At 73.7% G+C, this 57,276-nt stretch carries 47 protein-coding genes and 2 pseudogenes (1 of these 49 only partly in view); 22 read left to right on the top strand and 27 right to left on the bottom strand.

What is annotated here, in order from left to right; translation table 11 throughout:
- The 3 genes in view from ACIRFH_RS09340 to ACIRFH_RS09330 are tightly spaced (at most 60 nt apart) and all read right to left on the bottom strand, a layout consistent with a single transcriptional unit that may run on beyond the window.
- On the bottom strand, positions 1–125 hold the 5' portion of the coding sequence (locus ACIRFH_RS09340) for a DUF6332 family protein (RefSeq protein ID WP_403518461.1). It extends 169 nt beyond the left edge of the window; the window shows 125 of its 294 coding nt (coding positions 1–125); the start codon lies at positions 123–125; its stop codon lies off the left edge, out of view.
- Positions 126–185: 60 nt separating this feature from the next.
- Entirely contained in the window at positions 186–920 is a 735-nt protein-coding gene (locus tag ACIRFH_RS09335) for a maleylpyruvate isomerase family mycothiol-dependent enzyme (protein WP_403518459.1), read from the bottom strand.
- A gap of 49 nt (positions 921–969) precedes the next feature.
- Positions 970–2,145, bottom strand: coding sequence for an MFS transporter (locus ACIRFH_RS09330; RefSeq protein ID WP_403518705.1), 1,176 nt, complete (start codon positions 2,143–2,145; stop codon positions 970–972).
- A 152-nt stretch (positions 2,146–2,297) separates the two neighbouring features.
- On the opposite strand from ACIRFH_RS09330, the gene ACIRFH_RS09325 reads away from it, so the two are divergent.
- Entirely contained in the window at positions 2,298–3,539 is a 1,242-nt protein-coding gene (locus tag ACIRFH_RS09325; RefSeq protein ID WP_403518457.1) for an ROK family protein, read from the top strand.
- Positions 3,540–3,652: 113 nt separating this feature from the next.
- On the opposite strand, the gene ACIRFH_RS09320 is transcribed toward ACIRFH_RS09325, so the two are convergent.
- From ACIRFH_RS09320 to ACIRFH_RS09305, 4 genes are read right to left on the bottom strand one after another with little or no spacing between them, the layout of a single operon-like run.
- Complete coding sequence (locus ACIRFH_RS09320) at positions 3,653–5,056, bottom strand: GH1 family beta-glucosidase (RefSeq protein WP_403518455.1); 1,404 nt, start codon at positions 5,054–5,056, stop codon at positions 3,653–3,655.
- A gap of 30 nt (positions 5,057–5,086) precedes the next feature.
- A complete protein-coding gene (locus ACIRFH_RS09315; RefSeq protein ID WP_403518453.1) occupies positions 5,087–5,914 on the bottom strand; it encodes a carbohydrate ABC transporter permease in 828 nt (275 codons plus the stop codon).
- Between the two features lie 6 nt (positions 5,915–5,920).
- Complete coding sequence (locus ACIRFH_RS09310) at positions 5,921–6,871, bottom strand: carbohydrate ABC transporter permease (protein ID WP_403518451.1); 951 nt, start codon at positions 6,869–6,871, stop codon at positions 5,921–5,923.
- Between the two features lie 12 nt (positions 6,872–6,883).
- Positions 6,884–8,140 carry an ABC transporter substrate-binding protein gene (locus tag ACIRFH_RS09305; protein ID WP_403518703.1) on the bottom strand — a complete coding sequence of 419 codons (1,257 nt, stop codon included), beginning with the start codon at positions 8,138–8,140 and terminating at the stop codon, positions 6,884–6,886.
- A gap of 283 nt (positions 8,141–8,423) precedes the next feature.
- Here ACIRFH_RS09305 and yicI point away from each other — a divergent pair, with 283 nt between their 5' ends.
- On the top strand, positions 8,424–10,694 hold the full coding sequence (yicI, locus tag ACIRFH_RS09300) for an alpha-xylosidase (RefSeq protein ID WP_403518449.1): 2,271 nt from the start codon (positions 8,424–8,426) through the stop codon (positions 10,692–10,694).
- Between the two features lie 298 nt (positions 10,695–10,992).
- Here yicI and ACIRFH_RS09295 read toward each other — a convergent pair whose 3' ends face one another.
- The 3 genes from ACIRFH_RS09295 to ACIRFH_RS09285 form a co-directional block, all read right to left on the bottom strand.
- On the bottom strand, positions 10,993–12,195 hold the full coding sequence (locus tag ACIRFH_RS09295) for a cysteine desulfurase-like protein (RefSeq protein WP_403518447.1): 1,203 nt from the start codon (positions 12,193–12,195) through the stop codon (positions 10,993–10,995).
- Positions 12,196–12,285: 90 nt separating this feature from the next.
- Entirely contained in the window at positions 12,286–13,356 is a 1,071-nt protein-coding gene (locus ACIRFH_RS09290; protein WP_403518444.1) for an ABC transporter permease, read from the bottom strand.
- A 138-nt stretch (positions 13,357–13,494) separates the two neighbouring features.
- Entirely contained in the window at positions 13,495–14,088 is a 594-nt protein-coding gene (locus ACIRFH_RS09285; protein ID WP_403518442.1) for a Dps family protein, read from the bottom strand.
- A gap of 255 nt (positions 14,089–14,343) precedes the next feature.
- On the opposite strand from ACIRFH_RS09285, the pseudogene ACIRFH_RS09280 reads away from it, so the two are divergent.
- Positions 14,344–14,806, top strand: a pseudogene (locus tag ACIRFH_RS09280) (phospholipase A2); the annotation flags it as partial.
- A 101-nt stretch (positions 14,807–14,907) separates the two neighbouring features.
- Complete coding sequence (locus ACIRFH_RS09275) at positions 14,908–15,558, top strand: SRPBCC family protein (RefSeq protein WP_403518440.1); 651 nt, start codon at positions 14,908–14,910, stop codon at positions 15,556–15,558.
- On the opposite strand, the gene ACIRFH_RS09270 is transcribed toward ACIRFH_RS09275, so the two are convergent.
- From ACIRFH_RS09270 to ACIRFH_RS09260, 3 genes are all read right to left on the bottom strand, one after another.
- Positions 15,522–16,202 carry a phosphatase PAP2 family protein gene (locus ACIRFH_RS09270; protein ID WP_403518438.1) on the bottom strand — a complete coding sequence of 227 codons (681 nt, stop codon included), beginning with the start codon at positions 16,200–16,202 and terminating at the stop codon, positions 15,522–15,524. The genes ACIRFH_RS09275 and ACIRFH_RS09270 overlap by 37 nt on opposite strands.
- 232 nt (positions 16,203–16,434) lie before the next feature.
- A complete protein-coding gene (locus ACIRFH_RS09265; protein WP_403518436.1) occupies positions 16,435–18,696 on the bottom strand; it encodes a heavy metal translocating P-type ATPase in 2,262 nt (753 codons plus the stop codon).
- A 76-nt stretch (positions 18,697–18,772) separates the two neighbouring features.
- Positions 18,773–19,003 (bottom strand): heavy-metal-associated domain-containing protein, encoded by a 231-nt coding sequence (locus tag ACIRFH_RS09260; protein ID WP_403518435.1) that lies wholly within the window; start codon positions 19,001–19,003, stop codon positions 18,773–18,775.
- 188 nt (positions 19,004–19,191) lie between these two features.
- Between ACIRFH_RS09260 and ACIRFH_RS09255 the strand changes: the two genes are divergently transcribed.
- Entirely contained in the window at positions 19,192–20,175 is a 984-nt protein-coding gene (locus ACIRFH_RS09255) for a hypothetical protein (RefSeq protein WP_403518433.1), read from the top strand.
- A 10-nt stretch (positions 20,176–20,185) separates the two neighbouring features.
- Here the strand turns inward: ACIRFH_RS09255 and ACIRFH_RS09250 are convergent, their stop codons facing one another.
- Positions 20,186–20,965: a DeoR/GlpR family DNA-binding transcription regulator gene (locus ACIRFH_RS09250; RefSeq protein WP_403518431.1), complete on the bottom strand. Its 780-nt coding sequence runs from the start codon at positions 20,963–20,965 to the stop codon at positions 20,186–20,188.
- A 146-nt stretch (positions 20,966–21,111) separates the two neighbouring features.
- Here ACIRFH_RS09250 and ACIRFH_RS09245 point away from each other — a divergent pair, with 146 nt between their 5' ends.
- Both ACIRFH_RS09245 and ACIRFH_RS09240 read left to right on the top strand, forming a co-directional pair.
- Positions 21,112–21,993: an SIS domain-containing protein gene (locus ACIRFH_RS09245; RefSeq protein WP_403518429.1), complete on the top strand. Its 882-nt coding sequence runs from the start codon at positions 21,112–21,114 to the stop codon at positions 21,991–21,993.
- A 70-nt stretch (positions 21,994–22,063) separates the two neighbouring features.
- Positions 22,064–22,924, top strand: a complete 861-nt coding sequence (locus ACIRFH_RS09240; RefSeq protein WP_403518427.1) for a ketose-bisphosphate aldolase — start codon at positions 22,064–22,066, stop codon at positions 22,922–22,924.
- Here the strand turns inward: ACIRFH_RS09240 and ACIRFH_RS09235 are convergent.
- Entirely contained in the window at positions 22,914–24,047 is a 1,134-nt protein-coding gene (locus tag ACIRFH_RS09235; RefSeq protein ID WP_403518701.1) for a methyltransferase, read from the bottom strand. The two genes, ACIRFH_RS09240 and ACIRFH_RS09235, sit on opposite strands and share 11 nt — an antisense overlap.
- 178 nt (positions 24,048–24,225) lie before the next feature.
- Here ACIRFH_RS09235 and ACIRFH_RS09230 point away from each other — a divergent pair, with 178 nt between their 5' ends.
- Both ACIRFH_RS09230 and ACIRFH_RS09225 read left to right on the top strand, forming a co-directional pair.
- Entirely contained in the window at positions 24,226–24,900 is a 675-nt protein-coding gene (locus tag ACIRFH_RS09230; protein WP_403518425.1) for an alpha-ketoglutarate-dependent dioxygenase AlkB family protein, read from the top strand.
- A 37-nt stretch (positions 24,901–24,937) separates the two neighbouring features.
- Positions 24,938–26,176: an ROK family protein gene (locus ACIRFH_RS09225; RefSeq protein WP_403518423.1), complete on the top strand. Its 1,239-nt coding sequence runs from the start codon at positions 24,938–24,940 to the stop codon at positions 26,174–26,176.
- A gap of 16 nt (positions 26,177–26,192) precedes the next feature.
- On the opposite strand, the pseudogene ACIRFH_RS09220 reads toward ACIRFH_RS09225, so the two are convergent.
- A pseudogene (locus ACIRFH_RS09220) lies at positions 26,193–26,564 on the bottom strand (VOC family protein); the annotation flags it as partial.
- Positions 26,565–26,796: 232 nt separating this feature from the next.
- On the opposite strand from ACIRFH_RS09220, the gene ACIRFH_RS09215 reads away from it, so the two are divergent.
- The 3 genes from ACIRFH_RS09215 to ACIRFH_RS09205 are packed head-to-tail and all read left to right on the top strand — an operon-like array spanning position 26,797 to position 30,385.
- Positions 26,797–27,081, top strand: coding sequence for an SHOCT domain-containing protein (locus ACIRFH_RS09215; RefSeq protein ID WP_403518421.1), 285 nt, complete (start codon positions 26,797–26,799; stop codon positions 27,079–27,081).
- Entirely contained in the window at positions 27,078–27,827 is a 750-nt protein-coding gene (locus tag ACIRFH_RS09210; RefSeq protein WP_403518419.1) for an ABC transporter ATP-binding protein, read from the top strand. The genes ACIRFH_RS09215 and ACIRFH_RS09210 overlap by 4 nt, the downstream gene beginning before the upstream one ends.
- Positions 27,824–30,385, top strand: a complete 2,562-nt coding sequence (locus ACIRFH_RS09205; RefSeq protein WP_403518417.1) for an FtsX-like permease family protein — start codon at positions 27,824–27,826, stop codon at positions 30,383–30,385. Before ACIRFH_RS09210 ends, ACIRFH_RS09205 begins: the two co-directional genes overlap by 4 nt.
- A gap of 333 nt (positions 30,386–30,718) precedes the next feature.
- Here ACIRFH_RS09205 and ACIRFH_RS09200 read toward each other — a convergent pair whose 3' ends face one another.
- Entirely contained in the window at positions 30,719–31,252 is a 534-nt protein-coding gene (locus ACIRFH_RS09200; protein WP_403518415.1) for an ATP-binding protein, read from the bottom strand.
- Between the two features lie 184 nt (positions 31,253–31,436).
- Positions 31,437–31,760, bottom strand: a complete 324-nt coding sequence (locus tag ACIRFH_RS09195; RefSeq protein ID WP_403518413.1) for a hypothetical protein — start codon at positions 31,758–31,760, stop codon at positions 31,437–31,439.
- A 349-nt stretch (positions 31,761–32,109) separates the two neighbouring features.
- On the opposite strand from ACIRFH_RS09195, the gene ACIRFH_RS09190 reads away from it, so the two are divergent.
- On the top strand, positions 32,110–33,234 hold the full coding sequence (locus ACIRFH_RS09190; RefSeq protein WP_403518411.1) for a PLP-dependent cysteine synthase family protein: 1,125 nt from the start codon (positions 32,110–32,112) through the stop codon (positions 33,232–33,234).
- 13 nt (positions 33,235–33,247) lie between these two features.
- On the opposite strand, the gene ACIRFH_RS09185 is transcribed toward ACIRFH_RS09190, so the two are convergent.
- Entirely contained in the window at positions 33,248–33,721 is a 474-nt protein-coding gene (locus ACIRFH_RS09185; RefSeq protein WP_403518409.1) for an SRPBCC family protein, read from the bottom strand.
- Between the two features lie 184 nt (positions 33,722–33,905).
- Positions 33,906–34,727, bottom strand: coding sequence for a DeoR/GlpR family DNA-binding transcription regulator (locus tag ACIRFH_RS09180; protein WP_403518407.1), 822 nt, complete (start codon positions 34,725–34,727; stop codon positions 33,906–33,908).
- A 272-nt stretch (positions 34,728–34,999) separates the two neighbouring features.
- On the opposite strand from ACIRFH_RS09180, the gene ACIRFH_RS09175 reads away from it, so the two are divergent.
- The gene (locus ACIRFH_RS09175) at positions 35,000–37,384 is read left to right on the top strand and encodes a hypothetical protein (RefSeq protein WP_403518406.1); all 2,385 of its coding nucleotides are present in this window, start codon (positions 35,000–35,002) and stop codon (positions 37,382–37,384) included.
- 18 nt (positions 37,385–37,402) lie between these two features.
- Here the strand turns inward: ACIRFH_RS09175 and ACIRFH_RS09170 are convergent, their stop codons facing one another.
- The 4 genes from ACIRFH_RS09170 to ACIRFH_RS09155 all read right to left on the bottom strand — a co-directional run bounded on the left by ACIRFH_RS09170 (position 37,403) and on the right by ACIRFH_RS09155 (position 42,197).
- Positions 37,403–39,850: a right-handed parallel beta-helix repeat-containing protein gene (locus tag ACIRFH_RS09170; RefSeq protein WP_403518404.1), complete on the bottom strand. Its 2,448-nt coding sequence runs from the start codon at positions 39,848–39,850 to the stop codon at positions 37,403–37,405.
- A gap of 216 nt (positions 39,851–40,066) precedes the next feature.
- Positions 40,067–40,672 (bottom strand): hypothetical protein, encoded by a 606-nt coding sequence (locus ACIRFH_RS09165; RefSeq protein WP_403518699.1) that lies wholly within the window; start codon positions 40,670–40,672, stop codon positions 40,067–40,069.
- 207 nt (positions 40,673–40,879) lie between these two features.
- Complete coding sequence (locus tag ACIRFH_RS09160) at positions 40,880–41,707, bottom strand: MOSC domain-containing protein (protein ID WP_403518402.1); 828 nt, start codon at positions 41,705–41,707, stop codon at positions 40,880–40,882.
- 43 nt (positions 41,708–41,750) lie between these two features.
- Positions 41,751–42,197, bottom strand: coding sequence for a DUF6643 family protein (locus tag ACIRFH_RS09155; RefSeq protein ID WP_403518400.1), 447 nt, complete (start codon positions 42,195–42,197; stop codon positions 41,751–41,753).
- A gap of 300 nt (positions 42,198–42,497) precedes the next feature.
- On the opposite strand from ACIRFH_RS09155, the gene ACIRFH_RS09150 reads away from it, so the two are divergent.
- On the top strand, positions 42,498–43,805 hold the full coding sequence (locus tag ACIRFH_RS09150) for a TerD family protein (RefSeq protein WP_403518697.1): 1,308 nt from the start codon (positions 42,498–42,500) through the stop codon (positions 43,803–43,805).
- Positions 43,806–43,824: 19 nt separating this feature from the next.
- On the opposite strand, the gene ACIRFH_RS09145 is transcribed toward ACIRFH_RS09150, so the two are convergent.
- Complete coding sequence (locus tag ACIRFH_RS09145) at positions 43,825–45,051, bottom strand: glycosyltransferase (RefSeq protein ID WP_403518399.1); 1,227 nt, start codon at positions 45,049–45,051, stop codon at positions 43,825–43,827.
- Between the two features lie 38 nt (positions 45,052–45,089).
- Between ACIRFH_RS09145 and ACIRFH_RS09140 the strand changes: the two genes are divergently transcribed.
- From ACIRFH_RS09140 to ACIRFH_RS09115, 6 genes are all read left to right on the top strand, one after another.
- On the top strand, positions 45,090–45,875 hold the full coding sequence (locus tag ACIRFH_RS09140; RefSeq protein WP_403518397.1) for a glutamate racemase: 786 nt from the start codon (positions 45,090–45,092) through the stop codon (positions 45,873–45,875).
- 82 nt (positions 45,876–45,957) lie between these two features.
- On the top strand, positions 45,958–46,500 hold the full coding sequence (locus ACIRFH_RS09135; protein WP_403518395.1) for a hypothetical protein: 543 nt from the start codon (positions 45,958–45,960) through the stop codon (positions 46,498–46,500).
- 133 nt (positions 46,501–46,633) lie between these two features.
- A complete protein-coding gene (gene lnt / locus ACIRFH_RS09130) occupies positions 46,634–48,247 on the top strand; it encodes an apolipoprotein N-acyltransferase (RefSeq protein ID WP_403518393.1) in 1,614 nt (537 codons plus the stop codon).
- 68 nt (positions 48,248–48,315) lie between these two features.
- Positions 48,316–48,795 (top strand): NUDIX hydrolase, encoded by a 480-nt coding sequence (locus ACIRFH_RS09125; protein ID WP_403518391.1) that lies wholly within the window; start codon positions 48,316–48,318, stop codon positions 48,793–48,795.
- Between the two features lie 54 nt (positions 48,796–48,849).
- Complete coding sequence (locus ACIRFH_RS09120) at positions 48,850–49,650, top strand: 3-hydroxybutyrate dehydrogenase (protein ID WP_403518389.1); 801 nt, start codon at positions 48,850–48,852, stop codon at positions 49,648–49,650.
- 109 nt (positions 49,651–49,759) lie between these two features.
- Positions 49,760–51,721, top strand: a complete 1,962-nt coding sequence (locus ACIRFH_RS09115; protein WP_403518388.1) for a helix-turn-helix domain-containing protein — start codon at positions 49,760–49,762, stop codon at positions 51,719–51,721.
- Positions 51,722–51,764: 43 nt separating this feature from the next.
- On the opposite strand, the gene ACIRFH_RS09110 is transcribed toward ACIRFH_RS09115, so the two are convergent.
- Positions 51,765–53,144 carry an MFS transporter gene (locus ACIRFH_RS09110; protein WP_403518386.1) on the bottom strand — a complete coding sequence of 460 codons (1,380 nt, stop codon included), beginning with the start codon at positions 53,142–53,144 and terminating at the stop codon, positions 51,765–51,767.
- Between the two features lie 583 nt (positions 53,145–53,727).
- Here ACIRFH_RS09110 and ACIRFH_RS09105 point away from each other — a divergent pair.
- A complete protein-coding gene (locus tag ACIRFH_RS09105; RefSeq protein WP_403518384.1) occupies positions 53,728–55,866 on the top strand; it encodes an ATP-binding protein in 2,139 nt (712 codons plus the stop codon).
- Between the two features lies 1 nt (position 55,867).
- Here ACIRFH_RS09105 and ACIRFH_RS09100 read toward each other — a convergent pair.
- Positions 55,868–57,276: hypothetical protein (locus tag ACIRFH_RS09100; protein ID WP_403518382.1), on the bottom strand; the 1,409-nt coding region annotated here is incomplete at its 5' end.

Genomic DNA, 57,276 nt, shown 5'->3' with positions numbered 1-57,276 from the left:
GCCGGTCCCGCCACGGCACCGAGCAGCACCGCCGCCGCGAACGCCGCGCTGCACAGCGCGTACCCGATCTCGACGGTCATCGCATCCCGCTCGGCCTGCGTCCGCCGTCCCCCATGACCGGTCATGGCGGAAGTGTCCCAGCGCCGGCGGGGGCGGACAAGCGGGGTCGGCCCGACGGCCCGGCGTCAGATGACCGCAGAGGTCTCCCGCCACAGCGCGGCCGGGGCGGGGTCGCCGGTCACGGAGGGGAACGGCACCCGGTTCCACAGCGACAGGTACAGCTGCGCCGCCGGTCCCGCGATCTCGCAGTCGGCGTCCGCCGCCTCGCCCCGCTCGGCCACGGGCGGCCCCTCCGACAGCCGTACGGTCCACACCGCGCCGTCGGCGTCGGTCGCCCGGACCCGCAGCGCCCGGGGCCCGTCGGTGCGGACCCGGCTCTTCTCGCGGGCGTGGAAGCCGGTGAGGAGTTCGTCGATGCCGTCCACGGCGAAGGCGGCGTCGATGCCGGAGGGGGCGCCGCCGCGGGCGGACTCCGCGTCGTAGCGGTGCACCGTCGTCTCGTGCGCCTGCCGCCGCGCCCAGAACGCCAGCGGCGACGGGGCGGGCAGGAAGTGCCAGCACCGAACGTCCGGCGAGGCGCCGGAGAGGGTGTCGACGAGATACCGGTGGCCCTCGCGGAACCAGGCCGTCAGCTCGGCTCCGTCCAGGTCCGGCGGGCCCCCTGCGGGCCGGGGCCCGGTGTGTCCCTCGGCGAGGAACGCCGCCGCCCAGCGGTGTACCGTCCCGGTGTGCCGCAGCAGGTCACGTACCTGCCAGCCGGGGCAGGTCGGTACGTCGGTGCCGGTTCCCGCCTTCTGCGCGGCGGCGGCCAGCAACTCGCCCTCGCGGTCCAGTGTCTTGACGTACACGGCGATCTCCATGGCGGAGAGTGTGCACGATGGAGTGCGCTCCAGGGGAGGGCGGACCGCGTCAGGGCGAGGCCGCCGCGTGCCGGGTCACGACCGTGATGAGCACCGCCACGGCCGCCAGCGCCGCGACGCTGGTGAGCGCGGTCGGCAGCGAGAACCAGTCGGCCATGAAACCGATCGCGGGCGGTCCGAGCAGCATGCCGCCGTAACCCAGAGTGGACGCGGTCGCCACGCCGTCGGGGCCGCCCAGCGCACCGGCCCGTTCCACCGCGACGGGGAACAGGTTGGCGAGCCCGAGCCCGGTGACCGCGAAGCCGAACAGCGCCGCCCACACGGAGGGTGCGAGCGAGCCGAGCAGCATGCCGGCCACGGCGACGGTGCCGCCTGCCACCACCGCCGTCGTCCGGCCGAGGTGTTCCAGCAACGTGGTACCGGTCAGCCGGCCCGCGGTCATGGCGAGCGCGAAGCAGGAGTACCCGGCCGCCGCCAGGCCCGGCGAGGCGTCGAGGTCCTGCTCCAGATGCAGGGCACCCCAGTCGGCCATGGCCCCCTCGCCGTACGCCGTGCACAGCGCGATCAGGCCGAAGGTGAGCACCAGGCGGCGCGCGCGGCCGTCGAGCCGGCGCGGTGCGCCGTCCGCCCGGCGCGGCGCGCGGTCCGGCGGCACGGCGGGCGCGCAGCGCAGCAGGGCGCGGCCCGCGACCAGGGTGACCAGCAGGCCGGTCACGGTGAGGCCGAGCAGATGCCGGGTCGGCGACAGCGCCCCGGCGACGAGTCCGCCGAGCCCCGCCCCGGTCATGCCGCCGAGGCTGAACGCGGCATGGAAGCTCGGCATGACCGGGCGCCGCAGTACGGCCACCAGATCGACGGCGGCGCTGTTGAAGGCGACGTTGATCCCGCCGTACGCGCTGCCGAACACCAGCAGCACGGCACCGAGGGCGAGCGGGGAGTGGGTCAGTGGGGGCAGCGCGATGCTGAGACAGAGCAGGACCGCGCAGGCGACGGTGACGGGATGGCTGCCGTAGCGGCGGCACAGCCGTCCGGTGAGGGTCATGGTGACCACGGCGCCCGCCGAGACACCGAGCAGGGCCAGCCCGAGCGCGGCGGCGGAGGCGCCGGTCTGCTCCTTGACGGCGGGGATCCGCACGACCCAGCCCGCGAAGACGAAGCCGTCGAGGGCGAAGAACGCGGTCAGGGCGATACGGAGACGGGTGAGGTCGTTGCGGGGGCCCGGCACGGCGCTGTGCGAACGGGCTTTGTTTATCTGCGGCACAAAACAGCAGGCTAGGCGCGGGCCCCGGTGAGCGGCAAGGCCGTCCCCGGCCGCCCGCCCCGCCCGGCTCCGTCCCTGGTGAGGGCCGGGATGCCGTCGCATACGCTCGAAGGATCATGATGAACAACCTGTCCCCCCTGGGACCGAAGGCCGACAAGGCCACGGTCAGACGGCACAACCTCAGCCTCGTCCTGAGGGCCGTGCACGACGCGGGGGAGGCGACCCGGGCCGGGATCGCCACGCACGTCGGACTGACCCGCGCCGCCGTGTCGTCCCTGGTGGAACAGTTGCTGGAGTACGGCTTCGTCACCGAGTGGGGCAAGACCAGCAGCGGCCAGGCGGGACGGCCCGGCACCGTTTTGAAGGTGTCCCGGTCGGGTCCGGCGGGCCTGGGCGTCGAGATCAACATCGACTACGTCACCGTGTGCGTGGTCGACCTCGCCGGCACCGACCGGGTACGCCTCGTGGAGCACTGCGACAACCGCGGGGTCCAGCCCTCCGAGGTGCTGGCGCGCGCGGCCCGACTGGCGGCCCGCGCCCTCGGCTCGGCGGCCGAGCAGGACCTCGCACCGGCCGGCGTCCACGTCGCGCTGCCCGGCCTGGTCACCGGCGGCACCGTACGCCAGGCACCCAACCTCGGGTGGCAGCGGGTCGCGGTCGAGGGGCTGTTCGCGCAGGCGCTCCTCGCCCTGCGCCCCGACCACCGCCCCCTGCCGGTCAGCTCAGACAACGAGGCCAACGCCGCGGCGCTCGCCGAGCTGTGGTTCGGGGCGGGCACCGCGGGCGTACGCAGCTTCCTCTACCTGACGGGCGAGATCGGCATCGGCGGCGCGCTGGTCCTGGGGGGCGAGCTGCTGCGCGGCGCGCACGGCTTCGCCGGGGAGATCGGGCACATGGTGGTCGACCCGGACGGTCCGCTGTGCCGGTGCGGGGCCCGCGGCTGCCTGGAGCAGTACGCCGGTCAGGCCGCCCTGCTGGAGGCCGCGGGCATCGACGCGGGCACGGGCGTGCGGGGTGTCGCCGAGCTCGGACGCCGGGCCCGGCAGGGCGAGCCGTCCGCGCTGTCGGCCGTCGAACGGGCGGGACGGCAGCTGGGCGTCGTGGTGTCGGGCGCGGTGAACCTCTTCGATCCCGACGCGGTGATGCTCGGCGGTGTCTACCGCGAGCTGATGGACTGGCTGGCGCCCGCCGTCGACCGCGAACTGGCGCTGCGGGTGGTCTCCGGGCTGTGGACCGAGGACGGCAAGCGGCTGCGGGCCGCCTCCTCGCTCGGCGACGCGGCCCGGGGCGCGGCCGGCGTGATCGTCCGCGAGGTGCTGGCCGACCCGGCCGGGCACGCGGAACGCGGCGGGGACTGAACGGGAACGGGGCGAAGACTGAACGGAAGGCGGCGGGGACTGAACGGGAACGGGGCGGGGCCGAACCGGGAGGGGGCCGCCCGACTGCCCGGCGGCCCCCTCCTCGACGCACGTCACCCGCGGTGCGCGGCGATCAGGTCCCGGTACCAGCGGTAGCTGTCCTTCGGCGTGCGCTTCTGCGTGTCGTAGTCGACCCGCACGATGCCGAACCGCTTGTCGTAGCCGAACGCCCACTCGAAGTTGTCCAGCAACGACCACACGTAGTAGCCGCGGACGTCCACGCCCGCGTCCATCGCCGCCTTCAGCGCGGTCAGATGGCCGCGCAGGTACTCCACCCGGTCGGCGTCGTGCACCGCGCCGTCGGCGGCGACCGTGTCGTCCTCCGCCGAGCCGTTCTCCGTGATGTGGATGGGCGGCAGCGCGTCACCGTACTGCTTCTTGAGCTGGACCAGCAGGTCGGTGAAGGACTCGGGGACCACCGGCCAGTTCATCGCGGTGTGCCGCACGCCGGGAAGCCGTACCTCCTCGTACCGGTTGTCCGTGGCGACGCGGAGCGCCGGGTCGGCCTCGCGGTGCGGGGCGTCGGCGACCACGATCGGCCGGTAGTAGTTGATGCCGAGGAAGTCCAGCGGCTGGGAGATCAGTTCCAGGTCGCCGTCCCGCCGGAAGTCCTCGCCGGTGATCAGCTCGCCGAAGGTCTCCTCCTCCGTCGCCGGGTACCGGCCCGCCAGGATCGGCTCGGTCCACACCAGATTGTGCTGGGTGTCCGCGCGGACCACGGCCGCCAGGTCGGCGGGGGAGTCGGTGGCCGGCAGGTTGCGGTCGAGGTTGAGCGTGATGCCCACCTCCCGCACCCCGGCCGCCCGCAGCGCCTTCACCGCCAGACCGTGGCCGACCAGCAGGTGGTGGACGGCGGCCAGGGCGCCGCGGCCCTCCTTGGCCCCGGGGGCGTGCCGGCCGATGGAGTAGCCGAGGAAGGCGCTGCACCACGGCTCGTTCAGGGTGATCCAGCGCGGCACCCGGTCGCCCAGGTGCTCGGCGACCACCGCCGTGTACTCGGCGAACCGCTCCGCCGTCTCCCGCACCCGCCAGCCGCCTCCCGCGGCGGAGCCGCTGTCGGCCGGAGTCTCCAGGGCCTGCGGCAGGTCCCAGTGGTAGAGGGTGGCGGCCGGTTCGATGCCCGCCGCGAGCAGTTCGTCGACGAGGCGGGAGTAGAAGTCCAGGCCCTTGGTGTTCACCGCGCCCGACCCCTCGGGCACGATGCGCGGCCAGGCGATCGAGAAGCGGTACGAGTCCACGCCGAGGTCGCGCAGCAGCGCCACGTCCTCCCGGTAGCGGTGGTAGTGGTCGCAGGCCACGTCACCGGTGTCGCCGTTCGCGGTCAGGCCGGGGGTGTGGCTGTAGGTGTCCCAGATCGACGGGCCACGGCCGTCCTCCCGCGCGGCGCCCTCGATCTGGTACGAGGCGGTCGCGGCGCCGAAGACGAAGCCGGGCGGGAAGCGGGGGAAGTCACTCATGCGGGGAAGCCCCTCTCCTGGTGTCGGTGGTCACTTGACGGACCCGCCGGTGATGCCGGCGGCGATGTACTTCTGGGCGAGGACGAGCAGGATCGCCGCCGGGACGGCGGACAGTACGGAGGCGGCCATCACCGAGCCCCAGTCGCCGACGTGCGCGCCGATGTACTGGTAGATGCCCAGGGTGACCGGCTTGACCTCGTCGGTGGTGTTCAGGGTGAGCGCGAACATGAAGTCGCTCCACGAGAACAGGAACGCGAACAGGCCCGAGGTGATCAGGGAGTTGCGGCTCATCGGCAGCACCACCCGCAGGAACGTCCGCACCGGTCCGGCGCCGTCCATCTGCGCGGCCTCGATCACCTCGCCGGGGATCGACACCATGAAGGACCGCATCAGCACGATGGAGAACGGGATGCCCAGCGAGGCGTCCGCCAGCATCAGGCCGAAGTAGGAGTTGACCAGGCCCAGGTCGACGTAGGAGTTGTACAGCGCGTTGGCGATGACGATGCCCGGCACCATCTGGGTGATCAGCGTGCCGAACACGATGGTGCGCGAGCCGCGCAGCCCGAACCGGGCGAGCCCGTAGGCCGCGGGCGCCGAGATCGCCAGGCAGATGACGACCGCGCCGAGCGAGACGGCCAGCGAGGTCAGCAGGTGGCCGCCCTGGTCGCTGATCGCCTTGGAGAAACCGGACAGGTCCAGGCCGCCCGGCACCGGGTCGACCTGGAGCAGCCCCGACTCGGGCTGGAGCGCGGTGTTGAGCATCCAGTACAGCGGGAACAGCATCACGCACAGGATGAGCACACCGGCGACGGTGGAGCCCCAGCGGCGCCGGGACCCGGTGGGAGTCTGGTCGGCCATCGTCGGTCACTTCCCTTCGGAGCGGTTGGCCCGCAGGTAGAACACCGCGAACACGGCGGAGATCAGGATCAGTACGTTGCCGACGACGGCGCCCGCGCCGAAGTCCAGCTGGACGAACGAGTTCTGGTACGTGAGCGTGCCCAGGGTCTGCGTGGAGTCGGCGGGGCCGCCGTCGGTCAGGGCGAGGATCAGGTCGAGGATCTTGACCGTCGACATGAAGCCCAGCACGAGCACGACCGTGATGACCGGCTTGAGCATCGGCAGGGTCACGGACCGGAAGGTCCGCCACGCGGAGGCGCCGTCCAGGGAGGCCGCCTCGTGCAGTTCCTTCGGGATCTCCTGGAGACCGCCGTACAGGATGACCATGTTGAACGGGATGCCGATCCAGATGTTGACCAGGATGACGGACAGCAGCGCCATGTGCGGACTGGTCAGCCACGGGGTGTGCCCGCCGAGGCCGAGGGTGTCCAGGAACGAGTTGAGCACGCCCGTGTCCTGGTCGAGGATGCGCCGCCAGACGATGCCGGACACCACCATCGGCACCAGCCAGGGCAGCAGGATCAGCGAGCGCAGCACGCCGCCCAGCGGGAACCGGCGGCTGAAGAACACCGCGAGCGCCAGCCCGATGCAGAACTGCCCGAGCAGCGAACCCGCGGTGAAGACGAGCGTGTGCCACAGCGCCTTGCCGAACAGGGCGTCGTGGAAGACGGCGGACCAGTTGTCGGAGCCGTTGAACGGCGCCTCACCGGTGAAGAAGGTCTTCGGCGTGTAGTGCTGGAAGCTCATCACGACGTTGCGGACGAGCGGGTAGCCGAAGAACAGCAGCATGAAGACGACGGCGGGGGCGACGAACCCCCACTGGGTGAGCCTGCGCCGGCGCGCGGCCCGGGCCGGGTCCGGCGCGGCCTTCGAGGCCGCCCCGGCGGGTGCCTGTGCGGTGACGGTGGACGTGGTCATGGTGGCGATTCCTCAGTTCCCGCTCGTGGCCCGCTGCTGGGCGCGCTTCAGGGCGGCCTCGCTGGACTGGCCGGTCAGGGCGGACTGGAAGGCGCTCTGCAGGGCGAGCGACACACCCGACCAGCCGGCGCCGAGCTTGGCGGTCCGGGACCGGGCGGTGGCGACCTGGTCGGCGAGGGCGTCCAGCTCGGGCACCCGCTCGCGCCACACGGCCGCGGCCTTGGCGTTCGCCGGGACCATCCAGCTGTTGAGAGCGTAGGTCAGCTGCTCCTTCCGGCTGGACAGACAGGCGACGATCCGGCCGGCCGTCCTCTCCCGCTCCGGGTCACCCGTCTTCGGCACGGTGAGCACCGCGCCGCCCAGCGGGCCCACCGAATCGCCTCCGGCCTCGGGCACCGGGATGCGCGCGATGCCCCAGTGCAGCGACTTGTCGGTGTTGAGGGTCTCCACCTGCCACGGGCCGTTGATCATCATCGCCGCGTTGCCGGCCATGAACTGGTCGTTGACGTCGGCCTGCGTCCAGTTGACCGTCGACTTCGACAGCGAACCGTCCTTCAGCAGGCTCTTCCAGTAGTCGAGCGCCTCGGCGACCTGTGGACTGTCCAGCTTCGTCTCGTCGCCGCCGTTGGACCACATGAACGGCGTGAACTGGAAGACGCCGTCCTCGGCGCCGCCCGCGCTGAGCGCCAGCCCGTACTGCTTGCCCCGCGTGAGCTTCTTCGCGGCCTCCCGCAGCTCGGCCCAGGTGCCGGGTACCTGGACACCCGCCTTGTCGAGGACGTCCTTGTTGTAGAAGAGGGCGAGCGTGTTCACGGACCGGGCGGCGCCGTAGTACGTCCCCTTGTACGAGCCGAAGTCGACGATGCCCTCGGGGATGTCGGTCGTGCTCAGCCCGAGCGCCCGGAGGTCGACGAGGCCGCCGGCGTCGGCGAACGTCGGCATCTCGGAGGCGTCGAACTGGACGATGTCCGGCAGCGACTTGGACGACGCCATGCGCAGTGCCTTCGTCATCACCTGCGCCGCGGGGACGCTCTGCTGCTCGATGGTGACGCCCAGCTGCTCACCGCAACGGGCCATCGCCTCCGCGTCCCAGCGGTGGTACGACTCGTCGGTCGAGGAGTTCATCACGGTGTACACGTCGGCGTCGCGCTGCTGCCCGCAGCCGGTCAGTGCCGTACCCGCGACCAGGACGGAGACGGCGGCGAGCGGGACGACGGCTCTGCGTGAGCGTTCGCGCCCGCAGTGCGCGGCGTTGAAGCGCTTCGACATCATGCGGCCCTTGCTGTCGTACGGTCCGGCTTCCTTGCCGGACTGTTTTGTTTGTTGTGATGACTAATACGTCAGGGGCGGGTCCCGGCGCTAGGGGGAAGTGGCCTCCGTCTCGCTGTTCCGCCGCGTGAGGGAGGCGTTCTTTTCGGTAATAACCCCTGTTCAGAGCGATTATATCGGTGAGGAGGCCTCGGTTTACCGGTTTGTTTTGTGTACGATCAAAACGCTGTGGGACGGCCTCCGTGCGCCCACTCGACCGCTCCCGCCCCACCCAAGGAAGATCATGAAGTTCACTGACGGCTTCTGGCTCATCCGCGAGGGCGTGCATCTGTCGTACGCCACCGAGGTACGCGCTGTACGCACCGAATCGAAGCGCTTCACCGCTCATGCCGCCGTGAAGAAGGTGACGCGGCGCGGCGACACGCTCAACGCCCCGCTCCTCACGGTCGAGTGCTTCTCTCCCGCCGAGGGCGTCATCGGCGTACGGGTCACCCACCACGCGGGCAAGCACCGCCCGGGCCCCGACTTCGCCCTCACCGGAACGCCCGACGGGGCGGGTGAGGTACGCCAGGACGGCACGGTCACCGAGCTGACCAGCGGTCCGCTGACCCTGCGCCTGGACGGCGAGGGACCCTTCGGTCTCACCTTCCACGACGCCGACGGACGCGAACTGACCCGTGCGAACGCCAAGAGCACCGCGTTCGCCACCACCGGCGACGGCGCGCACCACATGCTGAGCCGGCTCGCGCTCGGCGTCGGCGAGCAGATCTACGGCCTCGGCGAGCGCTTCACCCCGTTCGTGAAGAACGGCCAGGTCGTCGACGTCTGGCAGGCCGACGGCGGCACCAGCAGCGAACAGGCCTACAAGAACATCCCGTTCTACCTCTCCTCACGCGGCTACGGCGTCTTCGTCAACCACCCCGGGGCGGTCTCCTTCGAGGTCGGCTCGGAGTCCGTCGGGCAGGTCCAGTTCAGCGTCGAGGACCAGGTGCTGGAGTACTACGTCGTCGCCGGTCCCACCCCCAAGGACGTCCTCACCCGCTACACCGCCCTCACCGGCCGTCCCGCCCTGCCGCCCGCCTGGTCCTTCGGCCTGTGGCTCACCACGTCCTTCACCACCGACTACGACGAGCGGACGGTCACGTCGTTCGTCGACGGCATGGCCGAGCGCGGCATCCCGCTGACCGTGTTCCACTTCGACTGCTTCTGGATGCGCGAGTACCAGTGGTGCGACTTCCAGTGGGACCCGGAGGTCTTCCCCGACCCGGAGGGCATGCTCGCCCGGCTCAAGGCCAAGGGCCTGAAGGTCAGCGTCTGGATCAACCCCTACATCGCCCAGAAGTCCCCGCTCTTCGACGAGGCGGCCGAGCTCGGGCACCTGGTGCGCCGGCCGAACGGCGACATCTGGCAGTGGGACCTGTGGCAGGCGGGGATGGGCCTGGTCGACTTCACCAGCCCGGCAGCCCGCGACTGGTTCGCCGGGAAGCTCAAGCCGCTGCTCGACCAGGGTGTGGACTGCTTCAAGACCGACTTCGGCGAGCGCATCCCCACCGACGTCGTCTGGCACGACGGTTCCGACCCGGAACGGATGCACAACTACTACACCCACCTGTTCAACCGGACCGTCTTCGAACTCCTCGAGAAGGAGCGCGGGCAGGGCGAGGCCGTCCTCTTCGCCCGTTCCGCGACCGCGGGCGGCCAGCAGTACCCCGTCCACTGGGGCGGTGACTGCTGGTCCTCCTTCGAGGCGATGGCCGAGTCGCTGCGGGGCGGCCTGTCCCTGTCCCTGAGCGGCTTCGGCTTCTGGAGCCATGACATCGGCGGCTTCGAGGGCACACCCGACCCGGCGGTCTTCAAGCGCTGGCTGGCCTTCGGCCTGCTCTCCTCGCACAGCCGCCTGCACGGCTCCTCGTCGTACCGGGTGCCGTGGGAGTTCGGTGACGAGGCCGTCGACGTGGCCCGCCGTTTCACCCTGCTCAAGCACCGCCTGATGCCCTACCTGTACGGCGTCGCCGCCGAGGCCCACCGCACCGGCGTGCCGATGATGCGGCCCATGCTCCTGGAGTTCCCGCGGGACCCGGGCTGCCGCACCCTGGACCGCCAGTACATGCTCGGCCCGGACCTCCTGGTCGCCCCCGTCTTCACCGAGGACGGCGAGGTCGAGGTCTACCTCCCCGAGGGCACCTGGACGCACCTCCTGTCCGGCGAGCGCGTCACCGGCCCGGCCTGGCGCACCGAACGGCACGGCTACGACAGCCTCCCGCTGTACGTCCGTGAGGGCGCCGTCCTGCCGCTGGCCTCCGACGACCGGCGCCCCGACGGCGACTGGCTGGACGCCCCGGTCCTCCTGGTGCACCCGGCCACCGCGCCCGAGTACACCGCCGAGGTCACCGTGCCCGACCTGCTGGGGGCGCCGGCCGCGTCCTTCCGCGTCCGGCGCGAGGGTGACGTCCTGCGGGTCACCGCGAGCGGCACCGACCGTCCGTTCACCGTGCGCGTCGCGGGCGGGGCGAGCGCGGAGGGCAGCGGCGAGGTGACCGTTCCCCTGGCGTGAGGCGGCGTCAGCGAGGAGGAGCGGGGGGGGGGGGGGGGGGGGGGGGGGGGCGGGGGGGGGGGGGGGCGGGGGGGGGGGGGGGGGGGGGGGTGGTGGTGGGGGGGGGGGGGGGGGGGGGGGGGGGGGGGGGGGGTGGGGGGGGGGGGGGGGGGGGTGCGGGGGGGGGGGGGGCGCGGGGCGGGGGGGGGGGGGGGCCCGGCCGGGGGGGGGGGGGGGCCGGCGGGGGGGGGGGGGGGGCGGGCCCCCCCCCGCGGGGGGGGGGGCGGGGCCGCCCCCCCCGCTCCTCGTCGTCGGTCCGTCAGCGGGGGAGGCCGCCCAGCGCCGTCAGCAGGCGGTCCACGTCGTCCGCGCTGCTGTACGGCGCGAGCCCGACCCGGACACCGCCCTCGTCGCCCAGACCCAGGTGACGGGCGGCCTCCACCGCGTAGAACGACCCGGCGGGGGCGTCGATCCCCCGCTCGGCCAGCAGGCGGTGGACCTCGGCCGGGCGCAGGCCCGCCACGGTGAACAGCAGGGTCGGCGTGCGTCGCGCGGCCCGCGAGTACACCGTGATCCCGCCGAGCTCGGCCAGCCCCCGCTCGATCCGCCCGCGCAGAGCGTTCTCATGGGTCTCCAGCGCCGCGAAGGACGCGAGCAGCCGCTCCCGCCGCCCGCCGCCGGCGTCCGGCACCAGACCCGCGAGGAAGTCCACCGCCGCGCGGGCACCCGCCAGCAGCTCGTACGGCAGCGTGCCCAGCTCGAAACGCTCGGGCACGGCGTCGCTGGACGGCAGCAGCTTGTCCGGGCGCAGGGTCTCCAGGAACCCGGGCCGGGCCGCCAGTACGCCCAGGTGCGGGCCGAGGAACTTGTACGGCGAGCACACCAGGGTGTCCGCGCCGAGCGCCGCCAGGTCGACGGCGGCGTGCGAGGCGTAGTGCACCGCGTCGACGTGGAGCAGTGCCCCCGCGCCGTGCACCAGACGGGCGACGGCCGGCAGGTCGGGCATGGTGCCGATGAGGTTGGAGGCGGCCGTGACCGCCACCAGCCGGGTGCGCGGGGACAGCACCGCCTCGATGTGCCCGGGGAGCAGTTCCCCGGTGGCCGGGTCGAAGTCGGCCCACCGCACGGTCGCGCCCACCGCCTCGGCCGCCTGCGTCCAGGGCCGGATGTTGGAGTCGTGCTCGAGGCGGGTGACGACCACCTCGTCGCCGGGTCCCCACCCCTTGGCGAGCGTCCGGGCGAGGTCGTACGCGAGCTGTGTGGCGCTGCGGCCGAAGACGACGCCCCGCGGGTCGGCGCCGAGCAGGTCGCCCAGCGCCGCGCGGGCTTCGGCGACGATGCGGTCCGCGTTGCGCTCGCCCTCGGTGACCCGCCCCCGGTTGGCCAGCGGGGCGGCCAGGGCCTCGGCGACGGCGTCGATGACGGGCTGCGGGGTCTGGGTGCCGCCGGGCGCGTCGAAGCGGGCGGTGCCGGATTTGAGGGCGGGTGTCTGCGCGCGGATCGCGTCGATGTCGAGGGCCATGTGCACTCCAACCGATGGCGGGGACTCCCGCCCGATGATCGCAGCAGCGCGGCGGCCGGAACAGGGCCCGAGGGCGCGACGGGCGCCGGCTCAGGTCTCGGCGTGCGCCCGGCGTTTCTCGCGTCCGCCGGGGTGGCGGTGCCGCCAGGTCCAGAACACCGCGCAGGACAGCAGCGCCCACCCGCCCAGCACCAGGTACGGGAACAGGTGCTGGTGGCCCTGGAAGTACACCGCCGTGTGCTGGGCGTTGACCGAGGCTCCCGGCGGCAGCCACTGGCCGATCACGCCCAGCGGGGACGGCAGCAGCGGCCAGGACACCGCGCCGCCGGACGAGGGATTGCCGAGCAGCACCATGAGGCCCCAGGTCGGCACCATCGCCCAGCGGCCGACCAGGGTGTTGAACATCGTGAAGACCATGCCGCTGGTGAACAGGGTGAACGCGAGGATCAGCCACGACTGGACGAACGGCAGGTCGAGCGCGCCCAGCAGCCAGTCCACGGTCGCGGCGATGGCGAAGCCGCCGAGCAGCGCGTAGGCGATGGTGAAGAGGATGCGTTCGAACGGGGTCAGGGCCCGCGCGTGCACGCTGAGCTGGATCGCCCCGACGAAGCCGATGATCACGGCGGCCAGGGAGATGTAGAAGATCGCCAGTCCGCGCGGGTCGCCCGTCTGCAGGGGATTGATGTCCCGGATGGTGAGCGCGACGCCGGTCTTCTTCCCCACTTCCGGTGCCGTCCGGGCCAGCACCTCGGCGACCGAGGCGCCCGACGCGCTGGACAGGTCGAGCACGGCCGTCCGCCCGTTGCCGCGCAGCTCGAAGATCGCGAAGACCTCCTGTTCCTCGACCGCGTCACGTGCCTCGGCGAGGCCGGGGTAGGGGTGCACCTTCACCGAGGCGTTCAGCGCCTGCTCCAGGCCGTCCAGGAAGGCCTTGCCCCGCCCCTGTTCGTACGAGCCGACCACGGCCGTGGGGAGCGAGTGCGGTGTCGGGTCCGCCATGGAGTAGGTGTACGAGCCCGCGAAGAGCCCGGCCGCCGCCGCGAGGATCAGCACCAGCACGGTGGCCGGCCAGAACGGTGACTGCCGGAACGCGGCCCACTTCTGGCCGCGCGTCGGGGGCTGGGCGTGAGCGCCGTGGGAACCGGAGGACATGTGGGCCATAACGGGACACTTCCACAGCGTGGGTGAAAGGGCATCAAGAGTGCTTCGTGCGTGGCGCACCGGGAGCGCGGGCGACCGCGGACGCGGAACGGGCCGGCCCCGGACGGAAGGCGTCCGGGGCCGGCGCGCCACGGCCGGTCAGACGTGCACGAGAGGCGTGTCGACGAGGTGCTCCGCCAGGAACCAGGCCTGGAGCTCGTTGGTGCGCACGACGTCGGAGACCAGGAGGTCGTTCGTGCCGTCGTCGCCGAGCTCCTGGGTGCGGGCCGCGGCGTCGTGGCAGTCGGTGAGGATCAGCTCGTGCGCCTCCAGCAGCCGCGAGAGCATCGACGGCACCTCCTCCACGCCGTCCGGCGGGCGCGGCACCGTGGTGATCTCCGCGACGTGCCGGGGGTCGCCGACGGCGACGCCGCCGAGTGTCTGGACGCGTTCGGCGACGGTGTCGATCAGCTGCAGCTGCTCCCCGGCGTGCTTGTCCAGCAGCAGGTGCAGTTGGTAGAACGTCACCCCGCGCATGAGCCAGTGATACTTCTTGTACAGATCGTGCAGGATGCGGGTGTCCGCCAGGACCTTGTTCAGCCGCTGGCACGAGTAGAGGCGGGTCTCCATGGACAGCGCCACGGGGAACTGCTTGACGGTGCCGAACTCCTGGATGGTCCGGCCCCTCTGGTGCAGCCAGGGCTGGCTGCCGTCGGAGCTGTGCTCCTGTGCCGACGGCTTCGGGGTGTTCACGCCAGAACTCCTTCCGGAGAAAAGCTGAAGTGTCCGCACCGGCGCGGTGCGGCCGGCTCGCCCCCTGCGACAGTCGACCAGCCGCACGCCGGTCCCGCAAACGCTGGGGCCCGAGCCGGCCGCCCGTCCCCGTCCCGTGCCCAGGAGGTGAGGAGCCGGTGAGGCGGCGGAGGCGTGGAGGGGCGGTTTCGTCGCGCATCTTCTTGGCATGAGCCTGCGGTCCGTGGGGTGGCCCGCAGCCGCGTGGAGATGGGGATGCACCGCGGTCGCGCCACCGGACTCGCCGCCTCGGCCCTGACCGTGACCACCGCGACCGCCGCGCCGCGACCGCCGCGCCGCGACCGCCGACGCCGCTCCCGCCGGCACATCGCAGGTGCTCGCGAGCCGGACCCGGACCAGCGCGTCGGGCCACACCGTCTGGACCGCCGTACGGGCGAACCGGTCCGCCCGGGTCGCGTACGGATTCGACCGGACCACCGGCCACTGCTCGACCTCGCCCGACCATCCGTTCGGCTTCCCCTTCGGCACCGCCTGCGCACGGCACGACTTCGGCCACCGCGACTACAGGGCCGCGGGCACCTTCGGCGCGGACGAGGCCCGCCTCGGCAGCGCCTTCCACGAGGACCTCGAGCGCGTCTGCGCCCGCTACGGCGGAGGCGCGAGGCCCGCCCGCGACAGCACGGCCCGGACGTACTGCCAGACGGTGAGGGTGTTCGGCCGACGGACGCGTCACGGACACGGGCAGACCATCAGCTGGTGCCCGCGCGAGCACCGGCTGACAGTCTGGGCGCAGGCACGCCTTCGAGGAGGAGTTCACCCGTGATCGATGTGACGCACCAGATCGACTCCGTACGCCGGCAGGTCGGCAAGCGTGCCTTCAAAGCGGGTGAGGCCCACGTCCTCACGGTGGGCCGGACCTACGACACCCCGCTCGACGACCTGTGGGAGTCCTGTACCGACCCCCGGCGCATCCCGCAGTGGTTCCTCCCCGTCTCCGGCGACCTGCGGCTGGGCGGGCGTTACCAGCTGGAGGGGAACGCGGGCGGCACGATCGAGAGCTGCGACCCGCCCAGGAGCTTCGCCGCCACCTGGGAGTACGCCGAGGAGCTCAGCTGGATCGAGCTGCGGCTGACGCCCGGGGAGGGCGGCACCCGCTTCGAGCTGGAGTACCTCGCCCACGTCGACGACGAGCGGTGGGCCGCGTTCGGGCCCGGCGCGGTCGGCATCGGCTGGGACCTGATGCTCGTCGGCCTCACCCTGTACCTGTCGAGCGGCGGCACCCCCGTGGACCCCCAGGAGGTCGCGGACTGGTCGGCCTCGGAGGCGGGGCGGCGGTTCGTGCTCGCCAGCGGCGAGGCCTGGTACGGGGCCGACGTGGCGAGCGGCACCGATCCCGCGTCGGCGCGCGTGCGGGCGGACCGGACCGCCGCCTTCTACACGGGCGCGGACGGGACGGGCGCCACCGGGTAGGCCGCCCGCAGGCCGGGCACCGGAGCGGCCGCGGCCACCGCCAGCGCGGTGGCCGCCCCGGCGACGCCGAGGACGGCGCCCGCCACCACGTCGCCCGGATAGTGCACTCCGGTGTGGACGCGGGAGTACCCGACGGCGGTCGCCAGCGCGCCGAGCGGCGCGGCGGCCGCCGGCAGGACCACGCCGACCGCCGTGGCGAACGCGACCGCCGAGGCCGTGTGGCCGGACGGGAACGACGCCGACGCGGGCATGGGCACGTGCCGGCCGACCGTCACGCGGGCCGCCTCCCGGTCGGGCCGGGGCCTGCGCACCAGACGCTTTCCGAGCAGGTTCGCGGCCGTGGAGGTCACGGCCACCGCCCCGACCCCGACGAGCGCCGCGCCGCGGGCCCGCGCTCCGCCCAGAGCGAGGGCGGCGGCGATCCCGAGGGAGATCCTGGAGTGGTCGGCGGCACGGGACAGCCGTCGCAGGGACCGGTCCAGCGTGGGCGTGTCCGTGGAGGCCACCGCCGCGTACAGCGCGCCGTCCACGGCACGCAGATCGCCGAGCACGGCGGCGAGGCCCCGGCGGCGGGAGCGTGTCGGCTCCGGGTCCGGCGCGAGCGGGCCGCCGGTGTTCCCGTCGGTGTCGGTCGGTTCGGTCATGGGCTCCTGCTCCGTGAGGCGGTGATGTCCGGACGCGGTCGGGGCGGCTCCTGCCGAACCGTCCCGTACGGCCGGCGCGGCCGTCCGCGGAACCCGTCCGCCGGACCAGCCTCGTCCGTGTCCCGCCGTACGGCGCCCCGGCGGCGCCCGTCCGGGCGAGCGTGGGTTCTGGCACGCGGGGACGGGGCGGGGGCGGGCCCTGTGGCCCGCCCCCGCCCCGTGCGGGTGCGTGTCAGTCCGCGGCCTGGAATCCGCGCAGTCGCAGGCTGTTGCCGACGACGAAGACGGAGGAGAAGGCCATGGCCGCTCCGGCGATCATCGGGTTGAGGAGTCCGGCGGCGGCGAGCGGGAGCGCGGCGATGTTGTAGGCGAAGGCCCAGAAGAGGTTGGAGCGGATGGTGCCCAGCGTCCTGCGGGCCAGCCGGATGGCGTCGGCGGCGGCGCGCAGGTCGCCCCGGACGAGGGTCAGGTCACCGGCCTCGATGGCGGCGTCCGTCCCGGTTCCCATGGCCAGCCCCAGGTCGGCCCGGGCGAGCGCGGCGGCGTCGTTGACCCCGTCGCCGACCATCGCGACCGAACGGCCCTCGTCCTGCAGCCGCTTGACGACGTCGACCTTGTCCTGCGGCATGACCTCCGCGATGACGTGCTCCGCGTCGATGCCGACCTCGCGGGCGACGGAGGCGGCCACGGCCCGGTTGTCGCCGGTCAGCAGTACCGGGGTGAGGCCCAGGGCGCGCAGCCGGGTGATGGCCTCGGCGCTGGTGTCCTTGACCGCGTCGGCGACCTCGAGGACCGCCCTGGCCTCGCCGTCCCAGGCCACGGCGATCGCGGTGCGGCCGGCCGTCTCCGCGTCGGCCTTGGCGCGGGCCAGGTCCGCCGGAAGGCTCATGGCCCACTCGGCGAGCAGCTGCTCGCGGCCGACGAGGACGGCGTGGCCGTCGACGACGCCCTGCACACCCAGTCCGGCGACGTTCGCGAAGTCCTCGGGCGTCGGCAGGGCGCCCAGCTTCTCCAGGGCGCCGTCGGCGACGGCACGGGCGATCGGGTGCTCGGAGGAGTGCTCCAGCGCGCCCGCCAGGCGCAGTACCTCGGACTCCTCGGTGCCGGCGGCGGTGTGCACGGCGAGCAGGGTCATGCGGCCGGTGGTGACGGTGCCGGTCTTGTCCAGGACGATGGTGTCGACCCTGCGGGTGGACTCCAGGACCTCGGGGCCCTTGATGAGGATGCCGAGCTGGGCGCCGCGCCCGGTGCCGACCATCAGCGCGGTCGGCGTGGCCAGGCCCAGGGCGCAGGGGCAGGCGATGATCAGGACCGCGACGGCGGCGGTGAACGCGGCGGTCAGGCCCGCGCCGTTGCCGATCCAGAAGCCGAGGGTGGCCAGCGCGAGGGCGATGACGACGGGGACGAAGACCCCGGAGACGCGGTCGGCGAGCCGCTGGGCGGCGGCCTTGCCGTTCTGCGCGTCCTCGACCAGCTTCGCCATCCGCGCCAGCTGCGTGTCGGCGCCGACCCGGGTGGCCTCGACCACCAGCCGGCCGCCCGCGTTCAGGGTGGCCCCGGTGACGCCGTCGCCCACGCCGACCTCGACCGGCACCGACTCGCCGGTGAGCATCGAGGCGTCCACGGCCGAGGCGCCCTCCACGATCGTGCCGTCGGTGGCGATCTTCTCGCCGGGACGCACCAGGAAGCGGTCGCCGGCCTTCAGCTCACCGACCGGGATCAGCTCCTCACGGCCCTCCCTGATCACGGTGACGTCCTTCGCCCCCAGCTCCAGCAGAGCTTTCAGCGCGGCGCCGGCCTTGCGCTTGGAGCGGGCCTCGAAGTAGCGGCCGGCCAGGATGAACGCCGTCACCCCCGCGGCGGCCTCCAGGTAGATGTTCCCCGAACCGTCCCCGCGGGCGATGGTCAGCTCGAAGGGGTGCGTCATGCCCGGCGTGCCCGCACTGCCGAGGAACAGCGCCCACAGCGACCACAGGAACGCCGCCGAGGTACCGACCGAGATCAGCGTGTCCATGGTGGCCGCGCCGTGCCGGGCGTTGGTGAACGCGGCCTTGTGGAACGGCCAGGCGGCGTAGGTGACCACGGGCGCCGCGAGGGTCAGCGACAGCCACTGCCAGTACTCGAACTGCAGGGCCGGCACCATCGCCATCGCGATGACGGGCACGGCCAGCAGCACCGCGGTGACCAGTCGTTGCCGCAGCGGCCGCGACTCGTCCGCCTCCTCGGCCCCCGCCGCCCCCGGTGCGGGCTCGGCCCGTACCGGCTCGGGCTCGCGGGCGGTGTACCCGGTGGCCTCCACCGTGGCGATCAGCTCCGGGACGGACACCCCGTCCGTGAAGCTGACCTTGGCCTTCTCCGTCGCGTAGTTGACGGTCGCGGTGACCCCGTCCATCCGGTTCAGCTTCTTCTCGATCCGGGCGGCGCACGAGGCGCAGGTCATCCCGCCGATGGCGAGTTCTACCTCGGTCGGTGCACTGGTCGTACTGGTGGTCATGACTGCTCCTGATGCGGGGGCGTCGGCCGGGAGCCGGGGCCCGGCGTTGAGGCTTGCGCGGGGGAGTGCGGGCCGGTCAGACGCGGCCGGTGAGCTCGTAACCGGCCTCGTCGACGACCTCCGCGATCGCGGCGTCGTCCGGTTCGGCGGTACCGGTCACGGTGACCCGGCCGGCGGCGACCTGGACGTCGACGGCGGTGACGCCGTCCAGCTCGCCGATCACCCGGGTGAGGGTCGCCCTGCAGTGGCCGCAGCTCATTCCGGAGACGGCGTAGGTGGTGCTGACGGAGTCGGCGGTGGAAACCACGGGATCCTCCTGTGCGTGACGGCCCCGGATACGGGGCCGGGGTATGCCTGCCGAGAACATGTATACCCCCAGGGGGTACCTGATGCAACCTCTGGCCGAACTTGACTATGTACCCCGGGGGGGTATGGTGAAGTGCATGAAGAGGTGTCCGCAGGGTCGGACACCCGGGAATCGAGGAGACGACCGCCATGAGCACGGGACCGAGCACCGGAGTGAGGATCGCCGCGTTCGCCGCCGCACTGGCCGCGACCTTCGGTACGGCGTACGGCGTGGGCAGGGCCGTCGACCCGGTCGTCGCGGACGCCCCGCCCGCCGCACACGACACACACACGGGCGAGCCGACGGCGGACCCGGGCGGCGACGGCGGCCACGCGGGCCACGAGAACGAGCCGGCCGGCGGCCTGCAGATCTCCGAGGACGGCTACACCCTCGACCTCGCCACTCCGCGCGTCACCGCCGGTCGGCGCACCGAACTGCGCTTCACCGTCCGCGACGACGACGGCAGGGCCGTCACCGCGTACCAGCGCGAGCACGACAAGGAACTCCACCTCGTCGTCGCCTCACGCGATCTGACCACCTACCGCCACCTGCACCCCACCCGCGCCGCCGACGGCACCTGGAGCACCCCCGTCGACCTGCCCCGCGCGGGCGGCTACCGCGTCTTCGCCGACTTCACCCCGGCCGGGAAGGGCGCGGAGAACCTCACCCTCGGCGCGGACCTCGCGGTCGGCGGCGCCTACGAGCCCGTGAACCCGCCGGCGCCGGCCGGCACCACGCGGACCGACGGCTACCAGGTCGCACTCGCCGGAACCCTGAGTCCCGGCAGGGCGGGCGAGCTGAAGCTGACGGTCTCCCGCGACGGACGGCCCGTCACCGACCTCCAGCCCTACCTCGGCGCCTACGGACACCTGGTCGCCCTGCGCTCCGGCGACCTCGCCTACCTCCACGTCCACCCGAACGGCGAACCCGGCGACGGCGCGACGAAGCCCGGCCCGGAGATCTCCTTCACGGCCACCGCGCCCAGCACCGGCACCTACCGCCTGTTCCTGGACTTCCGGCACGAGGGCAAGGTCCACACCGCGGCCTTCACCGTGCGGGCGGGATCGGCCCCCGCCGGTCAGGACCCCGCGCCGGCCGCCACGCAGGAGCACGCCGACGGCCACGGCCACTGATCGCGCCCGTCTACGCCAGGACGACCCGGATCCCCGCCTCCTCGAACGGGCGGACGACATCCGGGTCGGCCGCACCGTCGGTGACCAGCGTGTCCACCGCGTCCGCGGCGCAGATCCGGGCGAACGCCCGCCGGCCCAGTTTGCTGGAGTCCGCGGCCACCACCACGCGCTCGGCCCGCTCGCACAGCAGCCGGTTGATCGCGGCCTCCGCCTCGTCGTGGGCCGCGGCGCCGTGCGCGACGTCGAAGCCGACGACGCCGAGCACCGCCACGTCGAGCGTGACCTGACCCAGCACCCCGTCCGCGAGCGGCCCGATCAGCTCGTACGACTGCGCCCGGGCCACCCCGCCGGTCACCACGATCTTGAACTGCGGCCGCACCGCCAGCTCGTTGGCGATGTTCAGCGCGTTCGTGACCACGGTCAGCGCGGGCGTGCCGGAGGCCAGGTCGGGGCGCACGGCCAGGGCGCGCGCCACCTCGGTGGTGGTCGTGCCCCCGGTCAGCCCCACCGCCTCGCCCGGCGCCACCAGCGCGGCGACGGCCTGCGCGACGCGCTGCTTCTCCGAGGCCCGGCGAGCGGTCTTGTAGCGCAGCGGCAGCTCGTACGACACCCCGTGCACGACCGCGCCCCCGCGCGTGCGCACGAGCATCTGCTGCTCAGCCAGCCGGTCGAAGTCGCGGCGGATCGTCGCGGCCGACACCTCCAGCTCGGCCGCCGCCTCCTCGACGTCCAGGCGGCCACGCTCGACGAGCAGTTCCAGCAGTGCCTTCCAGCGGGCGTCGCGCGACATCCGCGCCTCCGTTCCTCGGTCCCCCGCCGACCCTAACGCACGGCCCTCCTTCGTCGATTGCTTGATAGTGCTCGAAAGTTCGCTGTATCTTGCAGAAACAATCAAGCGAGCCAGGTCTGTTCAGGGACCGGTCGGGAGTGTGCGGCATGACGTACGTCGAGGACGAGCTCAACAGCCAGCCCGAGTGCTGGGCCCGCGCCGCCGCGGAGGCGCCCGGGCACGCGAAGGTGCTGCCGACGGCGGGGGAGCGGGTGGCGATCGTCGGCTGCGGCACCTCGTACTTCATGGCCCGGTCGGCGGCGGCGCTGCGCGAGGAGGCGGGCCTGGGCGAGACGGACGCCTTCGCCGCCTCCGAGTTCCCGGCGGGCCGTGCCTACGACCGTGTCGTGGCCCTCACCCGCTCCGGCACCACCACCGAAGTGCTCGACCTGCTCGGCGCGTTGAAGGGCCGCACCCGCACCGTCGCGCTCACCGCGGACCCGGACACCCCCGTCATGGCCGCCGCCGACGACGTCGTCGTCCTCGACCACGCGGACGAGCGGTCGGTCGTGCAGACCCGGTTCGCGACCACCGCCCTGACCCTGCTCCGCGCCCATCTGGGCCTGCACACCGAGGCCGCCGTCGCCGACGCCCGCACCGCGCTCGCGGCCGACCTGCCCGAAGGGCTCGTCGAGTGCGCCCAGTTCACCTTCCTCGGCCGCGGCTGGACGGTGGGACTGGCCGACGAGGCCGCGCTGAAGATGCGCGAGGCCTCCCTGTCCTGGACCGAGGCGTACCCGGCGATGGAGTACCGGCACGGGCCCATCAGCGTCAGCACCTCGGGCACGGCGACCTGGATGTTCGGCGAGGCCCCCGAAGGACTGGCCGAGCAGGTGCGGGACACCGGCGCGCTGTGGGTGGCCGGGGGACTCGACCCCCTCGCCGAACTGGTCCGCGCCCAGCGGCTCGCCGTCGCCGTCGCCGCCGCCCGCGGCCTCGACCCGGACCGGCCCCGCCACCTCACCCGCTCGGTGATCCTCACCCCCTGACGCCCGCCCGACACCCGCGAAAGCCCGGAAGAACCGGGGGAGCCCGGGAGAGTCCGGGAAAGGAGACACCGTGCCCCTCGCCACCACCGGCGACCTGATCGCCCGCGCAGCCGCCGCGCGCTCGGCCGTCGCCGCGTTCAACGTCATCACCCTCGAGCACATCGAGGCCGTCGTCGCCGGCGCCGAGTCCGTGCGCACACCCGTCGTGCTCCAGGTCAGCGAGAACGCGGTGAAGTTCCGCTACGGCCGCCTGCTGCCGCTGGCCCGCGCCGCCGTCGCCGCCGCCGAGGCCGCCGCCGTGCCCGTCGCCCTCCACCTCGACCACGTCCAGAGCGACGGCCTGCTGCGCCAGGCCCCGGACGCCGGATTCAGCTCCGTGATGTACGACGCCTCCCGGCTGCCGTACCCGGAGAACCTGGCGGCGACCCGGGCCGCCGCCGACTGGGCCCACGCCCAAGGTCTGTGGATCGAGGCCGAGTTGGGAGAAGTGGGCGGCAAGAACGGCGAGGCGCCGCTCGACGCCCACGCGCCCGGTGCCCGCACCGACCCCGCCGAGGCCCGTGCCTTCGTCGCCGACTCCGCCGTGGACGCCCTGGCCGTCGCCGTCGGCACCAGCCACGCCATGACCACCCGTACCGCCGCCCTCGACCACGACCTGCTCAAGGAACTGTCGGGAACCCTGGACGTGCCGCTCGTGCTGCACGGCTCCTCCGGCCTCTCGGACGGCGAACTCGCGGCGGCGGTCGCGGGCGGCATCGCCAAGGTCAACGTCGGTACCGCGCTCAACATCGCCATGACGGGCGCGATCAGGCAGTACCTCGCCTCCCACCCGGACGCCGTCGACTCGCGCCGCTACCTCACCGTGGGAAGGGAGGCCATGGTGCGGACCGTGGCGGCGCTCATGCGGGTGATCACCGGCCCTACCGCTTGACGGCCTTCAGCACCACGAACTTGCGGTCGCTCGCCACCAGGTGGCTGTTGCCGAACAGCCGCCGCAGCTTGACGTGGTAACCGAGGTGCCGGTTGCCGACCACCCACAGCTCACCACCGGGCCGCAGCACGCGCCGCGCCCCGGTGAACATCCGCCACGCCGTGGCGTCGGTCGTCGCCTGGTGGGAGTGGAACGGCGGATTGTTCAGCACCAGGTCCACGCTGCCGTCCGGCACCCCGGCCAGCCCGTCGCCGACCCGGAACTCCGCGTGCCCCGGCACCCCGTTCGCCCCGTACGTGGCCTTGGCCGAGGCGACGGCCTGGAAGGACTCGTCGGTGAACAGCACCTCGGTGTCCGGATCGGCCAGCGCCACCGCCGTACCGACCACGCCGTTGCCGCAGCCCAGGTCCACCACCCGCCGGGCGCCCCTCCCGTCCGGCAGGTGCTGGAGGAAGAACCGGGTGCCGATGTCGAGCCGGTCGGCACAGAAGACACCGGCGTGGTTGACGACCGTCCGGCCCGAGAGCGCGCCGATGCCGTCGGGAAGCGCGTAACTGAGCGGCCACGGGTTGGCGGGCCGCTCCCGCCCGGGATCGGGCGTGCAGAAGACGAGCCGCGCCTTCTTCTCGGCGAGCGAGGTGCGGGTCGGGCCGATGATCCGCTCGAACAGCGCGAGCGTCGAGGTGTGGATCTCCTTGACCATCCCGGTGCCGACGACGACCGTGCCCTCGTGCACGGCGGGCGCCAGCCGCAGCAGCTGGTCCTCCAGCAGCGCCAGGCTCTTGGGCACCCGCACCAGCAGGACGTCGATCCGCCCGGGCGGCGGGTCCTGCGTGGTGAGCAGCCGCACCGCGCCGGGTGCCACGCCGTTGCGCGCCAGGTTGGCGCGGGTCGCCTCCTGGGCGAGGTGGGAGTCGGTGATCTGCACCGGCCGGTGCGCCGCCAGCGCCGTCACCAGCGCCCCCCACCGGTCGCCGACCACCACGACCGTGCCGGACAGCGGGACCTCCTGGTCCGCCAGGTGCCGGAGCAGGTACTCGTCGGAGGCGTCCCAGGCACGCAGCCGGTCGCGCGGATCCTCGGGGAAGCGGGCCAGCGCGAGCTCGCCCCACGGAGTCGTCATACGGTCGCTGCGGTCGTTCATCGTGCGTCCAGGCTAGCGGAGCCGCAGCTCAGGCCGTGTCGGGGCGGGGGAGCGGGGGAGGACCCGGCCGGCGGCGGGCCGAGAGGGGGGTGCCGGGACGGCGCACGGGCGGCGGGACCGGAAGACCGGGGCGCACGGGCGGGCAGGATAGGGGACCATGGACGCCGAGCTGTTCCCGAGGACCCGCACCGAGGTCGCCCCGGGCGCGGTGCACCTGCCGGACTGGCTGGACACCGGCCGGCAGCGCGAGCTGCTGCGCGCCTGCCGCGGGTGGGCCCGCCCACCCGCCGGGCTGCGCACCGTCCGCCTCCCCGGCGGCGGCACGATGTCCGCCCGCCAGGTGTGCCTCGGACGGCACTGGTACCCGTACGGCTATGCCCGCACCGTCGTCGACGGCGACGGCGCCCCGGTGAAGCCCTTCCCGGCCTGGCTCGGCGACCTCGGGCGCCGGGCGGTGGCCGACGCACTGGGCGCACCGGCGGCCACGGCTGCGGCGTACGACATCGCGCTGGTCAACTTCTACGACGCCGGTGCCCGCATGGGCCTGCACCGCGACAGCGACGAGCGGGCCGACGCGCCCGTGGTCTCGCTGAGCCTCGGCGACACCTGCGTCTTCCGCTTCGGCAACCCGCACACCCGCACCCGCCCCTGGACCGACGTCGAACTGCGCAGCGGCGACCTGTTCGTCTTCGGCGGCCCCTCCCGGCTCGCGTACCACGGCGTGCCCCGGGTGCACGTGGGCACCGCACCGCCCGAGTTGGGCCTCACCGGGCGGCTGAACATCACACTCCGGGTCAGCGGCCTCGAGGCACCCCGGGCCGACCGCCTCTAGGCGTCCGGGGCCGGCGGATCATGGGAGACTCCCCCTCATGAGCGGCAAGGCGGACCCCGGGACAGCGGGGAAAGGGACCACCTCGAGGACGCGGCTGGACCGGGGGCGCGGCGCACTCGGACCCGCGTTGGAGCTCGTGCACACCGGACGCGCCCCCACCCGGGCCGTCCTCACCGCCGAACTCGGCGTGACCCGGGCCACGGCCGGCGCGGTCGCGGCCGAACTGGAGGCCCTCGGCCTGATCCGGGTCGACGCCCGGCCCGGCGCGGCAGCCGGGGCGCAGGGCAGGCCCTCGCACCGGCTCGCGGTCGCCGAGGACGGGCCCGTCGCCCTCGCCGCCCAGATCCACGCGGACGGCTTCCGCGCGGCCCTGGTCGGTCTCGGCGGCCGGCTCGTCGCCACCGCGCCCGGCCGCGAGGTCGTCGACGCCGACCCGGCGAAGGTGCTCGGCTCCGTCGTCGAGGCGGGCGCCGACCTGCTGCGGCAGACCGGCCGGCGCTGCGTCGGCGCGGGACTCGCCGTACCGTCCGCCGTCGCCGAGCCGGACGGTCTGGCCCTGAACCCGCTGCACCTGGCCTGGCCGGCCGGTGCCCAGGTGCGGCGGATCTTCGCCGAGCAGGTCCGCGCCGCCGGCATCGAAGGCCCCGCCTTCGCGGCGAACGACGTCAACCTCGCCGCCCTCGCCGAACACCGGCACGGCGCCGGACGCGGCGCCCGCGACCTGCTCTGCGTCGCCACCGGCCACCGGGGCGTCGGCGGCGCGCTGGTCCTCGACGGGCGTCTGCACAGCGGCAGTTCCGGACTCGCCCTGGAGGTCGGTCACCTCACCGTCAACCCCGAGGGCCGCGCCTGCCACTGCGGCAGCCGCGGCTGCCTGGACGTGGAGACCGACCCGCTGGCCTTCCTCACCGCGGCCGGACGCGAGCCCGGCCCCGAGGTGTCCCTGCTCCAGCAGTCCAACGACCTGATCCGCGGCCGGTACGACGACCCGGCCGTCCGCGCCGCCACCGAGGCCCTCATCGACCGCCTCGGCCTGGGCCTGGCCGGCCTGGTGAACATCCTCAACCCGGACCGGATCGTCCTCGGCGGACTGCACCGCACCCTCCTGGACGCCGACCCCGAACGGCTGCGCGCGGTCGTCGCCGACCGCAGTCTGTGGGGGCAGAGCGGCAGCGTGCCGATCCTGCCCTGCACCCTGGACCACAACAGCCTGGTCGGCGCGGCCGAGTTGGCCTGGCAGCCGGTGCTGGACGACCCGCTGGGGTCGCTGACCTGAGACGGCCCGGACAGGGCGCCGGCGCGTGGCCGAGGCCGACCACGCAGAACCGGTTGCCGTCCGGTCGGCGAGGACGACGAAGCCGGGGGCGGGCGGGTGGGAACCCCGGTCGACGGTCCGCGCACCCAGCCCGATCAGCCGCCGTACCTCTGCCTGCTGCTCCTCGGCCGTGTCCGTGAACAGGTCCAGGTGGAGGCGAGGGCGCGGCTCGGCCGGCGACGTGCTGTGCATCACGCCGAGGACCCGCCCGGAGCCGTCGGCGTGCTCCGGCGTCCGCCACCGCTCGCTCTTCAACTCCTCGGTGGGCACGAGACCGAGCGCGGCCGTCCAGAACGCCACCGCGGGGGGCGTCCGTGACGCCGATGACGGGGTGACCGAGTCTCAGCATGGGCCGAGCCTGGAAGACCCACCGGGATCCTCATGGGTCTTCCAGGGGTTCCTCACGGAGCACCGTCCGACGGGACCGCGGCGGAACGGCGGCGGAGGGAGCAGACGCGGCCCGCCGTCCTGCTCCCCGCGCGGTACGCGCACTGCCGCCGGCCGTACGACGACCAGAACCCCTCGCCGGGACGACGCTCGGAAGCGACACACAGGACATCGCCACCGAGGAGCTGGACGACATGCAGACCCTGGCACACTTCGCCGACGGCGGACCCGGCCCGTGGATCCTTCTCTTCCCGCTGCTCTGGGCGCTGGTCATCGGCGGCGGCATCACCCTGCTGCGCCGCACCGGGTGGCGCGGCCGCCGCGGCCCCTGGCGCCCGCCCGCCGTCGAGGGCGACTCGCCCATCACCGTGCTCGGCCACCGCTTCGCCTCCGGCGAGATCGACGAGGACGAGTACTGGCGCCGGCTGTCCGTGCTCGACGAGCAGTTCGGCCGGACCGGCAAGGGAGGCGCGGCATGACCACGACCACCCGCACCCGGGCCGCCGTCCGGGTCGTCGACGCCGTGAAGGTGTACGGCGGTGGAGACACCGCCGTACGCGCCCTGGACGGGGTGAGCGTGGACTTCCCGGCCGGCCGCTTCACCGCCGTCATGGGCCCCTCGGGCTCCGGCAAGTCGACCCTGATGCACTGCGCCGCCGGCCTCGACACCCTCACCTCGGGCGCCGCCCGCATCGGCGACACCGACCTCGGCACCCTCGACGACCGTCGGCTGACCCTGCTGCGCCGCGACCGCGTCGGCTTCGTCTTCCAGGCCTTCAACCTGGTGCCGACCCTGACCGTCGCCGAGAACATCACCCTGCCCCTCGACCTCGCCGGCCGGCGGGGCGACGCCGAGTGGCTCGACGCGCTGATCGACGTCGTCGGGCTGCGCGACCGCCTCCACCACCGGCCCGCCGAACTCTCCGGCGGGCAGCAGCAGCGCGTCGCCGTGGCCCGCGCCTTCGCCGCCCGGCCGGACGTGGTCTTCGCCGACGAGCCCACAGGCAACCTCGACTCCCGCTCCGGCGGCGAGGTGCTGGGCCTCCTCGGACGCACCGTGCGCCGGACGGGCCGCACGGTCGTCATGGTCACCCACGATCCCGTCGCCGCCGCCCACGCGGACGAGGTCGTCTTCCTCGCCGACGGACGCCTCGTGGACCGCATGGAGTCCCCGACCGCCGACAGGGTCCTGGACCGGATGAAAGCCTTCGAGGTGCCGTCATGAACGCCTCCGTCCGCCTGAGCGTCTCCTCGCTCAGGGCCCACCGACGCCGCTTCGCGGGAACGTTCCTCGCCGTCTTCCTCGGAGTCGCCTTCCTGGCCGGCACCCTGGTCATGGGCGACACGCTCCGCGCGAGCTTCGACACCCTGTTCGGCAACGCCACCAGCGGCACGGACGCCGTCGTGCGCAGTGCCGACGCCATCACCACCCCCGGCGAGAGCCAGGGCGTACGCCGGCCCGTCGCCACCGGCCTGGTGCGGACGGTCGAGAAGGTCCCCGGCGTCGCCGCCGCCGCGCCCAGCATCCAGGGCGCCGGCCAGCTCGTCGGCGCGAACGGCGACCCGGTCGGCGGCCAGGGGCCGCCCACCCTCGCCGGCAACTGGATCACCGACCCCGGGCTCAACCCGTACCGCCTCGCCGAGGGACGAGCCCCGCAGAAGTCCGGCGAGGTCGTCGTCAACCGGGGCGCCGCCGAGAAGGGCGGCCTGGAGATCGGCGACCGGACCACCCTGCGCACTCCCGACCCGGTCCGGGTCACCGTCGTCGGCCTCGCGACCTTCGGCGGCGAGGACGGCATGGCCCAGGTGACGTTCACCGGCATGACCCGGGCCGACGCGGAGAAGTACCTCACCGCGCGGCCGGGCGAGGCGGCGAGCATCCAGGTGCGGGCCGCCCCCGGGATCGGTCAGCGGGAGCTGGTCGACCGGCTGACCCCCGTCCTGCCGAAGGGCGTCGAGGCCATCACCGGGCAGGAGGCCGCCGAGGAGAACACCGAGATGATCTCCAGTCGGTTCCTGACCCTGTTCACGACCTTCCTGCTCGTCTTCTCCGGCATCGCCCTGCTGGTCGCGACCTTCTCCATCCACAACACCTTCGCCATCGTCCTCGCCCAGCGCACCCGCGAGAACGCCCTGCTGCGCGCCCTGGGAGCCTCCCGGCGCCAGGTCACCACCGCGACCCTCGTCGAGGCGGCCGCCGTCGCCGTGACCGCGTCCGCCGCCGGACTCGCCGGCGGTATCGGCATCGCGGCCGGGCTCCAGGCGCTGTTCCCGGCGATCGGCTTCCCGTTCCCCGAGGGCGCTCTCGTGATCAGTGCCCTGTCGATGCTGCTCCCGCTCGCCGTCGGCGTCGCCGTCTGCCTCGGTTCGGCCCTGCTGCCCGCCGTCCGCGCCGGCCGCACCACGCCCCTGGCCGCGCTGCGCGAGACGGCCGTCGACACCTCCGGCGCCTCCCGCGCGCGAGCGGTCACCGGCACGGCCCTGATCACGCTCGCCCTCGTGCTGACGCTGCTCGGTGTACTCGTCTCCCCGTCGGTGTGGCTCGCGGGAGCGGGTGCCGTACTGGCCCTCGCCGCCTTCGTGGTCCTCGGCCCGGTCGTCTCCTCCACCGCCGTCCGCGTCCTCGGTGCCCCGCTCGACCGGCTGCGCGGCGTCACCGGCGCCCTCGCCCGGCGCAACGCCCTGCGCAGCCCCAGGCGCACGGCCGCCACCGCGGGGGCGCTGATGATCGGCGTGGCCGTCGTGTCGCTGTTCACGGTGTTCGGCGCCTCGCTCAAGGCGACCATGGACCAGACCGTGTCCCGGTCCTTCGCCGGTGACGTCGCCGTCAGCGCCCCGTCCTTCGGCGCGGGCGGCAGCGGCCTCAGCCCGAAGCTGGCCGGCGAGATCCAGCGGCTGCCCGAGGTGGACACCGCCGTCGGACTCGGCCGGGGAGTGGCGGAGGTCGACGGGAAGGGACGGGCGCTGACCGTCACCGACCCGGTCGCGCTGGAGCGCACCTTCGACCTCGGCACGGTCCGCGGTTCGCTCGCCGCCCTCGGCTCCGACGGCATCGCCGTCACCGAGAGCGAGGCGGACGAGCAGGGGCTGGACACCGGCGACACGGCACGGCTCACCTTCACCGACGGCCGGAGCGAGGACTTCACCGTCCGCGCGGTATACGGGCGGTCCGAACTCGCCGGCGACTACGTCATCACCCGCGCCGCCTGGGCCCCGCACCGCACCCAGGACTCCGACACCCTGGTCGCCGTCTCCTTCGAGGACGGCGTGGGCGCGGACGCGGGCAGTGCGGCGGTCGAGCAGGTCGCCGACCGGTACGGCAACCCCGAGGTGCAGACCCGTGAGGAGTACGCGCGGTCCGCCGCCGGAGGGATCGACATGATGCTCACCCTCGTCTACGCGCTGCTCGCCCTCGCGGTGCTCATCGCGCTGCTCGGCATCGCCAACACGCTGACGCTGGCGGTCCACGAGCGCACCCGCGAACTCGGCCTGCTGCGGGCCGTCGGGCAGACCCGCGCCCAGACGCGGGCCATGGTCCGCTGGGAGTCGGTCCTGGTCGCCGCGTTCGGCACGGCCGGCGGGCTCGGTCTCGGCGCCTTCCTCGGCTGGGTGCTCGTCGAGGCCTCCGACGGCGCTTCGGACAGCGCCTTCGCCTTCGCCCTGCCGCCCGTGCAGCTCACGGTGGTGGCCCTCGTCGGCCTGGCGGCCGGTGCCCTGGCCGGTCTGCGCCCGGCCCGGCGTGCGGCCCGCCTGGACGTACTGCGGGCCATCGCCACGGAGTAGCCCCGCACCGCGGTCCGGCACCGCCGGAAGGGGGAGCGGCGGGGCCGCCCGCATTCGGTCCGCGTCGTCGGCGCGCTGACCCGGCGGCCCGGTGGGCGGGTTCGCAGGCCCACCACCGGACGGCGGGGTACCGCCCGGCGCGCGAGCCCGGGGTGCGCCCGCCCCACCGGACCGTGCCGTCCCTCGTCCCCGACTCGCGGCGGACGGCCGGCGCCTCGTCAGGAGCCGTCGCGGACAGGGGCGGTGGCCGACGCTCCACGACGCGGACCCGCGTACCGGACGCCGGCCGGAACGGCGCCGCACGGCCCGCGGCAGCGAAGGGTCACCGCCCGGTCAGCCGACAACGGCCGACCGGGCGGGAGCGGGTTGCGGTCTGCCCAGTTCGACGGAGTGCTCGACCTCCGCGAACGCGCCGACGGGCACCTCGTCGACCAGGCGGCGCGGCGGACGCGCGGCGACGGGGGTCACCGGGGCGGTCGTGGGGAGCGTGAACCAGACGACCTTCCCGGACTCGCCGTCCGGCCGGGCGCCCCAGCTCTCGCTCATCGCCGCCACCATCGCGAGCCCGCGTCCGCAGGTGGCGAGGGGCTCGGCGTCGTCCACCACGGGCAGACGCGGGTCGTGGTCGCGCACCGAGACCGTGAGCCGGTCCAGGAGCAGTTCTATCTCCACGGTGCAGGTCTTGTCGGGTGCGGCGTGCAGGTGGACGTTGGTCAACAGCTCCGTCACGCCGAGCATCGCCCGGTCGATCAGGGAGTCCAGATGCCAGTAGCGCAATTGCGCAGATACGATTCTGCGGACCTGGCCGATCCGCGACGGCAGGGCTTGGAGCTCCACCGTGCAGTGTCTGCTTGGGTGACTGATCACGGCTGCGACTCCCCGACATAGAGGTCCGGAAGAACACGGAGTTCGGATCCAGCAGGGCGCACGCGGCGCATCGCCGCCTGCTGTCATGACCGGCGGGCTGGTTCGCAGCGTTATCGCCGGTAAACCCAGAGTGAGATGAGACCAGAGTGACGCAAGGGGTGGGGCACCGCAAGTCACGGACATCTCAGCCGGTGCGCCCCGTCGCCCTGCGCACGGCCTCGATGAAACGGCGCGCGGCGGGCGGGCCCGGCTCGCCGGGAGCGGGGTCGCGCTCGCCGAGGGTCAGCAGGTACCGCTTGCCGCCGAGGTCGGCGAACGCCCGGCCCTGAGGAGCGAACCAGGGCCGGGAGGCACGCACGGCCCGCACCGGCGCGCTGTCTATCTCGCTGCCGTAGCTGGTGAGCAACTCCAGCCTGCCGCCCCTGATCCGGACCTGCCCGGCCCGGGTGAGCGAACGCAGCCGCTTGCCGATCCGCACCCCCGTGGCCGTGAACTCCGGCTCCGCCATGCCGTCGCCCCCTCGTGCGCGTCGGACCTGCCGGACCATGGCACCGCGAGGGGGCCCGGTACCGGCTCGTGTCGTGCTCCAGTGTGCGCCCGTGACGGGACCCGGGGTCCCGCCGCCGGGTGAAGTCTGCCCGCACCCGGCGGCGAGCACCAGTACGCGCCGGCCCTTTCCGGGGGCGCCCGGAGCACTCGCGCGAATGCGCCCCCACGCGGCCACCACCCTCGCCCCAGGGCGTCTTTGGGGCCCTCAAAGGTGTGTTTATGCAGGTGAGAAGCGTGTGGAAGGTGCCTATGATCGGGTGTGCCGGCCGCGCGAGGCGCCGTCGGAGCGCAGCGTAAGGAGCCCCGTCGTGAGCACCCCCCAGCAGTCCCGGACCGGCGCCACCCTCGACGTCGACCACAGCGACGCCGACTACCGCGCCTGGCTGAAAGAAGCCGTGCGCAAGGTCCAGGCCGACGCCAACCGGTCGGCCGACACCCACCTGCTCCTGTTCCCGCTGCCGGAACGGTGGGGCATCGACCTCTACCTGAAGGACGAGTCGACCCACCCGACGGGCAGCCTCAAGCACCGGCTCGCCCGCTCGCTCTTCCTCTACGGCCTGTGCAACGGCTGGATCCGGCCCGGCCGGCCCGTGATCGAGGCGTCCAGCGGCTCGACGGCCGTCTCCGAGGCGTACTTCGCCTCACTGATCGGCGTCCCCTTCATCGCCGTGATGCCGCGCACGACCAGCGCCGAGAAGATCCGCCTGATCGAGTTCCAGGGCGGGCGGTGCCACTTCGTGGACGACCCGCGCGGGATGTACGAGGAGTCCGCCCGCCTCGCGGCCGAGACCGGCGGCCACTACATGGACCAGTTCACCTACGCGGAACGGGCCACCGACTGGCGCGGCAACAACAACATCGCCGAGTCGATCTTCCGCCAGCTGCGGCTGGAGCGGTTCCCCGAGCCGGCCTGGATCGTCGCCACGGCCGGCACCGGCGGCACCTCCGCGACCCTCGCGCGCTACGTGCACTACATGCAGTACGACACCCGCGTCTGCGTCGCCGACCCGGAGAACTCCTGCTTCTTCGACGGCTGGACCACCGGTGACCCGGACGTCACCTGCGACTGCGGCTCCCGCATCGAGGGCATCGGCCGGCCCCGCATGGAACCGAGCTTCGTGCCCGGTGCGATCGACCGCATGATGAAGGTGCCCGACGCGGCGAGCGTCGCCGCCGTACGCGCCCTGGAGCGGGCCATCGGCCGCAAGGCCGGCGGCTCGACGGGCACCGGTCTGTGGAGCGCGCTGAAGATCGTCGCCGAGATGGTGGCCGAGGGACGCCACGGCAGCGTCGTGACGCTGCTGTGCGACCCGGGCGACCGGTACCTCGACAAGTACTACTCGGACGCCTGGCTCGCCGAACAGGGTCTGGACATCCGGCCGTACGCCGCGGCCATCGACTCCCTCCTGCACACCGGCACCTGGCCCGAGTGACCGGCGACCGGGCCTACGCCCCGGCCAGGCGCCGGTCCAGCGACGCGACCGCGCCCCGGAAGGCCCGTCCCAGCGCCGGGCGGGCCAGGTGCAGGGCGAAGCGGAAGGGCGCCGTGCCGTCGGCGGCGACCGTCCACCGCACACGCGTCCCGGTGCCGGCCGGAGTCAGCCGCCACTGTTCGGCCAGGGCCCGGGCCCCAGGCGCGTTGGTGACGTCCACACGGTAGGCGTACACCTCGGGACGGTCCGCCGCGAGCACCGCCTCCACGAAGCGCGTGCCGCCCCTGAGCCGGATCTCGCGCCCCGCGCCCTCGCCGATGGACCGCGCGGACGTCACCGCGGAGAACCACGCGGTCCAGCCCGGCACGTCCTCGGCGAGCGCGCGGAAGACCGGCTCCGGGGCGGCGGAGACCTCGGCCGTGAAGACCAGTCGTACGGGGGCCGACCCGACGAAGTCGAGCCCCACCGGACGCAGACGGCGAGCCATGGACGACGCCCCCTTGGTGACGAGCCGCGGACGCGGACGATCGGCGAAGTGGCGTCACCCTAGCGGCGGACGCGGCCCCTGTCAGCGGGGCCTCGGTCCGCCCCGGGCGTCCACCGGGGCCCCACCGGCAACCGGCCGGGGCATTCCGAGGGCCGCCGACGGCCCTCACCGGTGTCGGACGACCTCAGTCGTCGCTGTCCGGCTCGCCCGCCACGATCAGCCGCAGATGCTCCGCGATCTCCACACGCGCGTCCGCCGGCAGACCGCCGTCGGTCACCAGCGTGTCGACCTGCTCCAGCGCGGCGAACGAACTCAGCCCCACCACGCCCCACTTGGTGTGATCGGCGACCACCACGACCCGCCGCGCCGACTGCACCAGCCGCCGGTTGGTCTCCGCCTCCGCGAGATTCGGCGTCGACAGGCCGGCCTCGGCCGATATCCCGTGCACCCCGAGGAACAGCACGTCGAAGTGGAGCGCCGCGATCGCCTGGTCGGCGACGGGCCCCACCAGCGAGTCGGAGGGGGTGCGCACCCCGCCGGTCAGCACCACCGTGGCCGCGCCCTGGCGCGCGCCCGAGGTGCGCTGCGCCACGTGGAACACGTCGGCCACCCGCACCGAGTTGGTCACCACGGTGAGATCCGGCACGTCCACCAGCCGGTGCGCCAGCGCGTACGTCGTCGTACCGCCCGACAGCGCGATCGCGGCCCCCGGCGCGACCAGCCCGGCCGCGGCCCGCGCGATGTCCTCCTTGGCGGTCGGCTCCAGACCCGACTTGGCCTCGAACCCCGGCTCGTGCGTACTCGCCTCGATCACCGGCACCGCACCGCCGTGCACCTTCTCCAGCACGCCCTGCCGGGCCAGCGCGTCGAGGTCGCGGCGGACCGTCATGTCCGACACGCCGAGCTTGCGGGTCAGTTCGTTGACCCGGACACCACCGCGGCGGCGCACCTCGTCGAGGATCAGGGCGCGCCGCTGCTCCGCGAGGAGGTTCGGATTCTCACTCACGTACGCCTCGGTCCTTTCGCCGCAAAACCGTCCGACACGCCCCGCCCACCCGCTCCGACGAGGAGTTCTCCCCGCTCCGGGCGCGGACGTCCCATCCTCGCACGCCCCGCCGCGGGCCGCGCCACCGGCTGCCGGAGCCCGCACGCCGCTGACGCCGGCCCGTCACACGGTTCGGGGAGATTCCGTGCGCAGGGGTGTGCGACGCCCGTGAAACGGAGATCCTTGTGCCCGCACGGACACGGCGGACGGCGCGTCACGGGGGAGTGCGGACAGTGGAACAGGCGCAGGAACGGAACGGAGCCGACGGCGGGAGAGATCCGGCCGTCCCCGGCCCGCAGTCCCGGGAGACCGGCACCGCCCTGGAACTCCTGGTGCACGGCGTGGGCGGCACGACACCCGCCGAGATGCTGGACGATCCGCGCACCGTACGCGTCACCGGCGACCACGTCGCGGCCGTCTTCCGCCGCACCGAGGACGCCGACGCGGAGTCCCGGCCCGAGGACTACCGGGGCCGGCCGGTGCCCGAGGCCTACGTCTGGTGCAACCTCACCTCCGGCAACGGCACCCGCGCCCTGTGGCTGCTGCTCCTGCCCTTCATGGTCGTCAACCTCGCCCACTGGATGCGGCCCCCCGCGCACGGCCGGATCCGGACGGTCCGGCTCTACGGGCTGCTGGTGCGGCTCACCGGACTGACCCTGACGGTGCTGCTGGTCGCCGCGGCCTGCGAGGTCGCGATCGACCTCGTCGCCTGGCAGTGCGCGGGCACGCGCGCGTGCGCCGAGCGGCACTCCTGGCTGGGCTTCCTGTCGCCGGTGATGCCGGACGGCGGCTGGTGGAGCCCGCCCGGCCGCAGGCTCGCCCTCGCGGCCGCCGTGCCCGCCGCGCTCACCGGCCTGCTGTGGTATCTGTCCCTGCGCACCTGGCGGGCGTACGAGTCCCAGCAGCCGATGGAACGCGCCGCCGACCCCGAGGACGACCTGGGCCGCACCGCCCTGAACCGGCCCGGATTCTGGTACGGGCGGCGCCTGGTGGCCCGGCTGCGCGCCGCGCACACCGCCGCGGGCCTGCTGACGGTCGCCGCCGCGGTCGGCGTCCCGGCGGCCCGCTTCGACCGCGCGCCCGGCGGGTCCGCCCTGCTCGACACGCTCGGCCGGCTGCTGGAGGCCGCACTGATCGCCGGCGCGATCGCCGCGGTGGGCGTGACCTGCCGTCGGGGCCGCAGCGAGAACCGCCTCGACCGGGCACTCGACCGGCGCGTCGTACGGCTCCTGCCGCTCGCCGCGCTCGCCCTGCTCGTCCTCGCCCTGGTGTACGGCGGTTGGTCCCGCCCGGGATGGACGTCGGCCGGCCGGCTGCCCGGGGACATGACCTTCGGCGGCATCACCCTGGTGCAGGGACTCCTGGTGACCGCCCTCGGTGCGGTCGCCCACACGCTGCACCGTGCCCGCCCCGCCCCGCGTGCCGCCGTCCGCGGCCTCGGCGGACCCGCCGTCGCCATGCTGGCCTGCGCGCTGGGGGGCGTGATGTCCGGCGGGGTGGCGCAGCGGGTGTCGGACTGGCTCGACGGCACCGGCACCTCCCTCGACGGCCCGCCCGTCCTGCTGACCTGGCAGGCGTCCGTCATCCCGCCGCTGCTCCTGGTCGTCCTGCTGATCTGCGCCGTCCTCGCCCGGCGCACCTGGCGCCTCGCCCGGGCGGAACGGGACGAGGTGGAGCGCGAACACCCCGGAGAGACCGGGGACCCGGCCCGCACCCGGCGTATCGCGACCGTCCGCGCCATGGCCGCCCTCACCGACCGGGGCCCCCTCGTCGTCGCCGCCGTCTCCACCGTCACCCTGCTGCTGGGCGCGGCGGCCCTCGTGGGCGCCCTGACGACCGGACAGGTGCCGGCCGACGCCACGCGCGGGACGTACGCCGTCGTGCACGGAGCAGCGCGGACCGCGCAGGCACTGGGCTCCTGGCTCATCGGCTTCGGCTTCATCCTCTTCGTCACCTGGGGCAGGCGCGCCTACAAGGACGCCTCCGCCCGGCGCACCATCGGCATCCTGTGGGACGTCGGCACCTTCTGGCCGCGCGCCGCCCACCCCTTCGCACCGCCCTGCTACGCCGAGCGCGCGGTGCCCGACCTGACCTGGCGCATGGCGACCTGGACCCGCGTCACCGGCGGCCGGCTGGTCATCTCCGGGCACTCGCAGGGCAGCGTCCTCGCCGCCGCCGCAACCTGGCAACTCGCGCCCTCCGCCCGCAGACGCGTCGCCCTGCTGACCTACGGCTCCCCGCTGGAGCGCCTCTACGGCCGCTGGTTCCCCGCCCACTTCGGGCCCGACGCGCTCGGCGCCCTGCACCGGGACGTCGACTGCTGGCGCAACCTGTACCGGCGCACCGACCCCATCGGCGGCCCGGTACGGCTGCCCGGCGACTGCGGCCCGGCCGTGGACCGCGAACCCCTCAAGGACCCGCTGACGTACGGCCGCACCGACCTGCACCCGCTGCCCGCGCCCATCCTGGGCCACTCCGACTACCAGGCCGACCCGGCCTTCGCCGAGGAACGGCGACGGCTGCTGGCCCGGCTGCGCCCGGAGGTACCGGCGCCGCGCCACACCGGCCGGACACCGCCGCCCGTCCCGGGCGCGGACGGCGCCCGGGGCGGCTGCTGACGTCCACCCCGGCAGGGCCTACCGGGGCAGCTCCGGGAGGTCCTCCTCGTAGAGCAGGCTCAGGTCGTCCGTGCTGGGGTCCGCCAGTTGGGCGACGCGGCTCGCGTGCCGCTCCACCATCGCCTCGAAGGTCTGGCGCGCGGTGCGGCCGTTGCCGAAGGCCGGGCCCTTGGGGATCGCCGCGAAGTACCGCGTCAGCGCCTCGGGCACGCCCGGTGCCAGCCGGTACTCGTGCTCCTCGGCCTGCTGCTCCACGATCCGCAGCAGCTCCTCGGGCCCGTAGTCGCCGAAGGTGATGACCCGCGAGAAACGGGATGCCACGCCCGGGTTGACGGACAGGAACCGTTCCATCTCCGCCGTGTAGCCCGCGACGATCACCACGACCGCGTCCCGCTGGTCCTCCATCAGCTTCACCAGCGTGTCGATGGCCTCCTTGCCGAAGTCCCGGCCCGCGTCCTCGGGGGACAGCGCGTACGCCTCGTCGATGAACAGCACGCCGCCGCGCGCCCGCTGGAACGCCTCCTGGGTGCGGATCGCCGTGGAGCCGATGTGCTCGCCGACCAGGTCGACGCGGGACACCTCGACGAGGTGGCCCTTCTCCAGCACGCCGAGGGAGGCGAGGATCTCGCCGTACAGCCGGGCGACCGTCGTCTTGCCGGTGCCGGGGGAGCCGGTGAAGACCAGATGCCGTTTGACCGAAGCGGCCTTCAGCCCCGCCTGCTGCCGGCGCCGGCCCACCTCGATCATGTCGGTCAGGGCCCGGACCTCCCGCTTGACGCTCTCCAGACCGACCAGCGCGTCCAGTTCACCGAGTACGTCCTTCGGCGTCCGCGCGGGCTCCTCGAACCCGGCACCCGCGATCAGCGGCTCCTGCTCGGTGCTGCGCTGCCCTGGAATCGAGCCCAGCAGACCGCCGGGGGAGTGGCCAACCGTCTGCACGGCCGCCTCCCGCACAGGTGGCGGCGCCAGACCGCCGCCGCTCTCGTCGCCGGCGCAGTCCTCGACGAGCGGCCCCGCGCCGGACGACGCGTCCGGGCCGCCGTCCGCGAACTCGAAACCGCCGCGCGCGCACCGCTCCGTACGGCACTTCCGCAGCGTCGTGCGGCAGCCGTCGATCACGTGGAAGCCGTAGCCGGCGCTGCCCGTCACCCGGCAGCCGAGGAAGCTGCCGCGGCCGCCCGCCGACACGTAGACCCCGGCCTCGGACGGGGAGTCGACCGTGCAGCGCTCGATGGTGGGGTCGGCGCCCTTGGTGACGATCACGCCGGTGCGGTTGCCGTCCAGGGTGCAGTTGTTCAGGGTGCCGCCGCTGCCGTGGTCGCGGAACCAGGCGCCCGTCGCCGCGTCCCGGATGCGGCAGTCGTCGAGCTGCGCGGTGGCGCCGTCGCTCACCGACACCGCCGTGTTCCGCACCTGGGACAGATCGCTGTCGACGACGTCCACGCGCGAACCGCGGTCCAGCACGAACAGCGCGTCCGGCACGTCGTGCACCCGGCACGAGTCGAGCACCGCGGTGGCGCCGTCGCTGACCCAGACCGCCGGGTAGTCGCCCGTGCTGTCGAAGATCTCGCACTGGTTGGCGTCCACGCGCGTGCCCGGGTCCCACACCGACAGGCCGTTGCGCCCGAACTGCCGCACGCTGGTGCGGGTCAGGGTGAGCACGGAACGGGAGCGCAGGTCGACCGCGTTCTCCGGGATGTCGTGGATACGGCAGTCGGCGAGCGTGAGCACGGCGTCGGTGTCGAGCGTGACGCCGTCGCCGGTGGTGCGGTGCACATCGCAGTCGGTCAGGTGCGCGGTGGCCCGGCCGGAGACCTGGACGCCGCTGCCCCGCACCTCGTAGATCTCGCACCCCACCGCCTCCAGCGCGGAGTGCTCACCGGTCGCCGTCAGACCCGAACCGGCGGCGTGGTGGATCCGGCAGCGCTCCAGACGGGGGCGTGCGCCGGAGCGCACCGCGACACCCGCCTGGCCGGCCGAGACGACCTCGCACTCCTCGAACACCCCGCCCCCACCGTCCAGGACGGCGATGCCGACGCCCGCCGGATTGTCGACGGTGCAGCGCCGCACCGTGGGCCGGGCACCGCCGCGCACCTCGATGCCGGACGCGGACCGCGTGACCACCCGGACGTCCAGCAGCTCCGGGGTGCCCTCCTCGACGAGCACCGCGGGCGCCGCCGCGTCCTGGCCCTCGACGTGCAGGTCCTGCACGACGGCCGAGGCCCGCACCGTCAGCGGCACCCCGTCGACGGGCGCGATCCGCACCGAGCCCTGGGCCCCCTCGGGTCCGCGCAGGGTCACCGCCCGCTGGACGACGAGGTTCTCCCGGTAGGTCCCGGGGGCGATGGTGAGGACGTCACCGTCGGCCGCGGCCTCCAGGGCGGCGGCGAGCGATGCGTACTCACCCGTGCGGCGCCGCCACCGCGAGGTGCCGGTGTGCGTCACCTGGACCGTGCCCTGTGCCATGGCGTTGCTGTGCCCCCACCTCGTCGTACTGATGGCTCGTTCACCGTCGGGGACGTCCCGGCCGGGGCGGGCCCGCGGCCGTGCCCGCGGGCCCGCACGCGCTCCCGACACCGGCGCGTACCTGTGACTTCCTCACGCGCGGGTCGTCGCCGATTGGTTCGGCCGGTCCACCGTAGCGTGTGCGCGGACGGTGGGTTGACCGGAGGCGGAAGCCGGTCAGCTGCCGGTGCCGGTCCGGCCCCAGTCCGGGCCCGCGCGCTCCCACTCCCGTTCCCAACGGCCGTAGCGGCGGCGGACCATGCGCCACACGACGATCCGCCGGCTCGCCTCGACCAGGACCGCGGTGGCCAGGGCGGCACCGATACCGGCGAGCGCGGCGTGTGTCGTGGCGGTGGAGGAGTCCAGCGGGCGGGCCGCCGCCCGGCCCTGCCCGTCGGTCCACATCCGGAAGCGGTCGCCGCTGTGCGGATCCCGCAGGGCCGTCAGGACGGAACCGCGGCGCTCGGAGCCGTCCGGCGCCTTCCACCGGGCGAGGACGCGGCTGCGCAGGTTCCCGGCCGGGACACCCTCCGGGTCGGTGTTCAGCGGGGAGCGCTTCAGCTCGCGGACGACGAAGGCCGTCACCTGGTGCCGGGACTCGCGCTGGGCCCGGACCGACCGCTGCAGGGCGTCCTGTGCCGCCCCTCCGACGAGCGCGCCGACCAGGGGCGCGACGCAGAGGATCAACAGCAGGCCCGTCAGGGCGACCCAGGCCTCGATCAGGTCGGTCGTGCGGCGCAGCGGATTGCGCCGCCAGCGCCAGAGTCCCCTGATCGCCCGCACCGCCCGGCCCCCTTCCCGCTCCTGCCGCCCCCGGTCGATCCGTCCGCCCACGAGCCGGTCCGGGCGGGCCGGCGCATCCCGCGCCGGCGTCCTCGGCCGTCTCTTCCCGCCCGTGTCTCCGTCTCTTCCCGCCCGTGTCTCATGAAAGCCAACGCGTGTCCCGGTGACCGGGTTCCCGGCCACCGGGACACGGGTGAGTCGCGTCCGTCACGCGATGATCCGCACCGGATCGCCGATCCGGACCGTGCCGGGACCGAGGGGCACGAGATTCTGCCCGAAGACCAGCTTGCCGCCGATACGGCGGTGCCGCCCGAGGCTGTGCAGGGGCTCCCTGCCGCGTCGGGCGGTGTCCTGGTCGGTGGTCGTCACCACACAGCGTCCGCACGGCTTGGCGACGCGGAAGCCGACCTCGCCGACGTCGATGCGCGACCAGCCGTCCTCCGCCCACGCGTCGGTGCCGGTGACCACCAGGTTCGGCCGGAAGCGGCTCATGGGCAGCGGGCCCTCCGCCGCGTACTCCCCGCGTGCGATCAGGGAGTTGAGGGCGTCGAGGGACGCCGTCGTCGTGAGCAGCAGCGGAAAACCGTCGGCGAAGGAGACGGTTTCGCCCGGCAGCGCGTACGCGGGGTCGACGGGCCGGCGGGTGGCGGGATCGTCCAGGTGCACCAGCCGTACGTCCGCCCCGAGATGGGCACTGCACCAGGCGTGCGCGGCGTCCTCCTGCGCCGGGACCGCCTCGACCTTGTCGCCGAAGATCCGCACCGGGATCGTGCCCGCCGCGTGCGGAACCGGGACCGTCAGCGGGCGGCGGCCGGGCGCGGACAGCCGGATGCCGCCGCCGGGCAGGAGCTCGGCGGCGGCCAGGGCGAGGCGCGGCTGCTCGCGCTGCGTGACGACCTTTCCCCCGTCGTCGACCAGCATCCAGCGGCGGTCTCCGGCCAGCCCCCAGGGTTCCACGACGGCTTCCCGGGGCGCGAGGCCCCGGAACGCCTTGACCGGATGGACGTGAATCGACTGCAGTCGCGCGCTCCCCATGGAGTCATGGTGCCAGGTGGCACCGACAGCCGGGGGGGACCGCTCAGTAACCCCGGTACTGCTGGTTGTTGTACGGGTCCTGATAGGGCGCCGGGGCGGGCCGCGGCGCCGTTGGGCGCATCGCCTCGTATCCCGCGGGGCCGGCCACGGCCGGACGGGGCTGCTGCGGCTGCTGGGGACCGGGGTATCCGCGTGGGGCGCTCGCCTGCTGCGGGATGTACGCGGCGGGCGCCTGCTGCAGCGGGGCGGGCTGCTGCATCTGCATCTGCTGGGGGTAGCCGTAGGAGGGCTGGGAAGGGGCCGCCGGGAGGGCGGGCAGGGCCGACGGGAGCGCCGGCAGGTGGCTGCCCGGCGCGTCGTACTCGGCCGGGACCCGGATCGGGGCGATCTGCGGGGTACCGCGCTCGGCGACGAGCGAGTCGTAGATCGGGGTGTCCGGGAAGGAGGCGGAGTAGTAGCCGCCGCCATAAGTGGAGCGGGGGGAGGTCATGGCCATAAGTTAAGCCCACGATGTGCTGGTTGGGGAGACCGATAAGAGGGTTGTTTTCCATGCTCGCGGTGACCTGAGATCCCCAATCAGAGTGAAATCGGTGAAATAGGGCGGCGCGAGGCCCGTTTTTGGTGTATAGGCCAAGTTCCGTGCGGGTTACCGGCGGTCGCCGGCGCTCTGCGCGCACCCCCCATGAGCGGCCCGCGCAGGGGGCATAGGTTGGGCGCGGAGAACGGAAGACTTGACGAACCGCCGGGGCCCGGCCCGGCGCGGCGACACGTGATGGGGGCGGACATGTCAATGTCGAAGGGCTCGAACACCCCGGTGCCGACCACGGCGCTGCGGGTCGAACTGGGCTGGCGATCCGGCCCCGGCGTGCCCGACGCGGACGCCTCGGCGCTGCTCCTGGTGGCGGGGAAGGTCCGTTCCGACGCGGACTTCGTCTTCTACAACCAGCCGGCACACTCCTCCGGCGCGGTCCGGCACGAGGGCAAGCGGGACACCGACGGCAAGGTGACCGACAGCCTGCTGGTCGACCTCGCGCGCGTGGAACCCGCCGTCGAGACGGTGATCGTCGCCGCCTCCTCGGACGGCGGGTCCTTCGGCCGGGTACCCGACCTGTACATCGAGGTGCGGGACGCGGCGCAGGGCACCGTCGTCGCCCGCTTCGACAACCCCGGCGCCACGGTCGAGACGGCGTTCGTGCTCGGCGAGTTCTACCGCCGCCAGGGCGCCTGGAAGTTCCGCGCCGTCGGCCAGGGCTACGACAGCGGCCTCGAGGGCCTGGCCACCGACTACGGCATCACGGTGGACGAACCGCAACAGGCCCCGGCGCCCCCCACCCCTCCGCCCCCGGCCACTGTGCCGCCCCCGCCCCCCGCTGCTCCGGCCACCACCGTGCCGCCCCCGCCCATGACGCGGCCCGCGGGCACCCCGCCGCCCCCGGCGACGGCACCTTCCCCCGAGCCGGTCCGCCTGACCAAGGTCACGCTCACCAAGGCCGCGCCCTCCGTCTCCCTCACCAAACAGGGCGGCACCTCGGGCGCCATGCGCGTGAACCTCAACTGGCAGGTGCGCAAGCAGTTCTCCGGCTGGGCCCGCAAGCTGGGCCGCCCGGTCGCGATGCACGACGACCTCGACCTCGACCTGTGCTGCCTGTACGAACTCAGCGACGGCAGCAAGGGCGTCGTCCAGGCCCTCGGCAACGCCTTCGGCTCCCTGCACCAGCCGCCGTTCATCCACCTCGACGGCGACGACCGCACCGGCGCCGTGGCGTCCGGCGAGAACCTCACCATCAGCCTCGACCACCAGAAGCACTTCCGGCGCATCCTCGTCTTCGTCACCATCTACGAGGGCGCGCGCTCCTTCGCCGACCTGCACGCCACGGTCACCCTCCAGCCGCAGTACGGCGCCCCGGTCGACTTCTCGCTCGACGAGTGCACGGTCCCCTCGACGGTGTGCGCCCTCGCGCTGATCACCAACACCGGCGACGACCTCGTCGTCCAGCGCGAGGCCCGTTACCTGGTGCCCGAACGCGGAGTGAGCCCCCAGCGGACGGTCGACCACGCCTACGGGTGGGGCATGAACTGGACCCCCGGCCGCAAGTGAACCCTCCCGGCGCGGGCGCTCAGCCCTCGTCGGGCACGGCGTCCGGACGGGCGTAGGTGCGGCCCTTCCAGGCCGCACCCCGCCCCCGGTGGTGCTGCACCGCGGAGTCGACCGTCATCAGGAGGTACAGGAACGCGGTGAACGGCAGCAGCGGGGCGAGCCACAGCGGCTGCCGGTAGTACCGCAGCATCGGCACGTACGTCCCCGCCATCACCAGCCACGCCGCGGCCCCGCACACCGCCGTCGCCGTACCGCCGGCCACCGCGCCCGCGACCGCCGCCGCCGGCGGCACCAGGTACACCAGCGCCAGGCCGGCGACCGTGCCGGCGAGCAGCAGCGGACTGTGCCGCAGCTGCGCGTAGGCGCTGCGCGAGACCATCCGCCACAGGTCGTGCAGGCGCGGGTAGGGGCGCACGCTGTCCACGCCGTCGGCCAGCCCCAGCCACACCCGGCCGCCGCTGCCCTTGACCGCCCGGGCGAGGGCCACGTCGTCGATGACCGCGTGCCGGATGGCGTCCGGGATCCGCGCCCGCCCGGCGGCGTCGGCGCGCAGCAGCACGCAGCCGCCCGCGGCGGCCGCCGTCCGGGTCGCCCTCTTCCCGGCGCGCTCCTTGCCGATCCGCCGGAACGGGTACAGCTGCGCGAAGAAGTAGACGAAGGCCGGCACCACGAGCCGCTCCCACGCGCTCTCGACCCGCAGCCGGGCCATCTGCGAGACGACGTCGAAACCGCCGGTACGGGCCGCGGCCACCAGTTGCCGCAGGCTGTCCGGCGCGTGGGCGATGTCGGCGTCCGTCAGCAGCAGGTACTCGGGGTCACGCGCGCGTGCCAGGGCGATGCCGTGCCGCACCGCCCAGAGCTTGCCCGTCCAGCCGGCCGGCGGCTCCCCGGGCGAGGCCACGGTGAGCGGCAGGCCACCCTGGCACCGGGCCAGGCCGCGTGCCAGGCCGCCGGTGCCGTCGGTGCTGCCGTCGTCGATCAGGAACACCTCCGCCCGCCCCGGATAGTCCTGGGCGAGCAGCGACGGCAGGCTCGCCGGCAGGACCGCCGCCTCGTCGCGCGCCGGCACGACGACGCACACGGGCGGCCACACCTCCGGTTCCGTGCGCTCGGGCAGTCTGACGTCCGTACGCCAGAAGAAACCCTGGGCGAGCAGCAGCCACAGCCAGGCGGCGAGGGACAGGGCGGATACGACGGTCACGACGGAGGTCCACACATCGGCGCTCACGTGCGCAGTCTGCCCCACGACGCGGCGCGCGAAGGCCCATCGTCTATCGTGGCCTGGTGAAGATCGCGCTCATGGACTCCGGAATCGGTCTGCTGGCGGCCACCGCTGCGGTACGGCGCCTGCGACCGGACGCCGATCTCATCCTCTCCCTGGACCCCGACGGCATGCCCTGGGGCCCGCGGACCCCCGAGGACCTCACCGGCCGGGCCCTGGCCGTCGCCGAGGCCGCCGCCGCGCACCGGCCGGAAGCCCTGATCGTCGGCTGCAACACCGCCAGCGTGCACGCGCTGTCCACCCTGCGGGCCCGCTTCGAACCCGGCCTGCCGGTCATCGGCACCGTCCCGGCGATCAAGCCCGCCGCGGCCGGCGGCGGCCCCGTGGCGATCTGGGCGACGCCCGCCACCACCGGCAGCCCCTACCAGCGCGGGCTCATCGAGGAGTTCGCGGCCGGCACGCCCGTCACCGAGGTGCCGTGCCACGGCCTCGCCGAGGCCGTCGAGCAGGCGGACGAGACGGCGATCACCGCCGCCGTGGCCGCCGCCGCCGCACTGACGCCCGAGGACGTGACGACCGTCGTCCTGGGCTGCACCCACTACGAACTGGTCGCCGAACGCATCCGCGCCGCCGTGCAGCGCCCCGGCTCCCCGTGCCTCGTGCTGCACGGCTCGGCCGGTGCGGTCGCCGCACAGGCACTGCGCCGGATCGGCGCCCGGCCCGACCCCGGGGCCCCGGCCGCGGGCACCCTCACCGTGCTGCTGAGCGGACGCGAGGGCGCCCTGCCCGAGGCCGCGACGGCCTACGAGGAAGGCCGGCTGCTGCGCACGGTCACGCCGGCCCGCTGACCGGCGGGCCGCACGCCCGCTCGGCCCAGTCACCCTGCGCGACGAGGTACCCGCGCAACGAAACATGAGTAACCTCATAGCCATGAGGCATCGCCCCGGCGAGAGCACCCCCGCACCGGACGTCTGGACCGGACGTGCCACCAACCGCGTCCAGTGGTTCCTGGCGCTCATCGGTGTCGCCTGCATGGCTCTCGGCATCGCGCTGGCCGTCGACTCGGCCTGGGAATCCGGCATCGCCCCGCTGGCCATGGCCGTCGTCGGCTGCATCGCGGCCGGCCTGCTCGTCCTCTTCGGCACGCTGGCGTTCGTGCACGTCGCGCTGAGAGTCGACGAGGAGTGCCTCGAAGTGCGCTGCGGTCACATCGGCGTGCCCCGTCGGCGCATCCCTCTCTCACATGTCGCCGGAGCCGAGTTCGCCCCGCACGTCACTCCGCGCCACTGGGGCGGCTGGGGCTACCGCTGGCGGCCGGAGAAGGGCACCGCCGTCGTCGTACGGCGCGGTGAGGGCGTGGTCCTGCGACTGTGGGACGGCCACACCTTCACCATCACCGTGGACGACGCGGAAGCGGCCGTTCAGGTGATCAAGGACCGCCTCCGCCCGAAGGCCCCGGGCCCCGCGCACTGAGGCCGCCGCGCCGCGTCCTGGAGCTGCTCCGCGGGCGACGTGCTCGCGGTCTCGCCGGCCGCCGCCCACCGGCCCGGCCATCCCCTCGAACCATGCTGTCGGCGGCGAAGTCACGCGCCGTACACTCCGGTGGGTGACCGTCACCGCAACCACCGTCGGCGAGCCGGACCGGCTGACGCCGCAGGCCGCACCCGCCTTGCGCCTCGCCGCGCGGCTCACGCGTCCGATCCCGGCCGCCGCAGCCGCGCTCTCCGGAGTGCTGCTCTACGTCAGCTTCCCGCCGCGCACCCTGTGGTGGCTGGCCCTGCCCGCCTTCGCCGTCTTCGGCGCGGTGCTGCGCGGCCGGGGCTGGAAGGCGGGCCTCGGCCTCGGCTACCTGTTCGGTCTCGGCTTCCTGCTGCCCCTGCTGGTGTGGACCGGTGTGGAGGTCGGACCCGGCCCCTGGCTCGCCCTGGCCGTGATCGAGGCGGTCTTCGTCGCGCTGGTGGGGGCCGGTGTCGCCGCGGTGTCGCGGCTGCCGGCCTGGCCGGTGTGGGCGGCGGCCGTGTGGATCGCCGGAGAGGCTGCACGCGCGCGCGTCCCCTTCCACGGCTTCCCCTGGGGCAAGATCGCGTTCGGACAGGCGGACGGCGTGTTCCTGCCGCTCGCCGCGGTCGGTGGCACACCCGTGCTCGGCTTCGCGGTCGTCCTGTGCGGCTTCGGCCTCTGCGAGGTCGTCCGCCTGGCCGTCGGGGCACGCCGCACCGGTACGGTACGGCGGGGCGCGGCGGCGGCGGCCCTGCTCGGCGTGGCCGTACCCGTCGTGGGCGCCGTGGCCGCCCGGCCGCTGGTCACCGACAAGGCGGAGGAGGGCACCGCGACCGTCGCCGTCATCCAGGGCAACGTGCCCCGCGCCGGCCTCGACTTCAACGCCCAGCGCCGTGCCGTGCTCGACCACCACGCGCGCGAGACGCAGCGCCTGGCCGCCGAGGTCGAGGCGGGCAGGACCGACCGCCCCGACTTCGTGCTCTGGCCGGAGAACTCCTCCGACATCGACCCGTTCGCCAACGCCGACGCGCGCTACATCATCGACCGGGCCGCCAAGGCGATCGGCGTTCCGATCTCGGTCGGCGGCGTCGTCGAACGCGACGGCAAGCTGCTCAACGAGCAGATCCTGTGGGACCCGGACAAGGGCCCCGTCGACACGTACGACAAACGGCAGATCCAGCCCTTCGGCGAGTACCTGCCGCTGCGCTCGTTGATCGGCGCGATCAACGACGACTGGACCTCCATGGTCAGCCGGGACTTCAGCCGCGGCACCGAGCCCGGCGTCTTCACCATGGCCGGCGCGAAGGTCGGCCTCGTCACCTGCTACGAGGCCGCTTTCGACTGGGCCGTGCGCTCCGAGGTCACCGACGGCGCCCAGATGATCTCCGTGCCCAGCAACAACGCGACCTTCGACCGCAGCGAGATGACCTACCAGCAGCTCGCCATGTCCCGCATCCGCGCCGTCGAGCACAGCCGGACCGTCACCGTGCCGGTGACCAGCGGCGTCAGCGCCATCATCATGCCGGACGGCCGGATCACCCGGAAGACCGGCATGTTCGTGGCGGACTCCCTGGTCCAGGAGGTGCCACTGCGCTCCTCCGAGACCCCCGCCACCCGGTGGGGCGTGTGGCCGGAGATCGCCCTCGTGCTCGTCGCGGCCGGCGGGCTCGGGTGGGCCGTCGGCGCCGGTGTGCGCGGGCGGCGCGCCCGTGGCGTGTGACCGTCCGCCCGGTCCGCACCCCAGGAAGCCGCCCAGAGCGGCCCGCCCGGCCCGTTAGGGTCGGCCGCATGGCTACTCCCGACTTCATCCGCGATCTGCGCGCCTCTGCCGGACACCAGCTGCTGTGGCTCCCCGGAGTCACCTCCGTCGTTCTCGACGAGGAGGGGAGGGTGCTGCTGGGCCGACGGGCCGACAACCGGCGCTGGTCGCTGATCGGCGGCATCCCCGAGCCCGGGGAGCAGCCCGCGGCCTGCGCGGTGCGCGAGGTGGAGGAGGAGACCGCCGTCCAGTGCGTCGTCGAACGGCTGGTCCTCGTCCAGGCGCTCGCCCCGGTCACCTACGAGAACGGCGACGTCTGCCAGTTCATGGACATCACCTTCCGCTGCCGGGCCGTCGGCGGCGAGGCCCGGGTCAACGACGACGAGTCGCTGGACGTCGGCTGGTTCACGGTGGACGCTCTGCCGGACCTCGGAGAGTTCGGACAGTTCCGGATCAAGCAGGCACTGGCCGACACACCTACATGGTTCGACTCCACTGGTTCTGTCTGAACTATGGGGCGAGCCCACATGGGGAGGGGGGTGGGTCCTGCCTAGGGTCAGTACATGACCTCGCCCAGTGGCCCCCCGGCCCCCCACGCCACCCCGCTCGACCTCGGCGGCCGCACCGCCCTCGTCACCGGCGCCGCCGGCGGCATCGGCCGCGCCTGCGCGCTCCGACTCGCCGCCGCCGGGGCCAAGGTCAGAGCGGTCGACCGGGACGCCGCGGGGCTGGACGCGCTCATTGGGCCGGCCACAGGCCTCGCCGGCACGATCGAACCGCACGTCCTGGACCTGACCGATCTGGACGCCGCCGAGCACGCGGCCGCCGGCACCGACGTCCTCGTCAACAACGCCGGGCTGCAGATGGTGCGACCCCTGGAGGAGTTCCCGCCGGACGTCTTCCACACGGTGCTCACCGTCATGCTGGAGGCGCCCTTCCGTCTGATCCGCGGCGCCCTGCCCCACATGTACGGGCAGGGCTGGGGACGCATCGTGAACATCTCCTCCGTGCACGGGCTGCGCGCCTCCGCCTACAAGGCGGCCTATGTGTCCGCCAAGCACGGACTCGAGGGCCTGTCCAAGACCGCCGCACTGGAGGGGGCCGCCCACGGCGTCACCTCCAACTGCGTGAATCCCTCCTACGTACGCACCCCGCTCGTGGAGAAGCAGATCGCCGACCAGGCCCGGGCGCACGGCATCCCCGAGGAGCAGGTGCTGTCCGACGTACTGCTGAGGGACAGCGCGGTGCGGCGGCTCATCGAGCCGGAGGAGGTCGCCGAGGCCGTGGCGTACCTGTGCGGTCCGCAGGCGTCCTTCGTCACCGGTACCTCGCTCGTCCTGGACGGCGGCTGGACCGCCCACTGAGCGGGGTGACCCGCGGGGCGATGCGTGTGCCGCTCAGGACGGTGCCCCCGGTGGCCCGGGTTTTCCACAGGGCTGCCGGGACGACCGTGCGATGGGGAATCCTGTGACCATGTCCCGCGATCACGCCCAGTCCGCCGAGCGTCCCGTCCACGACGCCGAAGCGCCCGGCCACCGTGCGGCGCCCGCCGGTGCCGAGACGCCCTTCCTGGAGCTGCTGGCCCGGGGAGCCTCCGCCGACGCCTACGAGCAGCCGGTGCTGCTCGCCCGCGCGGAGGGCGGACCGGCCGAGCGGATCGCCTCGCTGGAGCGGGCCAAGCTCCTCGCGCTGCGCGTACGCTCCGAGCTGGAGGGCAGGCGCCGCCGCGAGGCCGAACTGTCGGCGCTGTTCGAGACGGCCCACGACCTCGCGGGGCTGCGCGACCTGGACGCCGTACTGCGCGCGATCGTGCAGCGGGCCCGCTCGCTGCTCGGCACGGACGTGGCCTACCTCAGCCTCAACGACCCGGCCCGCGGCGACACCTACATGCGCGTCACGGAGGGCTCGGTCGCGGCCCGCTTCCAGCAGCTGAGGCTCGGCATGGGGGAGGGGCTCGGCGGCCTCGTCGCCCAGACCGCCCGGCCCTACGTCACCGAGGACTACTTCAAGGACGCCCGCTTCCAGCACACCCGCACCATCGACACGGGCGTACGGGACGAGGGGCTGGTCGCGATCCTGGGCGTCCCCCTGATGCTCGGGCACCACGTCATCGGCGTGCTGTTCGCGGCGGACCGGCGCGCCCGCGTCTTCGAACGGGAGCAGATCGCCCTGCTCGGTTCCTTCGCGGCCCTCGCGGCGGCGGCCATCGACACCGCGAACCTGCTCGCGGAGACCCGCACGGCCCTCGCCGAGCTGGAGCGGGCCAACGAGATCATCAAGGACCGCAGCGCCGTCATCGAACGCGCCTCCGACGTCCACGACCGGCTCGCCGAACTGGTCCTGCGCGGCGGCGGCGTCCACGACGTGGCCGCCGCGGTCTCCCAGGTCCTGGCCGGCACCGTCGAGTTCGCCGAGGCCGCCACGGCACCCGCCCGGGCCCTGGAGACGTCCCGCGCCGAAGGGCACGCGGTGCGGCACGGCGACGACTGGATCGCCGCCGTCGCCGCCGGCGGCGAACTGCTCGGCGCCCTCGTCCTGCGCGGCCACCCCGGACTCGACCCCGTGGACCAGCTCACCCTGGAGCGGGCCGCGATGGTCACCTCCCTGCTGCTCCTCGCCCGGCGCTCCGCCGCCGAGGCCGAACAGCGGGTGCGCGGCGAGCTGCTGGACGACCTGCTCGACGCCCACGACCGCGACCCGCGCCTGCTGCGCGAACGCGCCCGGCGGCTGCACGCCGACCTCGACGCCACGCACGTCGTCCTCGCCGCCCGCCTCGACGCCACCGCACCCGACGCCGACCAGGAGGCGGACGCCCGCCGGCGCCTGTGGGCCGCGGCCTCCCACCTCGCCGCGACCCGGCACGGCCTGGCCGCCGCCCGCGACGGCGGCACCGTCCTGCTGCTGCCCCTCGCCGCCCGCGACGGCGCCACGGAACTGGCTCGCCGTACCGCGCGCGACCTGGGCACCGCCGTCCACGAGGCCGTCACCGTCGGCGCCTCCGCACCCGTCGAGGACCTCGCCGCCCGCCCCGAGACCGTGGCCACCGCCTACACCGAGGCCAGACGCTGCCTGGACGCCCTGCGGCTGCTGAACCGCTCCGGGGACGGCGCCGCCGCCGAGGACTTCGGGTTCCTGGGGCTGCTCCTGGCCGGCGACCGGGACATCGCGGGCTTCGTCGACCGCACCATCGGCCAGGTCGTGGCCTACGACGAGCGGCGCGGCACCGAACTGCTGCGCACCCTCGACGCGTACTTCGCCTGCGGCATGAGCCCCGCGCGCACCAAGGACGAACTCCACGTCCACGTGAACACGGTCGCGCAGCGCCTGGAGCGCGTCGCCCGCCTCCTCGGCGACGACTGGCAGAGCCCCGCCCGCGCCCTGGAGATACAACTGGCCCTGAGACTGCACCGGCTGTCGGCCCCGGCACAGCGCTGACCCCCGCACGCGGGGGGCGTGCGGGGGGCCGTCGGCGCGGCCGTCAGACGGTACGCGCACCGGTGGGCCGGGAGTCGGCGGGCTCCCCGGCACCCTCCCGCGCGGGCGCCACGTCGGCGAGATCCCGGTGGCGGGTCTCCTTGGCCACGCCCACGGCGACCAGCGTGAGCAGGGCCGCGGCGATGACGTAGAGGGCGATCGGCGTCGAGCTGTCGTACTCGGACAGCAGCGCCGTGGCGATCAGCGGCGCGGGGGCGCCCGCCGCGACCGACGCGAACTGGGCGCCGATGGAGGCGCCGGAGTAGCGCATCCGGGTCGCGAACATCTCGGAGAAGAAGGCCGCCTGGGGTGCGTACATCGCGCCGTGCAGCACCAGGCCCACGGTCACCGCGAGGAGGAGGCTGCCGAAGTGCCCGGAGTCGATGAGCATGAAGAACGGGAACATCCACAGCCCGACCCCGGCCGCCCCCAGCAGATACACGGGGCGGCGGCCGATCCGGTCCGACAGCGCGCCCCACGCCGGGATGACCGCGAAGTGCACGGCCGAGGCGATCAGCACCGCGTTGAGCGCGGTCTGCTTGGAGACGTCGGCCGCGGTGGTGGCGTAGACGAGGATGAAGGCCGTGATGACGTAGTAGCTGATGTTCTCCGCCATCCGCGCGCCCATCGCGATCAGCACGTCGCGCCAGTGGTGCCGCAGCACGGCGACCAGCGGAAGCGGATCGGCGTCCGCCTTGCGTGCCTCCGCCTGCGCCAACGCCTGCTTGAAGACGGGGGATTCGTCGACGGACAGACGGATCCACAGACCGACCATGACCAGGACGCCGGAGAGCAGAAACGGTATCCGCCAGCCCCAGCCGGTGAACGCGGCGTCCGACAGCACCGCCGTCAGCAGCGACAGCACACCGGTCGCCAGCAACTGCCCGGCCGGTGCCCCGGTCTGCGGCCACGAGGCCCAGAACCCGCGGCGCCGGGCGTCCCCGTGCTCGGACACCAGCAGTACGGCACCGCCCCACTCGCCGCCGAGCGCGAACCCCTGGACGAGCCGCAGCACGGTCAGCAGCACGGGAGCGGCCGTGCCGACGGTCGCGTGCGTCGGCAGCAGCCCGATCGCGAAGGTGGCCCCGCCCATCATCAGCAGGCTCAGCACCAGCAGCTTCTTGCGCCCGAGCCGGTCACCGTAGTGTCCGAAGACCAAAGCGCCGAGCGGACGGGCGGCGAACCCGACGGCATAGGTCAGGAACGACAGCAGGGTGCCGACCAGCGGGTCGGAGTCCGGGAAGAACAGCTTGTTGAAGACGAGGGCGGCGGCGGAACCGTAGAGGAAGAAGTCGTACCACTCGATGGTGGTGCCGATGAGGCTGGCGGCGACGATGCGCTTGAGGTTGCCGGGCGTCGGGGGAGCGGATGCTGCGGAGGCCATGTGCGCCACTTCCTCGTGTGCGGTGGGGACGGTACGTGTCGGCACACCGTAGAAACACGCAGGTCAGGCGCACATGTGGCGGGGCACCATAGTTCGGGTGCTGAGTATGCGCGCGGCCACCATGCCGGCTCAGGGAAGGGTGGTTCAGGGGGCCTGGGAAGGCCGGAACGGGCGATGCCCGGGAAGTGTGGTTCGGGGTGATCTGACGGCGCGGTGCCGACTCCCGTGCTGGTTCGGTGCTGACTGAAAGTCCACGTCATCACCTGTCTTCACCCGTCTCTCGCTGACTTGGTGCTGACTGCGCCGCGTTTGACTCGGGCATATGGTGTGCTGCTCGGACGGGGCTTGTTCCCTGGTTACCGTCGCGGGTTTCAGCGGGATGCCTCGAGGAGGAGCGACACGTTCTCCGCCTCCTCTCCGACGCGCGGTCGTGCCGTGCTCGCTTCCCCGGCCTCGAGGCCCTCGAGTACCGCATGTATTGCGCCAAGTAGAGGAGTTGCTGAAGCGTGAGTGTTTCCATGATCTGGTGACGCGGCGATACAGTCCGGCAGGACCGGGGCCGGCGACCAGGGGAGGGACCGACGTGTTGGAGGTCGTGGCGCTCAGTGCGCTGACCACGTTCCTGCTGGGGGTGGGGAACGGGGCCGCCGGGGAGGTCGGGAAGAACCTCACCCTGTCGGCGGGGGCTCTGGTGAGGCGGACCCTCGGGCGGGAGACCTCGCTGCCGGCCAGTGCGGAGGACCGCCGGGCGCTGGCAGGCCGGGTGCACGCACGGCTGGGCCGCGACCCGCAGCGGGCCGGTGAGTGGGCCTTGCTCATGGAGAGCGTTCCTGACGAGGCAGTGGAACCGTCCCGAGGTGCCATGCCCCCGGCGCCGTGGGCGTTCACGAATCAGGAGAAAACGCTCAGGCGACTGTTGCGGGAGGCCGACCGGCCCTGGGAGGGCCGGCCCCGGGTCGTCCTGTTGTCGGGTCCCGCGGGCAGCGGCTCCACCTCGGTGGCGCTTCGGCTGGGGGCAGAGGGCCGCGACCGGTTCCCCGACGGGCAGTACTACGTCGATCTGCGTGACACGTCCGGGGAGACCGGACTGGAACCGGCGGGTGTTCTGCTGCGGCTGTTGCGGGAGATGGACGTCGACCCCGATCGGATACCGGCCACCGAGTCGGGTCGTGAGCGGCTCTACCGGAAGCTCACCGCAGGACGGAAGGCGCTCGTGGTGATCGACCACACGTCCTCGCTGGCGCAGGTCCGCGGCCTCGTGCCGTCGACGCCCGGTGTCCTGCTGGTGGTGGTCGTCTCCGGGCCCCCTCTGCTGCTGGAGGCCGAGCGCGTTGCCGTACCGCCGCTGACCGACCGGCACGCCAAGCAGCTCGTCCGGAAGGTGGCCGGGCCGGAACACGCCGCACGGGTCAAGGCGCACCTGCCCGGTGTGCTCGACCGTTGTCGGGGCAACGCGTTCGCTCTCCACGCGGAAGCGCGGCTGCTGACCCGGGACGAGCCCGAGCCCGAGTCGGTGCGTGGGGCCCGGGGATGGCCGGACCATCCGGTCCGTACCGCCGCGCACCTCGCTTCGCTCCGGCTCGGCCCGGAGGCGGTACGCCTGTGCCGGCTCACCGCGCTCGGCGGCTGGCCGTCCATCAGTGCCACGATCGCGGCGGCCGCCGCCGATGTCCAGGAGTTGGCAGCCGCTCGGCTGCTCGACGAGGCGGTGGACGTCGGACTCCTGGATCCCCTTCCCGACCTGCGGTACCGCTTCCGGCCCGAGGTCAGGAGGCAGCTGGCCGAGACCGCCACTGTCGAGTACGGCCTCGGAGTATGCGCGGACGCAGTGGACCGGGTGCTCGAAGCGCTGCTCAAGCTGGTGCTGCCCGCGTCCCGCGCGGCCCTGTCGGAGAGCTGGCGGACCGAGCTGCCGGCGGGGTACGAGGTCGGGCCCGGTGCCGTGTCGGACGGCATCGCGGTACTGGCGGCCGAGGTGACCAACGTGGCCCGGGCGGTCGTCGTGGCCGAGGAGTATCAGCGGACCGCCACCGCCCTGTGGCTGGCCCGCTCCCTGTGGCCGCTGCAGCTCAAGGCGGGGTACTGGGACGAGGTCCTTCCGGCGCTTCGGGACGCGGCGAGGTGTGCCGAGGAGCGCCGTGCGGACGAACGGATGGCAGCGGCGCTCCACTTCCAGTTGGCCCACTGCCTGGGGGAGATGGGGCGGTGGGAACAGGCCGACCGAGCCGCCCGGGCGGCCGTCATGTACGAGCGGGCGGCCGGCCATCTGCGGGGCGAGGCGTCGGCCGTGGAACTGCTGGGCCTGCTGAGCCTGAACCGCTGGTCGTACGAGGAAGCATACGAAAGATTCGTCGAGGCCGAGTCCGTCTACCGGAGGATCGAGCCCGGTCAGGAAGGCACGGCTGACCTCCCGAGGGCCCTCGCGCTGGCCGGGCGCCATCAGGGCCGCGCCCTGCGCGGCATGGGCAGGCTGGAAGAGTCCCGCCGTCGCCTGGAGAGCGCCGTGGACTTCTTCGCGGGACGCACCGGAGCACCACCAGAGCCATACAACCAGGCTCGCGCCCTCACGGATCTGGCGGAGACCCTGCACGACGGCGGTGACGACACGGCGGCACTGGCCAGGATCGCCGAAGCCGAGGCACTGCTGCCCTCCTCCGCCATCCCGCACCGCGCCTACCTCGCTGGTCTGCGGCGGCGTTGTGAGGCGGGCGCCATCCGGTGAGTCAGCCGTCCGGATCGACGCGGAAGGGATGCACACGGCCGGTCGCGTGCATCCGGAGCACGACCCCCTGCGCGGGGACCGTTCCGCCGTACGCCAGCCAGGCGTGCAGGACGGAGGCGTACGCGGCCGGGTCCGCATCCGCCCCGGCGCCGGTGTCGGCGGACAGCCGAAACAGGCCGTGCCGCCCTCGGCTGCGTACGACGCAGGTGTGCGGGCCCGTCACATACACCGCCGTCGAGCAGTGGGGGTGCAGGCGCAGCACTTCGTCGGTCCACGAACCGGGGCCGCCCAACCGGGGATCGTCCGCCTGTCCGTCGCGCGTTATCACGTCGGCTACATCGAGGTCACCGGGATGCCGGGTCTCCTCATGCACGGCGAGGTGGGCGTCGCCGGCGGCACCTGGGGGATGTCCGGCGGACCGTTCGATCGTGATGTCCGTTCCCCTCACACGGGTCCGTACATGCAGCGGGGCCGTTATCCTCCCCGGGCCGTACGGAGGGAGTGGGAGCGGCTCCAGGGACGCGGGGTCCGGAGGCTCGGGAAGGTCCATCAGGGTGTAGAAGTGCCGACGAAGCAGCTCGGCCGACCGACCCGGTTCCGAGCTGACGAACCCGGCGGGAGCAGGGTCCGGACGGAGCGTGCTGATCGCCCACTCCACTTGAGGCAGCAGCGGAGCGTACGGATCGAGCCGGGGCGCGTACCGGACGAACTCCGCGAGCGGTGCCTCGGTGTCGAGTACGCCCGCCCCGTCGGCGGCCAGCAGTACGGGGGTGCCCAGGGCGGCGGCGTAGTAGGACACCGCGCCGAAGTCTCCGAGAACGAGGTCGGCGGCGAGCAGGGCCTGCCGCCACGCGTGGACGGGATCGATCAGCGTCAGCCCGTTGCGCCGGGCGCGGTCCAGCCACGCCCGGACCTGACCGGGACCGTGCCCGTACCAGATGTTCGGGTGGAGGATGGCGGCCAAGCGGTAGTCGTCGCCGGGTAGTTCGGTGGCGAGCCGGGGGAGGAGACCGGGCAGGATGTCCTGTTCGCCGCCGTTGCCGAAGAACCCCTCATGGTTCCAGGTGGAGTTCAGGACGACGAGCCGCTGACCGCGGCGGACCCCCAGCGCACGCCGGAACCTGTTCCGGTACGGACGTGCCGCGAGCATACGGTCGAAGCAAGGGTCCCCGGCGAGTACGGCCGAAGGCACCGCCTCCGCACAGACCCGGGCCAGACGCTCCAACTGCTCGGGGTGGGAGAGGACGAGCCCATCGACGAAGCGCCGCCCGTCGGACAACAGCCACTCCGGCGACAGTCCGAACGTCGGCTCCCGGCTCCCGGCTCCCGGCTCCCGGCTCCCGGCTCCCGGCTCCCGGCTCCCGGCTCCCGGCTCCCGGCTCCCGGCTCCCGGCTCCCGGCTCCCGGCTC

Source organism: Streptomyces sp. NPDC093586, from assembly GCF_044764905.1.
Taxonomy (GTDB): domain Bacteria; phylum Actinomycetota; class Actinomycetes; order Streptomycetales; family Streptomycetaceae; genus Streptomyces.
This window is presented reverse-complemented; position numbering and strand designations above follow the sequence as displayed.

Bases quoted from the DNA above. Each gene is read 5' to 3' on its own strand.
- ACIRFH_RS09335 (WP_403518459.1), bottom strand. From the start codon at position 920: ATGGAGATCGCCGTGTACGTCAAGACACTGGACCGCGAGGGCGAGTTG.
- ACIRFH_RS09325 (WP_403518457.1), top strand. From the start codon at position 2,298: ATGATGAACAACCTGTCCCCCCTGGGACCGAAGGCCGACAAGGCCACG.
- ACIRFH_RS09320 (WP_403518455.1), bottom strand. From the start codon at position 5,056: ATGAGTGACTTCCCCCGCTTCCCGCCCGGCTTCGTCTTCGGCGCCGCG.
- ACIRFH_RS09315 (WP_403518453.1), bottom strand. From the start codon at position 5,914: ATGGCCGACCAGACTCCCACCGGGTCCCGGCGCCGCTGGGGCTCCACC.
- ACIRFH_RS09310 (WP_403518451.1), bottom strand. From the start codon at position 6,871: ATGACCACGTCCACCGTCACCGCACAGGCACCCGCCGGGGCGGCCTCG.
- ACIRFH_RS09305 (WP_403518703.1), bottom strand. From the start codon at position 8,140: ATGTCGAAGCGCTTCAACGCCGCGCACTGCGGGCGCGAACGCTCACGC.
- yicI (WP_403518449.1), top strand. From the start codon at position 8,424: ATGAAGTTCACTGACGGCTTCTGGCTCATCCGCGAGGGCGTGCATCTG.
- ACIRFH_RS09295 (WP_403518447.1), bottom strand. From the start codon at position 12,195: ATGGCCCTCGACATCGACGCGATCCGCGCGCAGACACCCGCCCTCAAA.
- ACIRFH_RS09290 (WP_403518444.1), bottom strand. From the start codon at position 13,356: ATGGCCCACATGTCCTCCGGTTCCCACGGCGCTCACGCCCAGCCCCCG.
- ACIRFH_RS09270 (WP_403518438.1), bottom strand. From the start codon at position 16,202: ATGACCGAACCGACCGACACCGACGGGAACACCGGCGGCCCGCTCGCG.
- ACIRFH_RS09265 (WP_403518436.1), bottom strand. From the start codon at position 18,696: ATGACCACCAGTACGACCAGTGCACCGACCGAGGTAGAACTCGCCATC.
- ACIRFH_RS09255 (WP_403518433.1), top strand. From the start codon at position 19,192: ATGAGCACGGGACCGAGCACCGGAGTGAGGATCGCCGCGTTCGCCGCC.
- ACIRFH_RS09250 (WP_403518431.1), bottom strand. From the start codon at position 20,965: ATGTCGCGCGACGCCCGCTGGAAGGCACTGCTGGAACTGCTCGTCGAG.
- ACIRFH_RS09245 (WP_403518429.1), top strand. From the start codon at position 21,112: ATGACGTACGTCGAGGACGAGCTCAACAGCCAGCCCGAGTGCTGGGCC.
- ACIRFH_RS09235 (WP_403518701.1), bottom strand. From the start codon at position 24,047: ATGACGACTCCGTGGGGCGAGCTCGCGCTGGCCCGCTTCCCCGAGGAT.
- ACIRFH_RS09230 (WP_403518425.1), top strand. From the start codon at position 24,226: ATGGACGCCGAGCTGTTCCCGAGGACCCGCACCGAGGTCGCCCCGGGC.
- ACIRFH_RS09225 (WP_403518423.1), top strand. From the start codon at position 24,938: ATGAGCGGCAAGGCGGACCCCGGGACAGCGGGGAAAGGGACCACCTCG.
- ACIRFH_RS09215 (WP_403518421.1), top strand. From the start codon at position 26,797: ATGCAGACCCTGGCACACTTCGCCGACGGCGGACCCGGCCCGTGGATC.
- ACIRFH_RS09210 (WP_403518419.1), top strand. From the start codon at position 27,078: ATGACCACGACCACCCGCACCCGGGCCGCCGTCCGGGTCGTCGACGCC.
- ACIRFH_RS09205 (WP_403518417.1), top strand. From the start codon at position 27,824: ATGAACGCCTCCGTCCGCCTGAGCGTCTCCTCGCTCAGGGCCCACCGA.
- ACIRFH_RS09195 (WP_403518413.1), bottom strand. From the start codon at position 31,760: ATGGCGGAGCCGGAGTTCACGGCCACGGGGGTGCGGATCGGCAAGCGG.
- ACIRFH_RS09185 (WP_403518409.1), bottom strand. From the start codon at position 33,721: ATGGCTCGCCGTCTGCGTCCGGTGGGGCTCGACTTCGTCGGGTCGGCC.
- ACIRFH_RS09170 (WP_403518404.1), bottom strand. From the start codon at position 39,850: ATGGCACAGGGCACGGTCCAGGTGACGCACACCGGCACCTCGCGGTGG.
- ACIRFH_RS09160 (WP_403518402.1), bottom strand. From the start codon at position 41,707: ATGGGGAGCGCGCGACTGCAGTCGATTCACGTCCATCCGGTCAAGGCG.
- ACIRFH_RS09155 (WP_403518400.1), bottom strand. From the start codon at position 42,197: ATGACCTCCCCCCGCTCCACTTATGGCGGCGGCTACTACTCCGCCTCC.
- ACIRFH_RS09150 (WP_403518697.1), top strand. From the start codon at position 42,498: ATGTCGAAGGGCTCGAACACCCCGGTGCCGACCACGGCGCTGCGGGTC.
- ACIRFH_RS09135 (WP_403518395.1), top strand. From the start codon at position 45,958: ATGAGGCATCGCCCCGGCGAGAGCACCCCCGCACCGGACGTCTGGACC.
- ACIRFH_RS09125 (WP_403518391.1), top strand. From the start codon at position 48,316: ATGGCTACTCCCGACTTCATCCGCGATCTGCGCGCCTCTGCCGGACAC.
- ACIRFH_RS09120 (WP_403518389.1), top strand. From the start codon at position 48,850: ATGACCTCGCCCAGTGGCCCCCCGGCCCCCCACGCCACCCCGCTCGAC.
- ACIRFH_RS09115 (WP_403518388.1), top strand. From the start codon at position 49,760: ATGTCCCGCGATCACGCCCAGTCCGCCGAGCGTCCCGTCCACGACGCC.
- ACIRFH_RS09110 (WP_403518386.1), bottom strand. From the start codon at position 53,144: ATGGCCTCCGCAGCATCCGCTCCCCCGACGCCCGGCAACCTCAAGCGC.